Here is a 57,671-nt window from a genome sequence, read left to right as displayed (position 1 = left end):
CATCAGGTTGTACTATATTAAATAACTTGGTGACTATGGTGCTGACACCACGAAAATGCCCAGGACGAGAAGCGCCTTCAAGCATGTGTGATAATCCTGGTACTTCCACAAAGGTATGTTTATCTAATCCCTCTGGGTACATAATTTCAGGGGTTGGCGTGAAAACGAAATCTACCGCTTCACCATTTAATTTACTTAAGTCATCTTCTAAGGTTCTTGGGTAGTTATTTAAGTCATCAGCGCGTTCAAATTGCATTGGGTTGATAAAAATACTCACCACGATGAGATCAGCATGCTCACGTGCTTTTCGCACTAAGGTGAGATGACCTTCATGTAAGTTGCCCATCGTTGGGACAAAAGCGATACGACGACCATCTCGACGAGCACTTTTTAGCTGGTCTCTTAATGAGACAATATCAGCAAAAGTTTGCATATTTGTTCCTTTTTCGACGGTATCTGGGTTGATCTATTATTAACGTCAACGTTCAGATGTTATTCAAAACTGTGTTCTGAGCCTGGGAATACGCCCGATTCAACATCTTGAACATATTGTTGAATGGCTTTTTGCATACTGCCCGTTTCGGCTAAAAAGTTTTTAGAAAACTTAGGCATATAATTGGCTGAGATACCAAACATGTCATGCATGACAAGAATTTGCCCATCCGTTTCTTTGCCTGCACCAATACCGATAACTGGAATAGTCAGCTCATGAGTAATGCGCTTGGCAAGGCTGGTTGGCACGCATTCTAACACTAAAAGTTGCGCGCCGGAATCTTGAAGTGCAATTGCATCTTTTATCATTTGATCTGCTTTTGCTTGTTCGCGCCCTTGAATACGAAAACCACCAAAAATATTGACGGATTGTGGGGTTAAACCAAGGTGGGCACAAACCGGGACGGAGCGTTCAGTCAATTGTTTGACCGTTTCAATTAACCAACTACCACCTTCGATTTTTACCATATTGGCCCCCGCACGCATTAGCGTCGCGGCTTCTTGGCAAGCTTGCTCTGGTGTGGCGTAGCTCATGAATGGCATGTCAGCCACCAATAGGGTGTTAGGGCTTCCTGCACGAACGCAGCGAGTGTGGTAAGCAATATCTTCAATTGTCACAGGAAGCGTACTTTCTTGACCCTGTAAGACCATGCCTAATGAGTCGCCAACCAAAAGTAGCGGCACTTCTTGCTGTTCAAATAGTTGAGAAAAGCTGGCATCGTAAGCGGTAGAGGTGGCAAATTTTCGACTTTCTTGTTTCCACTTCATTAAGGTATTAATTGAAACTTTTTTCATCATTATGTCCTTTATTAGGTAAGCGCGAGCAAGGGGATGATCTTATTGCTGAGCTTGCCAAATAGTGAGCCCATTGCGACTAACTTGTTGAAGTAGCGCTAAGAGCTCTGTTCCATCAGGGAGTTGTAATTGAGGGGCGATTTCAAATAGTGGATAAAGGACGAACTCACGGACTTTCATGCCGTAGTGAGGAATGGTTAAACGCTCACTATCGATGACCTCATTGCCGTATAAGACAATATCAAGATCTAAGCTACGTGGTCCCCAGCGTTCTTCTTTACGCTCTCGTCCTTGATTTTGTTCAATGGCTTGAGTGCAATCAAGTAATGCAAGTGGAGATAATTCAGTGTGGATTTTTGCCACTGCATTAATGTAATCGGGTTGATCTTGTGGCCCCATTGGCGTGCTGCTGTACAACGACGAACAAGCCACTAAATGTATATCTGGATGTTGAACAAGCGCTTCAATGGCGTTATTTGCTTGTTCAACTGGATTGGATAAATTACTGCCTATGGCAATATAGGCGGTAATCATTCTTGAGACCTTGGCTTAGTTGTTTTACGTTTATTGTATGGGCGTTTTCGACGTTTTCCTGTTGGTTTGGGGTTACCGAGTGCTTGCACCATATTTTGACGGTGAACCGAAGGCGCATCTTGAAATTCTTGCCACCAACATGCTAATTCTTCGGTTTGACCTTCTTCGATTTGACCTCGCATTTCGAGCATATCAAAGCCTGCTCTGAACTTGTTCAGCTCAAGCATTTGGAAGGCTCGCTTTCCAGTTCGACGAGTGAGGCGTAGCTGTAATTGCCAAATGTCACGAATGGTTGCGGTATGTCGGCGAGGAATGGCCAGTTGTTTAACTTGTTGATCTAAAATTGTATTACTTGCTGTCATAATTGCGTCGTAATAGCTGAACTTACGTTCATCCATTAAATCTTTCGCAAGCTGTTGCAAGGGGTACCATAAGAAAGCCGCAAACATAAAGGCCGGGTTAATACGCTTACCTTCATTGATGCGCTTATCGGTCGAGTTTAATACAATCTCAATCATTTGCTCGACGTGAGAGTTTTCATCTTCAGTGAAGTGACGAGCAACGCTTGGAAATAATGCTGAGAACAGATCGTATTCACGCAGTAAATTGTACGTTTTTAAACCTTGTCCGGATTGAAGCAACTTTAATGATTCTTCAAATAAACGGGCCGCAGGGACACTGGTCATCAAGTGCGCAAGTTCCCGTATTGGTGTGGCGGTTGATGGCGCTATTTTCATGTCTAATTTGGCGGCAAAACGAATAGCTCGGATCATTCTGACAGGATCTTCACGATAACGAGTCTCTGGATCGCCAATCATTCGAATGATGCCATCTTTTAGATCTTGTACGCCATTGGCGTAGTCGTGAATACTAAAATCAGCGATATTGTAGTACATCGCATTTACGGTGAAATCTCGGCGTTCAGCATCTTCTTCAACCGTGCCATATACGTTATCTCGTAATAACATGCCTTCTTTCGATTGAGATGATTGATTTTTTTCTGGTTCTTGATGGTGACCACGAAATGTTGCGACTTCAATAATGTCTCGCCCAAACATGATGTGTGCTAAGCGGAAGCGGCGTCCAATCAAGCGGCAGTTACGAAAAAGTTGTTTAATTTGTTCTGGGGTGGCATTGGTGGCGATATCAAAATCTTTGGGTTCTTTATCAAGCAGAATGTCACGCACACCACCGCCGACAAGGAAAGCGTCGTAACCGTTATTATGTAGTCGGTACAGTACCTTGAGCGCATTTTCGCTGATATGTGCCCGTGAAATCGTATGCTCTGAGCGAGTGATGATGTTCAGACTAACTTCTCCATTTGAGCTATCTAGATTGGAACTTTTTTGATCTTTGTTTGTGCTTGAAAAAATTTTACGACACAAATTAGCAGCTTGAGTGAAAATAACCCACCTCGGTAGTTTCGTTAACGCCGCCATGATCCAGTTGAATCTGTTCAAAGCGAGAGTGAAATTTTGAAAACTGTACAGAAATTGAATACAGAAAAAGTTGTGCCAATAATAGCCTAGGTTGAACTATTTTAGAATGGGGAAGTCGCTAAGTTCGTACTTCAATGATTGGGAATGATGCTTAATGAGTCTGGTAATTGCTGTAATGACCAATGTTGGCATCCCCATTCAATCATTTGTTCAACACTGGCGAATTTAAAATCGTTTGGTAATTCAAACCCTAAAAAGATCATAACCTGAATTAAGGTTTCTTTTGGTGAATGAATATTGACCGCGGGTGCATGGTTTTGTTTTGATAATTTATTGCCATGTAAATCAACGGCGAGCGGTAAATGAACGTATTTTATTTCTGGGTGGTTTAAATAACGATATAGATTAATTTGCCTACCTGTAGGTTCGATTAAATCGGCCCCTCTGACAACTTCTGTGACACCTTGATCTATATCATCTAAGACCACAGCAAGGTTATAAGCAAATAAGCCATCTCGACGCTTGATAATAAAATCTTCTTGCGCAAGTTGATGGGGAATATTAATGAGTCCGTGTTTTTGATCGATAAAATACTCTATCGGCTCTTGAACATGTAAACGAACGGAGCAGTCATTAGGTACATTCAAATTTTTGTGGCGACAAGTGCCAGGATAAAAACCACCGTTTTGTTTGATTTGCTTACGGGTACATTGGCAATAGTAAGCTAAACCGCTTACCAACCAGTTCTCGATCTGCTCTTGGTAACGTTGGTGACGTTCGCTTTGATAAGTGACGCTTTTATCCCAGTGTAGTCCATACGATTCAAGCGTTTTTAATATGAGACTGGATGCCCCTGGCATTTCACGAGGAGGATCAAGATCTTCAATGCGAACGAGCCATTGGCCATGTTGAGATTTAGCTTGGAAGTAACTGCCGAATGCGGCAACGAGCGAACCAAAATGAAGTGGCCCTGAAGGAGAGGGTGCAAAACGACCAATGTAAGACATGGTAATAAAATAAAACACAACGGAGCATGAAAGCCCGGCAAGCTTAATCAAGTCGGGTTTTCATGCTTGGTTGGGTTCTTAACCTTGCATTTGCTTTTCTTTTAGCTCGGCAAGTGTTTTACAGTCGATACATAGGTCGGCTGTTGGTCTTGCTTCTAAACGGCGAATGCCGATTTCAACACCACAAGATTCACAAAAACCGAAATCATCTTCTTCGATTTTCATCAAAGTTTTTTCGATTTTTTTGATTAAGCGACGCTCACGGTCACGGTTACGTAACTCTAGGCTAAACTCTTCTTCTTGAGATGCACGGTCAACCGGATCTGGGAAGTTTGAGGCTTCATCTTTCATGTGGCTCATAGTGCGGCTAACTTCTTCACGAAGTTGGTCACGCCATGCTTTTAGAATCTTTGTAAAGTGAGCCATTTGCTCTGGTGACATGTATTCTTCACCAGCTGTTTCTTGGTATGGCTCAACACCCGCAATGGCTAGAATGCCTAGCGTTTTTTTCTTAGTTAGTTCTGGCATACAGCGCTCCTACTTGCTCCTTTTAACCAGTCGCTGGTTAATTAAGGGCGGTACATATAGCAGAAAGAATCTTCATTGGCAAACAAATAGATTGTTGAATGTGATTTTACATGCCAAGATTTTTATTTATAGAATCAGTTGTCTATAAATTCAATGGCAGAGGTTAATTTCATTTGTTGTGGTGATATATCAGCTTGGTAGCAAATCACCTCGACCCCAATGTCTTTTGCTTGTTTTAAAAGTTGTGAATAATCCGCATCAATATGGTGTGCGCTAGAGACGTTTTCAATCCCTGTATGTAAAACAGCGAAAAAAAGCACCGCTCTTTGACCTGATTCAACCACTTCCATCAGCTCTCGCAAATGTTTTTGGCCTCTCAATGTGATCGCGTCGGGAAAATAACCGCGGCCTGTGCCATTCTTTTCATCGAGTAGCGTCACGCTTTTTACTTCAATATAGCAAGGTGGTCGTTGGAGAGCATCACTGGTTTCTAACAAGATATCGATGCGACTATTTTCTTGGCCATATTTTACTTCTGTGCGCAAATTATCATAACCGAGTAATTCTGGTATGTGTTGTTGATTAATGGCTTCGGTCACCAATGTGTTCGCCCGAGCCGTATTGACGCAAATGTGATCGCCTTTAGAATTGACTGAAATTTCCCAGCTATTAGGGTATTTTCGTTTAGCATTGTCTGAGGTGGAGTACCAAATGGTATTACCGGTATCAGCGCAACCTGTCATGGCGCCGGTATTTGCGCAATGCATGGTTTTCTCTTCACCATTGGGCAGAGTCACATCCGCTAAAAAGCGTTTATAACGTTTGATTAAAGTGGCCGATTGTAATGGTGGGGTGAATTTCATCATCTATCCTTGCGTGGTGTTGAGTATTAAAGCTGCTTTTGTATTCGAGGGTGTTTGGCGACCAAAGTGGTTTTTTGGTATCCGTTCTGATTATTGGGTAGAATCGCAGCGTTTAAATCATGACATAAGGATCTTCGATTGTCACAATTGCCAATTATTAGCGTCATGTCTGAGCTACTTGATGCAATAGAAAGTCATCATCAGGTGATTTTGAAAGCTGCTCCCGGTGCGGGGAAATCGACCTATTTGCCTTTGCAAATTTTGCGTAAGATGCAAGTTGGTGACTTGGGGCAAGGCAAAATCATCATGATGGAGCCTCGCCGATTGGCGGCAAGAAATATTGCTCGTTACTTGGCAAGGCAATTCGGTGAAAAGGTGGGTGAAACGGTCGGCTTTCGCATTCGCGGTGAAAGTAAAGTGAGTACGAAAACGCGCTTAGAGATTGTTACCGAAGGGGTCATGACACGAATGATTCAATCTGATCCTGAATTGAATGGAGTTGATCTGATCATTTTTGATGAATTTCATGAACGCAGTATTCATGCTGATACGGCTTTGGCTTTTTGTTTGGAGATTCAACAAGCTTTACGAGATGACCTTACCTTGTTAATCATGTCGGCAACACTGGATCAAAATGCTTTATGCCGTTTGTTACCACTGGCGCATTATGTTGAATCTCAAGGCCGTGGTTTCCCGATTGAATACCATTATTTTCCTTTGCAAGCCAATCAATATCTTGTTCCTCGATTGGCGAAAATTATTCCACAATGGATGGATCAAGAAACCGGATCGATGTTGGTTTTTTTGCCAAGTGTTGGTGATATTAAGCAATTGTATCGACGTCTAACTGAAGAGTATGTTTTGTTCAGTGATGATATTGATGTGTGCCCTTTGTATGGGCAACTCGATAGCCAAGCTGAGCAAATGGCGATTACCCCATCGACATTAGGACGCCGTAAAATCGTTTTAGCAACCAATATTGCTGAAACCAGTTTGACTATTGAAGGGATCCGCCTCGTCGTCGACAGTGGCTTAGAGAGAGTTGCTAGGTTTGATCCTAAAACGGGGATTACTCGTTTAGAGGAAAACATCATTGCTCAATCGTCGGCGCAGCAGCGGGCTGGGCGAGCAGGACGTTTAGAGCCGGGCATTTGCTTTCGAATGTACAGTGAAGAAAGTTTAAAGCGCCAACCGATTGTGCCACAAGCTGAAATTTTAAGGAGTGATTTAACATCACTGCAAATGGAATTACTGCAATGGGGAACATCACAGGTTGATGAGTTAAGTTGGCTTGATTTGCCTCCAGCGCCGCATTTGCAACAAGCAAAACAGTTATTAATTCAGCTTGGTTTGCTTAATCCGCAAGGGCAGTTAACTAAGCTTGCTACACAAAGTCAAACACTGGGAATAGAGCCTCGTTACGCCGCGATGTTAAGCCATGCTAACGTTCGAGGTGAAGCTTACCTACAAGCGGCATTAGCGTCTGTTGCATTACTAGAAGAGCCCGAAAGAAACAGTCTTGATATTAGTCATGATTGGCATCGTTGGCAGCAAAATCAACACAGTAAAACGGCCATGCTGACTCGCCGTAGTCAGCAGTTGGCGAGGCGCTGTAGTATAAGCTTTGGGTTAAACCTAGCCTTTGAGTTAAAAAAGGTCGATGCTGACTTATTGGCGGTGTGCATTGCTATGGCCTTTCCCGATCGTGTGGCGATGCGCCGTCGCCATTCCTCAGGACAATATCTATTAGCCAATGGGCATGGGGCATATATTGATGAGTCGAGTTCTTTATCGAATCAAGAAGGGTTGATTGCGGTTGATTTAATGCGAAATGCTCAATCGATGACGAGTCAAATCTTCCGAGCCATTCATATTGATTGGTCAGCCTTAATTGATGCTCTTCCTGATCGTATTGTTGAGAGAGATGTGGTGCAATGGGATGACGCTAAAGGCAAGATGATAGCAGAGCAACAGCAATGTTTTGGGCAGTTAGTTTTGTCTCGTCGCCATGTCACCCATATTGATCCTACTTTGATTCAGGCGGCTATTTTAGACTTTATCCGTCGAAAAGGTTTATCAAGTTTATCGTGGAGTGATAAGAGTGCTAACTTATTGCAACGGATAAGAAATGCAACTGAATGGTTACCTGATAAAGGTTGGCCGGGTGTGAGTGATGACATTCTTTTAGCAAAACTCGAACATTGGCTTGAACCATACATGGTAGGAATAGATACCATAAGCAAGATAAAGCAGATAGATGTGCATCAAGCGCTTTCGGCTTATCTTGGTTGGCCGTTGAATAAAGAGATTGATACTTGGTTACCAACTCATTATCAATTGCCTACGGGGACTCGCAAAGCCATTCGTTATCAAGAAAAATGCGATCCTATTTTATCGGTACGAATGCAAGAAATGTTCGGTGAATCTGATTCCCCCCTGATAGCACAAGGACGGAAAAAACTGGTGTTAGAATTATTATCACCAGCCCAACGCCCATTGCAGGTAACGCAAGATTTGGCTGGTTTTTGGCAAGGTTCATACAAAGAAGTACAAAAGGAAATGAAAGGCCGTTATCCCAAACATATCTGGCCTGATGATCCGGCAAACCATGTGGCAACCACAAAAATGAAACGGCATTTTCAGCCCTAATTAGTGATGAAAAATGAAGATTGATGGCAAGCGCGATCAATAAACAATGGATGTTTGTAGCAAGATATAAGCTACAAAAAATAAGTAAAGGCAATGCATTGAACACACCAAAAAAGATGGCACCACGAAAAACACCGTCAACCACATCTTCTCGCCGTAAGGTTTCTGATTCGTCACCTCGAAAAGCTGGGCCCGCGCGTGCACGAAAAACATCACCACCGAAAAAATCTCCTAGCCAGAGAACGTGGCTGCGTAAGTTATGGAGCCTTACGTGGAAGTTGGGCTTGGTGTTTATGGCATTTATGGTGGCCGCTGGTTTTTATTTAAATGGCGTAGTTACTCAGCGCTTTGAAGGGCAGTTATTTGAATTGCCGACGGTTGTGTATGCTCGAGTGCTGAATTTGGAACCTGGTAGCAATGTTACGGTAACCAAATTACGCCAAGAGTTAGACGTCTTGAACTACCGTAAAGTCTCTAGCCCTATTCGAGCGGGGGAGTATTCGGCCTCATCAACTAAAATTGAATTATTCCGTCGTCCGTTTGAATTTGAAAATGGCCCCGAGCCGTCACGTCACGTTATGCTCTATTTTGATGAAAATGGTTTGAAACGTATACAATCATTAGATTCTAAAGCCGATCTTGGTTTTTTGCGTATTGAGCCGAAAATGCTCGGAATGCTGGAAGCTAAAAAGGAAGAAACCCGTTTATTTTTAAAACGTGAGCAATTTCCAAGCGCCATGGTAGAGGCCTTGTTATCGACCGAGGATCGAAATTTTTATCAACATGGAGGCGTTTCTCCCGTTGCGATTGCTCGTGCATTTGTGGTGAATTTACGTGCAGGGCGGGCAGTACAAGGCGGCAGTACCTTGACGCAACAATTGGCTAAGAATCTCTTTTTAAGCAGTGAAAAGACGTTATGGCGTAAATTTAAAGAAGCGTATATAGCGATGATTTTAGATTATCGTTACAGCAAAGATCGCATTCTTGAAGCGTATTTAAATGAAGTGTATTTAGGCCAAAATGGCGGTGAAGCCATTCATGGTTTTGCTTTGGCATCACGTTATTATTTTGGACAACCACTGCAAGAGTTACGCATTGATCAATTAGCGATGCTGGTGGGTATGGTGAAGGGCCCTTCTTATTACAACCCAATTCGTCATCCTGAGCGAACCAAAGATCGTCGTGATTTGGTATTAGAGCTCATGATGAGCCAAGATATTTTAACCCCTTCGCAATTTAATGAAGCGGCAACTCGTGATTTAGATTTACAGAAAAATCCTCACCTTGGTAAGCGTCAGCCTGCCTATTTTGAGCAATTACAACGAGAGCTTAAAGAGAAGGTCGGTGATAAATTTAAGTCTGATACGGGGTTACGTTTATTTACTACCTTAGATCCTGTATCTCAAACCTATTTAGAAAATGCAGTGAATAAAACATTGCCACAGCTTGAGCAACGCTCTGGTAAAGGGTTAGAAACGGCAGTGGTCGCAGTGGATCGTACGACGGGTGAAATTCGCGCGATGATAGGAGGAAAACATGCCGGCTTTGATGGTTTCAATCGGGCATTAAGTGCGTCTCGTCAAATCGGTTCGTTAGTGAAACCGGCGATTTATTTGACGGCTTTAGAGACGCCTGAAAAATACAACTTAGGTACCACTCTTGACGATAAGCCTATTACGTTAACCAATGAACAAGGAAAAACATGGTCACCAAAGAACTTTGATCGTAAGTTCAGTGGTGAAGTCCCTTTATATAAGGCCATGGCGAAATCGATGAATGTCCCAACCGTGAACTTAGGTATGCAGTTGGGGATTCCGGCTGTGATGGACACATTAAGCAAATTAGGCGTGGATAAACAAGAAATCCGCCCTGTGCCATCTATGTTTTTAGGTTCTTTTTCTTTAACGCCGTATCAAGTATCACAAATGTTTCAGACCATCACCAATTCTGGAAAGCGAGCGCCATTAACGGCTTTACGTACAGTGTTGGATGTTGATGGCAATGTGTTGTATGAAAGTATTCCAAGGGCTTCTCAGCAAGTACCACAACAAGCGGCATGGTTGACGACTTATATTATGAAACGAGTGGTCAGTGAAGGGACAAGTCGTTACTTACAAGCTCAATATGGCTGGGCAACCTTAGCGGCCAAAACTGGTACTAGTAATGACAGTCGTGACAGTTGGTTTGTTGGTGTTGATGGACGTGAAGTGGTGACGATTTGGACGGGGCGTGATGACAACAAGCCGACTAAGCTTACTGGTTCAAGTGGTTCATTACGTACTTATGCCAATTATTTAGCGTTGCGTACACCAGAACGTTTAACGTTGCCATGGCCTAGTAACATTGTGACGACACATTTTGAATCCACTCAAGCTGGCGGTTATGTCGCCGACTGTAGCGGGAATATTGATTTACCCCAATGGGACATTAATGGAAACTTAAAAGACGCTTGTAAAAATAACCCAACGCGTTGGATTAAGTCTTTGTTTGATTTTTAATTAGCACTATTACGCTATTTATTGTTGATCGGGTTATGATGAAGATCATCACCGCATTATTTTAGATAAGGGCATCGATTGTTAACTCTACGCCGCATGTTATTAGGAATATTCACGATTCCTCTTATTAGCTTTATATCTAAACTTGAAGCAAGAGAATTGTTACCAGACGGTTCTACTCGCCCAACGATAGCCGTTGTGTTGGCGGGTGGTGGAGCTAAAGGTGCGGCGCATATTGGTGTTTTACAAGCCTTAGAAGAAATGAAGATTCCCGTTGATATTGTGACAGGTACAAGCATGGGATCGTATGTTGGTGGTTTATATGCATTGGGCATGAGCGCTAAGGAAATTAACGATACAGTTAATGGTATTGATTGGAATATTGGCTATAACGATCGTGTGGATCGTAGTGAACGCCGTGTTCGCGATAAAGAATATGATGATCGCTACCAACTTCATACGGATCTTGGCCTTAGGTGGTTTGAAGTCAAAGTGCCTAAAGGGGTGGTGCAAGGGCAAAATATGCTGCACATTTTGCGCCAAAGTACTGGGAATTTACCTGCTTTTAAATCCTTTGATGAACTACCAGTACATTATCGCGCGGTCGCCACTGACATCGTTAATTTAAAGCCTGTTGTGCTAAAAGATGGTGAATTAGTGGACGCTATGATGGCGAGTATGTCAGTACCTGGTGCACTTCCTCCTTATCCTTATAAAGGGATGTTATTAGTCGATGGTGGCGTTACTAATAATATGCCTGTTGAATTAGCTCGCTCAATGGGAGCGGACGTTATCATTGCGGTTGATATTAGTACTGATTATAAAAGTATTGAACAACTGAATACTTTTTTGAGTGTTGGTGACCAACTGTCGAATTATTTAGTGCGCCGAAGCACTCAAGATCAAGCTCGATTACTCACCACAAACGATGTATTGCTTCGCCCTGAGGTAGGAAAAATGGGCACGACGGACTTTTCTGAAATGCCGAAAGCTTATAAGTTAGGTTATCAGTCGGCGGTTTTACAACAAAGTGAATTAGTCCGCTATTCGGTCAATGAATCGGTTTACTTGGATTATCAGCTAAATAAAAGTGCCAAACGTTCTCAATTTCGAAGTGGCTCTGATTTCATTATCAGGGATGTGAATATTAATAATCACAGTCATTACAATCAAAAACTATTAGAACATCGATTGGGTATTTCGCCAGGTCAACAATATGACAGTGAAGATATTGAAACGAAAATTCGTGATTTGTATGCTTTAGATCGCTTTGAAAAAGTGTCTTATGATTACCAAAATAATGATGATGGAAGTACGGATTTGAATGTCAGCGTACATGAAAAAGAGTGGGGGCCTAACTACATGGACTTCCGATTTTTTATGGAAGACAATTTTAAAAACTCCAGCAAATATTCCATTGGTTTCACCAGTAATTTTACCGATTTAAGTGAAGATGGTGCCGAGTTAAGAACCAATTTTGAAATAGGTACGGACAAACTGTTAGGGCTCGAATTGTATGTACCCATGTCATACAACCAAAATTTCTTTTTTATTGCATCTGCCTCATACAGCGATGAGAAATCGAGCTTATTTATCCCAGCAGATTTTAATGTCTCTAACCCTGAGACTAAAAAAACGCAACTTTCCGATACGGAAAATTCATTACCCGTTGATTATGTTAAGTTGATTGGTGATGTTGCACTTGGTCTTCAACCGACTTTGTGGCAAGAGTTTCGCGTCGGTCTGCGCTACACCGATGGTGATACTAGCCTTACTGGGTTGCCTGTGTTTGGTGGAACAGATTATACTCGCCAAGGGGCTTACATCCGTTATCGTTTTGATACTTTAGATGATTTTAATTTTCCAACTAAAGGTTATTATATCGATCTGGAGTACTTATTATCCCAAGATAATATTGTTGATGATGGGCATTCTTTAGATGATACGGTTTCGGAAATCAGCTCAACTCTTATGATGGCTCGAAGTTTAGGGAAGCATACTTTAGCGGCAAAGTTTGATTATGGTATTGTGGACAGTGAAAATTCCTTTGTTCCGATTGATCCTAGAGAGCTAGGTGGATTTCTCAATTTATCGGGAATTCCACGTGATAGTTTATCTGGACGAAATAAAGCGTTCAGTAGCTTGGTGTATCGTTATAAATGGTTTGATAATGATTTTGGTTTATTTCGCTCCCCTGTTTATCTAGGAGCTTCGCTTGAATATGGTGGTGTGTGGGCAGATACCAATAATAAATTTGATACTAGCTCCATGTACATGGCTGGATCGGTTTTTACCGGGGTAGATTCACCTTTAGGCCCAATTATTCTTGCCTATGGACAAACAGAAGAGCAGTATAAGTCTCTCTATTTGATCGTTGGATCGGCATTTTAATGTCGATTTAAAAACGGGTATTCAAGTCACGTTAAGAGGCGGCCACTGCCACTTTACATGCCTCTTTGTCGTGACATGATTCTTGAAAAGGAAATAGCGTGAAATTTCCTTGTAAAGTGTGAAATTTCACAAATTTAGTTCTAGTTTGCTAGCTTGGTCAAACTCGCAAGATTTTAATTTTTCGTTAAATTTGTTATTCTTGACCCCACATTTTGGCTCCGACCGTATTCGATTATTAAGAATCAGCCAACATACTAATTCATAATAAAAATAGGCAGGAAGCCAAATTTCCAAGGATGTTTTCCCTCTATATATAAAAAAAGGGGAAACCGCAATGAGAGGAAGAAGTCGTGCTTGAAGCCTACCGTAAACACGTCGCAGAGCGTGCCGCTGAAGGAATAGTCCCAAAACCTTTAGACGCAGAGCAGGTTGCTGCTTTGGTAGAACTGCTGAAAAACCCACCTGAAGGTGAAGAAGAATTCATTCTTGATCTATTAATTAACCGTATCCCACCAGGGGTAGATGAAGCCGCTTATGTTAAAGCTGGTTTTTTAACTGCCGTTGCAAAAGGTGAATCTGAATCGCCGCTAGTTAGTCGTGAAAAAGCAGCAGAACTGCTTGGTACTATGCAAGGTGGTTATAACATCGAAGCACTGGTTAGCTTTCTAGATGATGAGTTACTGGCTCCGATTGCTGCTAAAGCGTTAAAACACACATTATTGATGTTTGATGCTTTCCACGATGTAGAAGAAAAAGCCAAAGCGGGTAATGAGTTTGCCAAAGCCGTTATGGAATCTTGGGCTGAAGCAGAATGGTTCTTGAAAAAACCTCAACTTGCCGACAAGGTAACACTGACGGTGTTTAAAGTGACGGGTGAAACGAATACCGATGATTTGTCTCCTGCGCCTGACGCATGGTCTCGTCCAGATATCCCACTTCATGCTTTAGCAATGCTAAAAAATGAGCGTGAAGGCATTACTCCTGATGATGCCGGTAACGTTGGCCCAATTAAGCAAATTGAAGCATTAGAAGAAAAAGGTCATCCGTTAGTTTACGTAGGTGATGTTGTTGGTACTGGTTCTTCTCGTAAGTCAGCAACTAACTCTGTGCTTTGGTTTATGGGTGATGATATTCCATATGTACCAAACAAACGTGCTGGTGGCTTTTGTCTTGGTGGCAAGATTGCTCCTATCTTCTTCAACACCATGGAAGATGCAGGCGCGCTGCCAATTGAACTTGATGTCTCTAAAATGAATATGGGTGACGTGATTGATATTTATCCTCATGAAGGAAAAGTATGCAAACACGACACCGATGAGGTTATCTCGACATTTAAATTGAAGACAGATGTTCTTTATGATGAAGTTCGTGCTGGCGGTCGTATTCCACTGATCATTGGCCGTGGTTTAACCGATCGTGCACGTATCGCTTTAGGGCTTAAACCATCTGAAGTTTTCCGTCGTCCTGTTCCTGTTGCTGAATCGAATAAAGGCTTTACGCTTGGTCAGAAAATGGTAGGTAAAGCATGTGGTGTAGAAGGGATTCGTCCTGGCACTTACTGTGAACCTAAAATGACGACAGTAGGTTCGCAAGATACCACTGGTCCAATGACCCGTGATGAGCTTAAAGACCTTGCATGTCTAGGTTTCTCTGCGGATCTCGTTATGCAGTCTTTCTGTCATACTTCTGCTTATCCAAAACCTGTTGATGTGAATACGCACCATACGCTACCGGATTTCATTATGAACCGTGGTGGTGTGTCGCTTCGCCCTGGTGACGGTATCATTCACTCATGGTTAAACCGTATGCTTCTACCCGATACTGTGGGTACTGGAGGTGACTCGCATACTCGTTTCCCTCTTGGCATTTCATTCCCAGCAGGTTCTGGTTTGGTTGCCTTTGCAGCGGCGACTGGTGTAATGCCTCTTGATATGCCTGAATCTGTTTTAGTGCGCTTTAAAGGCGAAATGAAACCGGGTATTACCCTGAGAGATCTTGTTCATGCGATTCCATACTACGGTATCAAACAAGGTTTATTAACGGTTGAGAAAGCGGGTAAGATCAACGAATTCTCTGGTCGCGTACTAGAAATTGAAGGTCTGGAGCATTTAACGGTCGAGCAAGCGTTTGAATTATCTGATGCTTCTGCTGAACGTTCAGCTGCGGGTTGTACGGTTAAGCTTTCTGAAGAATCTATCGCTGAGTATTTAAGCTCTAACATCGTGATGTTGAAATGGATGATCTCTGAAGGTTACGGCGATCGTCGTACTATTGAGCGTCGTATTAAAGCAATGGAAGAATGGTTAGCAAATCCTGAGTTAATGAGCGCGGACAAAGACGCTGAATATGCCCATGTGGTTGAAATTGACTTAGCTGAAATTGATGAACCAATTTTATGTGCGCCGAATGATCCTGATGATGCTCGTTTATTATCGGATGTTCAAGGCACACAAATCGATGAAGTTTTCATTGGTTCTTGTATGACCAACATTGGCCACTTCCGCGCCGCTGGTAAGCTATTAGAAAAACATAAAGGTGAGTTAGAAACACGTTTATGGGTAGCTCCACCAACTAAGATGGATAAAGACCAACTCACAGAGGAAGGTTATTACGGTATCTTTGGCCGTGCTGGGGTTCGTATTGAAACTCCGGGTTGTTCATTATGTATGGGTAACCAAGCGCGTGTCGCTGAAAAATCGACCGTTATGTCGACCTCTACTCGTAACTTCCCGAACCGTTTAGGGAATGGCGCGAATGTATTCCTCGCGTCGGCTGAATTGTCAGCTGTTGGGGCGATTTTAGGTCGGATTCCAACGAAAGAAGAGTACTTAGGTTACGCTGAACAAATTAATGCAACAGCAGCGGATACTTATCGTTACTTAAACTTCCACCGTATGGAACACTATACGAAAAAAGCGGATACAGTGATATTCCAAGAGCCAGCATAAGCTTCAGGTTAAGTCATCGTTGAACAATAAAGACCGCTGATTTTTCAGCGGTTTTTTGTTTCTAATTGAACGCATTTCCAATGTGATACTAAAATCAAACTTCCCAGATAATTAGCATGATTGGTATCCGTTAAAACATGGCGATTAAAACTAAGCAATGCAGGTGAAAAACAAGTAAACTTTGGGTATTACCTAACAAAAGTAACGATATATTATGGACTTTGAATTTAAGAAAAACACCTTAGATGGCAGCTATCGAGTGGTGTTCTCGTCTGGACATGAGGCGATTGGTCATTGGTTGATTGAAGAGATAGGTAGCGATCTTGGTAAGCTTGAATTGGTCATGCAACAAATTGGTGCACAAAAAAATATCAATCAAGAGTGGCGTTTAGTTGGTCAAGATTGGAGTATGTTTATTGAGCAAAACGAGATACATATCAGTTCTAATCATCTATTAAGCATAGAAGAAGATGATCTTGAAGATGATCTTTTTGCCTATGAAGAAGAGAGTGAAGCTTGGTGTGGCATTGAAGACTTCCAACAAGTTTTGCTTTCTTGGCGTGCATTTGTAAGCTAATTTTCCTTTTCTGCACCTTCTGCGTTTTATTAATGATCTTAATGCACCTTATTGGTGCGATAAGTTCCACTTATTATCCTTCTATTATTCTAATTCCTTTATTTTCAATGTATTGAAAAGTTGGCACGTAACTTGATTACTCTTTTAATGTAGAAATAATTAATCATTACGAGGGAATGCAATGAAACTAATTAATGCCATTATTAAACCATTTAAATTGGATGATGTTCGTGAGGCGCTTGCGGATGTGGGGATTGAAGGTATGACCGTTTCTGAAGTAAAAGGATTCGGACGTCAAAAAGGTCACACAGAATTATACCGCGGTGCGGAATATCAAGTGGATTTCTTACCTAAAGTGAAAATAGAAATTGCGACACAATCTGACAATGTTGATCGCGTGATTGAGGCCATCACAAAAGCGGCACAAACTGGAAAAATTGGTGACGGTAAAATTTTTGTGTTTGATTTACAGCAAGCCATCCGTATTCGTACGGGTGAAATGGATGATGAAGCACTTTAAGTTAGGTATTGGAGAAAAATAATATGGATATTACAGCAATAACAGAAATCAAATATGCTTTAGATACCTTCTTTTTATTGATATCGGGTGCATTAGTGATGTGGATGGCAGCAGGCTTTGCGATGTTGGAGGCCGGTCTTGTACGTTCAAAAAACACCACGGAAATTTTAACCAAAAACTTCGTTTTATTTGCCGTTGCTTGCACCATGTTTTTGTTTGTCGGTTATAACATTATGTATGTTGGTAACGCTGAAGGCGGTGTATTCCCTTCTTTTGGTGCGCTTATCGGCACACAAGCCGATGATGCATCTCACTCTTTAGGCTCAGATTTCTTCTTCCAAGTGGTGTTCGTTGCTACCGCAATGTCAGTCGTTTCTGGGGCGGTGGCTGAACGCATGAAGTTATCAACATTTTTGATTTTTGCCGTGGTTCTAACTGGCTTTATTTACCCTGTTGAGGGGTATTGGACATGGGGTGGTGGGTTCTTATCAGCCGCTGGTTTCAGTGATTTTGCAGGTTCAGGGATTGTTCACTTAGCGGGTGCAGCTGCCGCATTAGCTGGCGTATTGTTACTTGGTGCTCGTAAAGGCAAATACGGTAAAAATGGTGAAGTCCACCCTATCCAAGGCTCAAACATGCCATTAGCGACATTAGGGACGTTTATCTTATGGTTTGGTTGGTTTGGCTTTAACGGAGGTTCACAACTTGCGCTTTCTTCGGCAGACGATGCAACCGCGATTGGCGAAGTTTTCTTGAACACCAATGCTGCCGCTGCTGCTGGTGCGATCGCTTCTTTAATTACCGTAAAGCTTATTTGGGGTAAAGCGGATTTAACCATGATTCTTAACGGTGCTTTAGCGGGTCTTGTCGCGATTACTGCGGATCCTGCGTCTCCATCACCTGTGATGTCTGTGCTTATCGGTGCGATTGCGGGTGTGTTAGTTATCTTCAGTATCTTGTTCTTCGATAAAGTGAAGATTGATGATCCTGTGGGGGCCATTTCAGTACACGGTGTGTGTGGTATTTTGGGTTTACTGATGGTGCCGGTGAGTAATTCAGATGCAACATTTGGTGCTCAAATATATGGTGCTGTGGTTATCTTTGCATGGGTGTTTATTGCAAGCTTGGTGGTTTGGGCCATTTTAAAAGCAACAATGGGAATTCGTGTGACAGAAGAAGAAGAGCTTGAAGGGATGGACATGCACGATTGTGGTGTGGTCGCTTATCCTGAGTTTACTTCAAATAAATAAGCATCAATGAATGATGTATTCATTCTAGATTTATACTTTGTTACAAAGCCCTGTTCAAATGAGCGGGGCTTTTTCGATTTATGAGCTCTTGACGATTGAGTTAAATCCTTAGCTGGATATAATAACCATATTGATAATTGTTATCATTTGTATTTATATAAAGGATTATACCAATGAAAAAGCTATTCCTTGTTTCGGCACTCGCTGCCTCTAGTTTTTCTCCTGCGCTGATGGCAGCACAAGAAGTGAATGTTTATTCTTATCGCCAGCCTTTTCTTGTTGAGCCTATGCTAAAAGAGTTTACCGAAGAAACGGGCATTAAAGTGAATGTGAAGTTTGCTAAAGATGGCTTAGCGGAAAAACTGGTTCAAGAAGGTGAATACAGTCCTGCTGATGTTGTACTTACTGTTGATATTAGTCGTTTGGCAGAGTTAACCGATAAAGTAGTTGTTCAACCTGTAAACAGCGACGTGATTAACGGCAATATTCCTGCTCAATACCGTGACAAAGAAGGCGAATGGTTTGGTGTGACAACACGTGCTCGTGCGGTATATTCTTCGAAAGATCGCGTTGGTAAACTTCCTGCATCTTTTGATTATATGGACTTAGCAAAACCTGAGTATAAAGGTAAAATTTGTACTCGCCCTGGTAAGCATCCATATAACGTCTCTTTAGTTTCAGCTATGATTGCTCATCACGGAGAAGCAGAAACGAAACAATGGCTAGAAGGCTTGAAATCTAACCTTGCTCGCAAGCCTCAAGGCAGTGATCGTGGTCAAGTACAAGCGATCAAAGAAGGTCTATGTGATTATTCTTTAGGTAACAGCTACTACTTTGGAAAAATGATTAACGATAAAGAACAAAAAGTATGGGCTGATGCGGTTTACATAAACTTCCCAGGGCAAGAAGCATTTGGTACACATGTCAATATCAGTGGCATGGCAATGGCAAAGTACGCACCCAATAAAGATAATGCGCTTAAGTTAATGGAGTTCTTATCTGGTGATGTTGCTCAAAAAATGTATGCTGAAGATAACTTTGAATCACCGGTAAAGCCGGGCGTTGAAGCGTCTAAATTAGTGGCTTCTTGGGGGGATTATAAAGCCGATTCTCTATCTTTGGATGACATCGCTGCACATCATGAGGCGGCAGTGAAGTTATTAGATGAAGTTAAATTCGACCTTTAATATACCCGTTATACTTGATGCTATAGCTTGGTTGGCAACGAGCGTTCACCTCAATTACATAGACAAGCTTTTGTTTATAAAAAAGCTCATGGGGTTTCACGTACTTGTTCACTCACTGCAACGTCAATTATGTAGGATATATAAGTAAAATAACGGATTGAATTCAAGGGAGGCTGAGGCTTCCCTTTTGTCGTTTCGTTATAGGCTTAAATTCTATTTTTTGTGTATTATCTTCGGTAATATTTTTATTGATATAAGTGTAAAATGGTCACAATGAAAGAAACGTATTTGTCATGGAAAATCAGCAGTTGGGTTATGGCTGTATTATTGGTTTTACCAATATTGGCTGTTTTTTATACCGCGATAGGGGAAAGCGATGAATTGTTTGCGCACCTATTTGCATCGGTATTACCAACCTATACGCTTAATACGATTCTTTTGGTCTCTGGCACCATGTTGCTTTCTTTGATTCTTGGTTTACCAGGTGCTTGGTTAATGGCCATGTGTCGTTTACCTGGAGAGAAAATATTGCAATGGGCATTGGTCCTTCCACTGGCTATGCCTGCTTATATTGTTGGGTACATTTATACTGATTGGTTTGATTTTGCTGGGCCTATTCAGATTTGGCTGCGCAATAGCTTTGAGTTAACACCGCAAGATTATTGGTTTCCAGATATACGAACGTTACCCGGTGCGATGATTGTGTTGTCATTGGTGCTTTATCCTTACGTTTATTTACTCGCACGCTCTGCTTTTATGGAGCAAAGTACTTCGCTTTTACAGTCTGCTCGTTTGTTAAAATGCACGCCGTGGCAAAGTTTTTACCAGGTCTCCTTACCATTAGCTCGCCCCGCTATTGCGGTTGGATTGTCTCTTGTCGCGATGGAAACCTTGGGCGATTTTGGCACGGTGAGCTATTTTGCGGTAAGCACGTTAACCACCGCAGTTTACGATACTTGGCTTGGGTATTCTAATCTAACGGCCGCTGCAAAAATCTCGGCTATCATGTTACTGGTTGTTATTCTACTGCTTAGTGCAGAGCGTTATAGCCGCCGTAAGCAAAAACATTTTCAGACACAATTTTCGAGCCATGAAGATAACCGATATGCATTATCAGGATGGAGAAAATGGTTGTCTTTATCATGGTGCTGGGGGTTGGTATTAGCGGGCTTCTTGCTGCCATTAATGCAGCTGGTCAATTATGCATCACGATATTTTTCAAATAGTTGGACGAGTGAATTTAAAGTTTATTCACTCAATAGTTTACAAGTGTCGTTAAGCGTTGCTGTAGTGTGTGTAATATTGGCTTTAGTTGTCAATTTTTACCGGCGTTTAGCCACTCAAGGTGGAGAAAATGAAGGTAATATGAGCCACATGCCAATGCGCTTGTCTTCTTTGGGCTATGCGGTTCCCGGCACAGTCTTGGCGATAGGCATTATGGTGGCGGTATTAACGGTTGACCATAGTATTAATGATGTTGCTAAGTGGATGGAGTGGGGGCGTCCAGGGTTACTTTTTTCCGGTACAATGTTTGCCTTGATTTTTGCACTAACGGTACGGTTTTCGGCGGTTGCGATTGGCAGTATTGAAAGCGGGTTAAGTAAGGTGTCTCCAAGCTTGGATATGGCAGCTCGAACGATGGGCTGCACATCGAGCAATATGCTAAAGCGTGTACATTTTCCTTTGGTTATAAGGGGCGCTTTGATTGCTGGTCTATTGGTGTTTATTGAATCAATGAAAGAGCTGAATGCTTCTATCTTATTGCGCCCGTTTAACTTTGAAACTTTAGCAACATATGTATATAACTTTGTGTCTGACCAGCAATTAGAACTGGCCGCTTTGCCTGCGATTTTATTGGTGCTGGTGGGGTTGGTGCCGCTTATTGTGGTTAATCGTTCTTTAGAAAAGGTGCATTAAATGACATTGCCTACTCATTCTATCTCTTCTGATCCTTCTCCTGACAAGACTGCGTTGAAGATTGAACATTTAACTTGTCGCTATGCTACAGGGCATGGTTCGACGAAGGGGCAACTTGTACCGGTTTTAGAGAACTTAAGCTTATCAGTACAACAAGGTGAAATTGTGTGTTTACTCGGGGCGAGCGGCTGCGGGAAAACCACCCTACTAAAAGCTATTGCGGGTTTGTTGCCATTATCTTCTGGTGAGATGGTGCTAAATCAAAAAGTGATTGATGATGGTGAAAATTGGTTGCCACCAGAGCAAAGAAATATAGGTCTTATTTTTCAAGATTATGCTTTATTTCCACATTTGTCCGTTTCTGACAATATCTCGTTTGGTTTACAAGATAAAAATAAAGCTCAGCAGAAAACCATTGTAGAAAGTATGTTGGAACTGGTGCACTTAATTGGCCTAGAAGATCGCTACCCCCATCAATTATCAGGAGGTCAGCAGCAACGTGTCGCGATTGCTCGATCGCTGGCGTGCCAACCTGATTTATTGTTGCTTGATGAACCTTTTTCTAATATTGATACGCAAGTTCGCCATGAATTAATTCGTGATATTCGTAACATCTTTAAACAACAAGGTGTTACGGCCATTTTTGTCACGCATTCTCGAGAGGAAGCGTTCGCATTTTCCGATAAAATGGCGGTAATGAATAAAGGGGTGATTGAGCAGTTTGGTTCAGCTGCACAGCTTTATTACCAGCCATCGAGTAAATTTGTAGCTAATTTTCTCGGAGGTGGTTGTTATCTTCCTGCCGAAAAATTATCTGATGGTCAATTTGATACGGTGTTAGGCACATTGCTTATCACTTCTAAAAATCAGATTGAAATCGGGAAAGCGTGCGAGATTCTATTGCGACCGCAGCAAGTATTGTTACTGCATGATGAAGAAAGCGAGATCCGTGTCATTGAGCAGCAGTTTATGGGGGATCACTGTCGTTACGTTATTGATGTTCACGGCGTGCATTTGTTAGCGCAATCTAATCACCTTTTAGAGGTAGGGCAAAAGGTGAATGTTGAAGTGGATTGTGAAGAGGCATTGGTTTTTTAAATTGTCTTACTTACACTGGCTTAATTATTAAAAAGATTAAAAGGAGAACGTTATGGCGTTGACTGAGTTTTTGCATCAGGTAACCACCGAGCCACTGTCGGTTGAGTTTGAACAGACTATTGCGGTGATTGATAGTAGTTTCACATTTACTCCTACGGCATTTACTAATGGTGATATAAGTAATGACGCTGGGCAAAATAATGGGTCTTGTAAGATCTTCGCGTTTGCACAAATGCATAATTTAACTCAAGCACAAACTTTGGCGTGTTTCGGTAAATTTTATCGCCAAGATGTATTAGAGCATCCAGAAAATGATGATCATCAGAATATACGTAACTTTATTCAATACGGTTGGGATGGGATTAAGTTTCCATCGCCGGCCTTGAATTAATTTGAACGATTAAGTTAACCGAAAGAATAAAGAACGATAAAAATTAAGCCGCGTAAGATTGATTCTTATGCGGCTTTTTATATGTGTATCCGTTGGGTGATTACAGTGTGCTACCCAATACATCAGGTGGCATCGGCGTTTTATTGACTCTGTGTAAGCCAATCACAGCAAGTAAAGACATGGCGAGCATCAAGGCACCTAGTGGTAGTTGGTTCTGAGCTGGCATCATCGCTGCAATCAAGGTTGCCATTCCTGCGCCGAAGTTTTGAATTCCACCGAGTAAGGCACCCGCTGTTCCTGCATGGTGCGGGAAAGGTGAAATTGCTCCGGTAGTTGCCGCGGGAAATAGTACGCCAGAGCCTAAAAAGTAGATGGTTGCACCACCAACTAAAGTTAGAGCATTGGTGTAACCAAATACGCCAGGAATGAAGATCACTAACGAACCAATAGCAATCGCGACCAAGCCGAAGTTTAAAGCGCGCTTTTCAGAATGGCGAGAAGCAATCCAATTTGACATTGCTGCGCCTAATAAATAGCCCGGAATGGGGAGAATAAACAGTAAACTCACCGTTGTTGCTGGAAGCTTTAATTTACCACCAAGTAATACACCTGCCGCCGCTTCAAATAATGCTACTCCGGCAAAGGTGGCGACAAGGCAAAGTAAATAGCCTTGGAATTGACGATGACCTAATACGTAGCGATAGCTGGTGGCAACCGAGTCGTATCGACGTGATGTTTTTGGTAGCGTTTCTTTCATATGCGTAAACATGATGATGGTGACACCAACGCTGAACAAGGTTAAAAATAAGTAGCTGCTTCGCCAATGAAAAACTTCCGTTAAATATCCACCTAGTAGCGGAGCGACTAACGGTGAAAATATTAAACACATGCTGATAAGGCTATTTACTTTATGTAACGCTAAGCCGGAAAAACAATCACGGCTTAGCGTACGAGCCATTGCTCCTCCGCAGCCAATGCCCATACCTTGGATAAAACTGGCAGCAAGGAATAAAGGGAAGCTATGGGCAAATAAAGCGGCGAGCGATCCTAGAATATAGATCATCAAGCCTGTAAGAATGATAGGGCGACGGCCTAAGCGATCCGATAATGGACCATAAATGAATTGTGATAACCCATAAGGGATTAAGTAGCAAGCCATGACGGCCTGCATCGAGGCTGCTGAAACACTAAATTCACGAGCCATGTATCCCATAGAAGGCACATACATGGTTTGCGTCATTTGTCCTACTGCTGCCAAAATGGCAATCAAGAAGGTTAGTTTGATAAAACTAAGAGGCGCAGACATGCATTTTCTCCAATGAAAAATGAGTAAAGATTGATAATGGAAACGGGTCGATTAAGTGACCATAATAATGGCGGGGATATTAGTGCGAAGGCGTCATTTCAGCAATAAAAATATGGTTAGGTTTGCAAGATGAAATTAGAGGTTAAAGATTAGTTTTTCTAATGATTTTTTTGTTCTGGCTGTTTTTTCTGGCGAGGTACATCCTAAGTGAATCGCTCGTGACGAAAATTAAAAAAGATCGTAGCTTTCACCACGATCTTTTATATGAAAGATCAATATCCCTTAGAACTCTGCGCTTTCGTCTTCTATTTCTACAATGCTAAAAAGGCTTTCATCTGTGTGACCATTGATTCTGCAGTTGATTGATCTTCCATTTCAGAGAAAATACGCAGTAAAGGCTCGGTACCAGAGAATCGAGCTATCACCCAACCGCCATTGCGGAAGTAAACTTTTGCGCCATCTTCATAGCTGATGCGCTCAACATCATACTCAAATTTGGGCATTAACTTTTCAACATAGATTTTGTTGTATAGCGCTTCTTTTTGAGCCGGTTTAAAGGTGCAATCACCTTCTGCGGTGTAGGCATAACCATATTTTCCATAAATTTCGTCGAGCATTTCCGATAATTTCTTACCCGTCACACTGATCATTTCGACTAATAAAGTTGAAGCAAACACACCATCTTTGCCTTTAATGTGCCCACGGATGGTTAAACCACCTGAGCTTTCACCGCCAATTAATGAATCATCAGCTTCCATTTGACTACTAATGTGCTTAAAGCCTACAGGAACCTCAAAGCTTTTTTCACCATGATCGGCTGCGACTTTATCCAACAGATGGGTAGTGGCGATATTGCGCACCACTGAGCCTTTCCAACCTTTGTATTCCAACATGTAGTAATACAAAAGAAGCAGTACTTCGTTGGGGTGAATAAAGTGGCCTTCTTCATCAATAATACCTAAGCGATCGGCATCGCCATCAGTACCGATACCAATATCATATCCTTCGGCTGCGACTAAATGTTTTAAGCGGTATAAGGTTGCCGCATTTGGAGAGGGCATTAAGCCTCCAAAGGATGGGTTTTCACCATCGTTAATCACATCCACGTCACAACGGCCATTAATTAAAACAGTCTGGAGGGCATTTTTTGCCACGCCAAACATGGGATCGATTAATACGCGTAGGTTGGCTTTTTTGATCGATTCCATATCAATAAAGTTAATGATTGAATCCACAAACTCGTTCATTGGGTTGATTATCTCAATGAGACCATTATCTCGTGCGTCATCAAAATCGATTAATTGAACATCAGAATCTTGTAGCTCGGCAATTTGAGATTCTATTTTTTGTGTGATTACTTCATCGGCATCCCGCCCACCTTGAATGAATACTTTAATTCCGTTGTAATCGGCAGGATTGTGAGACGCCGTAATACAAGCGGAATAGTGACAGTCCATTTCTTTGGCTTTGAACATCACAATCGGAGTGGGCACAAAACGATTAATGAAGCTGACTTTAATTCCATTCCCGGCTAGAATCTCAGCAAACCATCTCGCCGCTTTGTCGGATAAAAATCGGCGGTCATAGCCAATAACGAAACCATTTTTAGCGGCATTTTCATGTTGAATGATATTTGAGAGTGCTTGAGCAACTAGGCGTACGTTAGCTTGGGTAAACTCTTCCCCAATAAAAGCGCGCCAACCGCCGGTTCCAAATTTGATCATGATGACATCCTTTCTAGAAGTTAAAGTGGGAAGCAAGTGCTTCCCAAGTTTCTTACCCTAAAATCACTATAATATCGTTAATGCTGCCTTCGGCTTGAACCGGAATCGCCCCTTCAATGGCCTCACCATTAACAGTGATGGATTGAACGCCTTTGCTGACATTATTCGGATTTTTTACCGTGATGTTGTATGTTGCTCCACGCCATTGACGCGTTACGTCAAAGCTCGGCCATGCAGTTGGAATACAAGGATCAACGGTTAAACCTTCAAATCCGGTACGAACCCCTAAAATAAAGTTAGTCACGGCAAAGTAAGCCCAGCCAGAGGTTCCGGTTAGCCAAGGGTGATTGGCGCGGCCATGGTCTTGATGATCGCGGCCCATGATAAATTGCACGTATGAGTAAGGTTCGGCAATGCGCGTTTCAATCATGTCATTTTGATTGTATGGGTTTAGTGCATCGTAGAACTTCATCGCTTGATCGCCACGACCCAGCTTGGCTTCTGCTACCCACGCCCAAGGGTTTGGATGTGAGAAGATCGCGCCGTTTTCTTTTACGCCTTGATAAACACGAGTGACAAAACCAATGTCATCGTTTGGCGTTGCAAATGATGGCGAGTTTAAGTGCAAGCCGTATGGCGAGTATAAATGCTCATCTACCGAATCCATTGCTCGCTCACCGCGTTCTTGAGATACCGCTCCAGAAAGGACCGCTAGAGTATTTGACTCTAAGTGGATCTTGCCTTCAGTTTGTTGAGCGGTACCGATCTTATCGCCATTTTTAGTTAAGCCGCGAATGTACCAGCCTCCTTCATCATCCCACAGGTGAGTTTCACAAGCCTGACGAACACCTTCCGCCATGGTGCTGTATTTATCAACATCCTCGGTTTTACCAAGGTGCTTAGCAAGATCGATAAACTCTTGTAGTGCCCAGTAATGAAGAAAAGAAACCATGGATGATTCACCGCCACCGAGGTTGAGGCAATCGTTCCAATCTGCACGTAAGCCTTTACAAATACCAGTGTTACCGACATATTCGGCAGAGAAATCCAGAGCAGCTTTCATGTGATCGTAAACACTAGCATTACCGCCATCGGCATAAGGGATCACTTCATCAAAGAACGATTCTTCACCGGTTTCCATCACGTACTTACAAATCGTCGGAACCAGCCATAAGTGATCGTCTGAGCAGGTATCTTCGATGCCGTGGATCTTATCTTCATCACTTGGTGTTGGAACCACGGTTGGCGATTTGGATGGAACGACATCGGCTTTTTCAGGATCGAACCAGTCAGGATCAAATAAGTGCAAACCGTAGCCTGCTTTGACTTGGCCTCGTAGTAAATCAACTAAGCGCTTACGAGTCATGGATGGGTTAGCATGAGGCACAGAAATCGCATCTTGCGCAGTGTCACGATATCCAAGACCAGTACGCCCACCGACCTCAATGAAAGAGGCGAAACGAGACCATACGACACACGTTTCTGCTTGGTAGAGGGTCCATGCGTTGATCATGGTATCCACACCTTCATTAGGGGATTTCACTTGGAACTTGTTACAACGCTCATCCCAGTGTGCTTTTATTCCAGCAAAGTCAGCATCAAGGTTAGCAAGATCTTGGTATTTAGCGCGCAGCTTTTCACCATTGCCTTTACCCATGCCAAGAATGTAAGCAAATCGGACTTCTTCTCCGGGTTGAATTACGAATTGTTTGTGTAATGAACCACAATGGTTATAACAAGTTTGTGCTGAGTTTGAACATTGACCTTGCTCAACCGCAATCGGGTTGGCTTCATCACGGTATAACCCAAGGAAGCTATCACGTTGACCATCGTAAGAATCGGGATCGAAGGTAGAGGCGAGGTAATAAAAACCTTCAAAGTCATTGGTGTTGTAATACAGATCGTATTCGATCACGCCATTACGATATTCTGTTCCAGCAGAATAAAGGGACATCTGATGGTTTTGATTATCTGATTGAATGTGGCTGAAAGAGAATTCCACAAAAGAAAATGCACTAATGGTACGTGGTTTGTTATCCGTATTTTTAATGACGACATCCCACACTTCGGCATCTTCACCTTTGGGGACAAATAAGGTTTTAGTTGCAGTAATGCCGTTGTATTCACACTTAAATGTAGAGTATGACAAACCATGACGTATTTCATAAGAAGCTTCATCTAGGCTTTTAGCGACAGGTTGCCATGAGATAGACCAATAATCGCCAGTCTCATCATCACGTAAATAGACATAGTGCCCTGGTCTATCAAATGATGCGTTCGGGCGGAATTTAGTCACTCGATTGTATTCTGGAGAGTTATAAAAAGAGTAACCACCTGCATTATGTGAAATGACAGTACAAAATTTCTCTGTGCCTAGGTAGTTGGTCCAAGGTGCTGGTACGTCAGGACGAGTGATGACGTATTCACGATTATCATTGTCGAAAAAACCGTATTTCATTGATGTGTTCCTTACTTAAAATAAATCTGGGTGAAGACTTTATCGATCTTAATTTTTTACCTTTGAAATCGCGCCCTTTTTTATTTGAAGCTACCGTTTTGTTGGCTGCATTTATTCACTCCAATCGCATAGGAAAACTATGTTCATCGGGTTTTGGTTACTTGCCACCTCACTGTAACGTCAACTATTTTGGGTTCAACTTCTATTTCAAAGGGCGGAAGTTGACACCTTGACGAGTCAAAGTTGGCAAATGTCCATAAAGACGAGAGAGAAAATCGTCCCAATCTCGGTGTTGTTTTTCTGTCCAGCACGCTTCTGCAATCGCAAGAAGGCGAGGGAAAATCATGTAATCAATGCGATCTTGGTTATCAATAATTTCGCACCATAGACCACATTGAATGCCAAAAATATGCTGCCTGATTGGATCATCGGGATCCAGTTCTGACAACGGTTCATACCCATAAGATTTTTCTAACGGTACGACTCCCGCCCAGTTGACGCCGAATTCTGTCGATGAATAATCTTGAATAATGTCTAAATAGGTATATTGAGCAGGTTGCAACACCACATCAAACCCATTACGAGCACAGTGCAAACCTGCTTTTTCGCTGTGCCAGGAGTAAACGATGGTGTCTTTACTGACTTTGTCACCATGTTGCACTTCTTCCCAACCAAGCATGCGCTTGCCTAAAGACTTTATTTTGTCCTCTGTGTAACTCAATAGATGCCCTTGTAACTCTTTTTCATTTTGGTAGCCGTGTGTGGCCATTAATGCTTGGCATTTGGGGCTTTTTTTCCAAACTCCATCGGGCACTTCATCGGCACCAATGTGAATGTAAGGCGCTGGGAATAGATGAGAAATTTCTTCTAAAACGGTATCAATAAAGGTATAGGTTCCCTCTAACCCAGGAGATAAAACATTGTCTGTGTAGTATTGAATACTACGGTATTCTGATTGATCTTCAGGATCGACTAATAAGTCAGGAAGTGACTTTATGGCAGCTCGGCAATGCCCTGGAATATCAATTTCTGGGATAACGGTAATATTTCGTTCTGCTGCGTATTGAATAATGTCACGGATATCATCTTGGCTATAAAAGCCACCATGTTTTCCGGATAGATTGGAATATTGCGGCTCTATTGGGGTGTCCAAGCCACGCCATGCACCAATGCGTGTTAATTCAGGGAAGGCTTTGATTTCAATACGCCAGCCTTCGTCATCGGTTAAATGCCAATGAAAAACGTTAAATTTTAATTGAACAAGTTGGTTAATCAGTCGCTTGACGGTGTCGACCGAATGAAAGTGGCGAGCGCAGTCCAGCATCATGCCGCGGTGAGTAAAACGAGGTTTATCTTGTATCAAGACACAAGGCAGTTCGGTACTTTGATTATTAATTTGATGGTTAACAAGTTGCAGTAGGCTTGCGCTGGCATACATAAAACCGCTGGTGGAGCTAGCTTCCAACAAGATTTGTTTTTCTTGTATTTCAAGTTTATAAGCACCGTCGGCTAAATTGGGGGTCATCACAAAGCAAACATTGCCTTGGCTGCTCATTTTTATGGTGTTATCTAAAATGCCGCTAAATTCTTCCGCCAACCATGTTAGAGCACTCTGTGCTTGATTGCTGTAAAATTGAAAGACAATCGTTTGAGTTAAATTAAAGTGACCTTGTCGAGATTGCTGGCTTTGAGGATTAGGAATAATGCCTTCAAAGTTAGCTGCCACCACAGGGATACTTGAACTTTGCTTATAAGCAGAAGCTAAAGCAATAGGCGTAATGGCGACGTTAACATTAACAATCTCACCGTTGTTTTTCATTTGAATGAATGCATCATCAAACCCATCGGACAGTAATTGAAATGGTGCCGTATGGCAGCCAAATTCAACATAATAATGGTGGTTAGCCAATAATATGGTTTCTTGGGGGGGCTGAATCACACAATAAGCGCCCACTTGTTCAATCGTCCCTTGAGTTAAAGATTCCGGTTGGATGAAGCGTCGAAAGCTAAGATGAATATCCCAGTGGTGTAAATCTTGATCGCTTAAATTATGAAGCGTGAAGCCAAAACGAGTATAGTTTTCTTGTTCTTCAAGAACAGAGAGATCAATTCGATAATTCATAATGTCACCTTTTAAGGCGTGTGTTGTTATAAAATTCATGGCTCAACAAGCGAATGAATACAGGTTGTGTTGAGGGTTATTTGCCATCATTAAAGCACCTTCAATCGCATCTTTTTTAGCGGAGACGAGATGTGATTGTGTCATTTGACTGAGATAGGGGACGATGTGTTCACCGATCCCGCCCATCAGCGAAATGGCATTTGCGCCTTTTTTGATAAGTGCCAATAAGTACATATCAATGTCTTGCGCGGTTTCTTTTAATAAAGTGATAGCCACTTGGTCACCTTGACTGGCACAACTAAAAATTTGTGGGGAAAATTGACCATACTCACAAGGCTTAGCGGTTTTTGACCATTCAACAATGGTGTCGACATCGTGATTAAAGTGTTGCATGACGATGTTGGTGATTGGGCTACTTGGTTTAATGTCATCTTGAGTCAGTAAGGTGTATTGAATGAGCCTTAGCCCCATGATCGCACCACCACCAAGATCGGAAATTGGAAATTCACGGCCGCCGACAATATGATGTTTACCTTGGTGGATTAAAAGGCCACATGAACCTGTACCAGCAATCATGATGGCACCATCATTACCGTTATGAGCACCCAAACAAGCTCCATAAGCATCGGTATTCAGTACCATACTGGCAAATGGGTGGGATAAAGACATGAAAGATTGCCATGAGGATTTTTGTTCAGCGGCCGCTAGTGCTAAACCAAGGTGCATATGAGAATAGTCTTGCTGGGTGATCCCATAGCCTTGGCTTGCTTGTTCAATGGCTTCAATGATAGACACCATTGCCACTTCGACACCGAGTAAAATATTAGCACTGCCACTTTTGCCTTCACCTATCAGCTTTCCTTGATGATCGCGAATGCGTGCGCGACAAGAGGTGCCACCCCCATCGATTCCCACAAAAAGATCAGCCATGGGATGGCTCCTTATTTTCAGTATCTAAATGATTCTGTTGGGCAATGATCGCCAATAAATACCATGCACCGTGCGGGATCCATTGTTCTGCCCAACGCCAGTTTTGTAGCATGTCGTCTTTTTGGCCTTCAGGGTTAAAAGCAATGTCTTGCTCATCATCAAAACCAGAAGTAATACCGTTACATACGCCACCTTTGGCGTTAAAAAAACCCAGTTCAGGTAGGTAATTAGGATTGTTGTGTCCATGACCATCAAGCATGCACATGTCGTAAGGATTTAGCCCTAATATCCAATCTAAAGACGATTGTGCAAAACGTTTTAATTGGCATTTTAGACCTAGGTCGGTGAGGTATGGTTGAACTATGCTTGCCATGGTTGACAGTGATGCTAAGCGTGCATTTTCACCTTGCCACCAGTAACCTGATTCATTCTTTTGTGCGACAAAGAAGGCCTCTCGTTTATCGCCATCAACCGCTTTTACATACTGGCGTGGGTAGCTAAATGGGTTATTTACATTATGAGTAATGGTTAATTCAAATCGCAGTGCATTTTCAATCACACTAAGAGTTTGTTTTTTTAATATTGTATCGTTTTCGATGGAGACGTATTCAGTTAATGCGATAACAGGTAACCCTGCTTCAGCTGCATGGAAGTATGGACGAGAGCCATCTTCATTGGCAGACCAATAATGTGAACAGTTTTGGTCACTAAATTGGCGACTCATTAACGCTTTAGCCCAACGTCTTGCTTCGAATAAATAGTCATTTTTTTGTGTAGTTTTAAATAGCTCGGTTGCTGCCAACAATGCGCAATACTCATCAATGATATTTTCCGTACCATCGTTTAAATATTGAGTGTTATATTTGCAAAGGTGTTGATAACCTTTAACGGCAGCTTCAAGGTATTGGTTTTGTGTGTAATCACCGTGTTGATCTAAGCGTGAAGCAGCGGCGAGAGCAGCAATGGTAACCCCACCACCTTGACGAAAACCTGCTTGATAATCACTAAGTTTATGGCCGTTTTGCGTTTCGTAAGCGCAGATTTCTCGTTGCTTAGGATCTTTACTCCATTTATCGAATACCGTCATATAGAAGAAACCTTTAGGGTTCTGCATACGAACCAAAAAGTCAGCGCCAAACAACGCTTCTTCGGTTAATCGTACAGCCGAAAATGGGGCAAAAGCCGTCATGTCATTTGTTAATGACAACCCTTTCAACATATTCCAAACTACCATTGGGGTTTGCTGTGGGTTTAAATAGTTGGCATAAGATAAGTGGCTAAAATATTTACTTACATCTCCCGATGCATCGTACCAACCGCCATGAACATCAAAGGTGGTTTGCGTGTTTACAATTGGAATTTGATGATCTTGTTGCTCAAACATCCCACCACAGCGTTGTGATTTAAAGTAATGTAAAACATCGGAAAACGTCTGTTTCATCAATAGATTATTATTGATTTTAAAAGGATGAGATTGTGATGAACCTATCGATAGATAGTATAGGCCTGATGTTGTAAATTCTGAAAAATCAATGGAATAGAATTGACCTTGATGCCAATTCGCGACTTTACCTATCGGTGTGACAGAAAATTCCTTTTCAATACGATGAGTATGAGCATTGACTAAGTGAGCGGTTATGTTCTCATTGAGAGTGGAGGCCAGTACAACCGCATTTTTACTGCTTAAACACGGATAACCAATATGGTTAGTAAGAATTTTCATTAAAGCTCCGAGCCTTGCTCTGGTCGGTAGCTATAGATAACTAAAGCATACCGACGTTAAATCAGACATTATGTAAACGCACTGCGCTATTGACGTGTTTTAATATCAACTTAAATGATTATTTTTCAAACAAATAGCAACGAACAAAGTGATTGTCAGCGAGTTGAGTGACCCCTGGCATTTTTTCACGGCATTTGTCGGTGACATGTAAGCAACGGCCGGCAAATGGGCATCCAACGGATTCTGGTGTCCAAAGTGGGATTTCCCCTTTATTGCCTTTTAATTTTTCATGAATGGATTTCTTCGGATCGGGTACCGCTGAAACCAAAAGCTGAGTATAGGGGTGTTGTGGATCGTGAATGATCTCATCGGTATCCCCCCATTCGACCATGTGACCTACATACATAACAGAAAGGTCTTCCGCTATATAACGCGCCGTGGCAATGTCATGTGTGATATAAAGTAATGACATTTGTTTATCGAACTTCATTTCTTCCATTAAGTTCAAAACACCTGCACGTATTGAAACATCCAACATCGATGTTGGTTCATCTGCTAGCACGACTTCAGCACCTACTGCAATATTACGCGCTAGATTGACACGTTGACGTTGGCCACCTGAAAGTTGATGGGGAAATTTAGCCGCAGTTTCTTTGGCTGGGTTTAATCCTACTTGTTCTAAAAGTTCATAAATACGCTCTTGAAGTTCCTTTTTATCACTGGCTTTCACTTTATTGTGAATGATTAAAGGACGAGCAATATGGTGAAAAATATTGTGTGTTGGGTTTAATGAGCCAAATGGGTCTTGCCATACCATTTGTACACCTTCACGGTAGTGCATGAGATCTTGTTTCTTCTTGATATCTTGGATATCGCGACCTTTGTACTCAATCATACCCGCTGTTGGGGCATACATTTTGGCGATCATTTTCGCGGTGGTGGATTTACCAGAACCTGATTCACCGACCACGGCTAAGCCACGACTTTTGTACATTTTAAAAGATACGTCGTTGATCGCACGCATCATAGGTTGTTTTAGTGAACTACTGCTGATCGGGAAATCTTTAATTAAGTTTTTCCCTTCAACCAGCAATTTTCCATATTTGTCTGATGAGCTCATAATTGTCTCCAGCTTTACGCTAATTCTTTTTAACCGGCTTATAGTGCTGATTCTGCTGTTCTGGGTTTGATTAAACTTTTGCTTGTACGATTGGTTCGCCATATAAATGGCAGTTTGATAATCGTCCTGGCTCAATCTGACGCAGTTGTGTCGCGACTTGACGGCATGTGTCATGCACGCGATCGCAACGCGCTTGGAATCGACAGCCTTGTGGAATTTCTAACAAGTTTAAAGGATTACCAGGAATGCCTGTTAATTTGGTTTTTGGGCCCGTTAACGGAGGAAATGAAGATCCTAATCCTCGTGTATAAGGGTGGTATGGCGATTCTAAAATTTCTTTAGAAGGCGCGACTTCAATTAATTCACCTGAGTACATGATTCCGATACGGTCCGAGAATTCGACCATTAACGATAAGTCATGAGTAATGAATAAAATTGAGAATCCAAATTCTTCTTTTAAGGCATAAATTTTTTGTAAAATTTCACGTTGTACAACGACGTCCAGAGCAGTTGTAGGTTCATCCATAATGATCATTTTGGGATTAAGCGCTAATGCAATCGCGATCACGAGGCGCTGACGCATACCTCCAGAAAACTGGTGAGGGTAGTCGCCCAAACGATCTGGGTGAATATCAACAATTTCTAACAAACCTTCAGCGCGTTTTTTTGCTTGGTCTCGTGTCATATTGGTATGGCGCATGATCACATCGCAAAATTGCTCTTCCATTGGCAATACGGGGTTCAAAGCATTCATAGCGCTTTGGAATACCATCGACATTTCGCTCCAACGAAAAGATTGGATACGATGTTCACTGTAGTCGAGGATGTTCTCACCATTGAAGATGACTTCACCGCCAGTAATGAATGCGGGTGGCTTGTGTAACTGCATTAGCGAGAAAGCCACCGTGGATTTACCACAGCCCGATTCCCCCGCTAAACCAAATACTTCACCAGGAGCAATATCAAAGCTTACGTTATTGACTGCGCGAACATCGCCCGCGTCAGTGATGTAGTCTACGCATAAATTGCGGATTGAAATTAGTGGTTGAGTCATATTATTTTTCTCCGCTCAAAAGTGCATTTTGTGTTGGCAATTCAGGTTCACGCACTTTCTTTTTTTGTGCTGCAATTTTTTTCCAGCGTTTCATTCCTTTGTGTGAACGCAATTGTGGGTTAGCCACTTCATCGACTGCAAAGTTTAATAGCGCTAAACCAACGGCAAGGGTCGTCAGAGCCAGACAGGGGGTAATTAGCTCCCACCACGCACCAACCAAAATAGCGGAAGAGGTTTGTACGTTGTACAGCATGATACCCCAGCTGATGGTACTTGGGTCGCCAAGACCTAGGAAAGAAATGGTCGCTTCCATCATGATGGCGTACATCACTGAACCGATGAAGCTTGCGCCAACAATCGAGATTAAGTTTGGTAAAATTTCAACAAAAATAATTCTGAATGATGATTCACCTAACACTTCAGCCGCTTTTACAAATTCTTTTTCCCGTAAAGATAATGTTTGGGCTCTTACTACGCGAGCACCCCAAGCCCAGGAGGTACACCCTATGATTAAGGCTATGGTTAATGGCCCTGCCTCGCCAATGAAAGCGGCCAAGACGAATAATAATGGGTACTGTGGAATCACCAGCATAATGTTCATTGCTGCGGTTAAAATATCATCGATCTTACCGCCAAAGTAACCTGCTGATACACCTATTACAGTAGCTAAGAAACATACCACCAGTCCCGCGCCAAAGCCTACCCCCAAGGATACTCGGGCTCCATAGACCAATTGTGACCAGATATCACGGCCCATACGAGAGGTTCCAAGTTCATGGTCTGCTTTTTTAGACATCGCCATGGTGCGTCGATCGTCTGCAAGATTAGTCGCAACCCAACCATCTGGGCTGGTTTTAGCTATTTTGACGATAGTGGCTGGGTATTCATGAGGATTACCCGTACGTTTATCTGGTGCATGTTTGGTAATGAGAGGGGCGAATACCGCCATTAATACGAAAATGCTTAAAATTATAAAACCTGTTAGGGCTTTGGGATTACTGGATAATAATTTAATGAGAGCTTTCATGATTATTTGCCTCCCTTACGTAGGCGAGGGTCAAGCACGACATACAACATATCGGCGAGTAAGTTAAAGAAAAGCATAAATAACGTCATGATAAGAAGTTGCCCTTGAAGAACTTGGTAATCACGAGCGTTAATTGCATTGAAAAGAACCGTTCCTAAACCGGGGTAGTTAAAGATAATTTCAACGATAAGTTGACCACCAATCGCCATACCAAGAGACATAGAGAGAGCGGTGACACTAGGCAGCATGGCATTACGAGCGGCGTAGTTAAAGACCACTCGGTTTTCGCTTAATCCCTTACCTTTTGCCATGGTGATGTAATCTTCACTTAACAGATTAATCATGTTGTTACGCATGTTGATTAAGAAGCCACCAATTTGCACAACCGACGCACAAAATAAAGGAAGAACTGCGTGATAGGCGACATCTTTAATGAATTCCCAGCTTGTCCAATCCGGAAGGTTACCTGCGGTATAGGCATAGCCTGTTGGGAACCAGCGCAAACCTACGGCGAAGACAAACATCGCGAGCATAGCGATAACCACCTGTGGTACCGCTTGGATGACTAACATCCCTGGTGAAATAAATGTGTCGTATTTACTGCCACGTTTCCAAGCAGCAAAAATACCGAGTACTGAACCAATCGAGAAGGAGAAGATAACGGCAGTACCCGCTAGGAATAATGACCACCCGAATGCACCACCTAATAGGTCTGATACAGAAAGAGGGTAGAACTGGATAGAGGTTCCTAAATTCCAACTAAGAATATTTTTCAAATAAGCATAATATTGAACCAGTGGACCGCCTTCGACAAAGCCTAATAGCTCTTTCATCGCGGCAATTCGTTCAGGAGTTACCTGTGAGGTTGCATTAGCAAACATCATGGTCACTGGGTCACCTGGCATTGCTCGTGGAATCGCAAAGTTGATCGTCGCAGCGACGATAAGCGCGATAAAATAAAAACCTAAACGTTTTAAGAAAAATCCCATAACTTACACCTTAACTTTCCCAGATTTTTTGGCCTGACTCTGGTTTCAGGCAGCCTATTTCAGACAAAGAAATCCCCTGACGACAAGCGCCATACATTTTCGTATCAAGAGGGGAAGTTTAAAGGCGGTGTGCTGCTAGCAAATGAGCACACCGCAGGGTTGTATGTTACTTAACTGGTTTTAGATCCAGAACTTGTAGTAGACGCTCAGGAATGCCAGCCCAAATACTTGGACGACCTTTCGGGTTTTTCTCATTCCACCAACCAGTGAAGCGTTTAGTATTGTATTGGAAGAATTGAGCACCAGATAGAACCGGAATCGTTACTTGATTTTCAGCAATGATTTGCTGGATGTTATGAGCAATTTTTAGCTGCTCTTGCTTGTCAGCGGTTTTGTAGAAGCTGTTTAACAATGAATCTAACTTATCATTTTTAAAGAAGTGCATAGCAAAACGAGGCATCCCATCACCACCTTGTAGTGCTGAGTTATACGCTGAGTTCCAGTAAGTATGTGGATCCGCGCCATGGAAGTAGTTGGTATAAGCTACATCGTAATTGCCTTCTAGCATCGCTTGATTATAAACCGCAAAGTCAGGCGTACGTGCTTTTGCTTTAATGCCAACTTCTTCAAGTTGCTCAACCGCAAGTTGTACGGTGTTGTTAAAGTCAGTCCAACCGTTTGGTGATTGAATTAATAGCTCAAAAGGCTTTCCTGACGGGGTATCAACAAATCCATCACCGTTTTTGTCAATAAAGCCCGCTTTTTTCAATAATGCTTTTGAGCCTTCAACGTTATAGGTGTTGTAGCCTTTGTATTTGTTATGAACGGCTTCATCAGACCATGCTTCAAACGCATAACCGAGACCTGAAGCGAAATCATTGACAGTACCACCACCGTAGAAAGCAATATCAATGATCGTTTGGCGATCAAGTGCCATCGAGAAAGCACGGCGGAAATCAACGTTAGTTAACGCTTCTTTTTTCGCTGCATCTTTTTCTTTAAAGTTCACCATGAACGCTTGAGTACCCGATGCTGGGTACCAGTAATGGTGATTAGGGCTCACTGATGCATATGTTTTGTCAATATCAGGGACAAATGAAGACGTCCAATCAAGTTCTGAGTTTACGATCTTACTCAATAATTGGTCGTTGTTTGCGATTTGTGGGACACGTAAACAATCCACGTTTAGGTTTTTCGCATCCCAATAATTCGGGTTTTTACACTGAATATAAAGTTGCGGAGTAAAGGTGTCGATCTCGGTAAATGGCCCTGTACCAACGGGGTTTTCGTTGGTGAAGCTCGTTGGATCTTTAACATCTTTCCATACGTGTTCAGCAACCACGGGTACTTTAGAAATTTCATAAGGTACGTTTGAGTTTGCTTCTGTTAGGTGGAAGATAACTTGATAATCACCTTTTTTCTCTATGCTCTTTATCCACTTATTGATGCCGGATTGGTCAAGTGCTGGTTTTTCTTTTATTAAATTGAAAGAGTAAACCACATCATTAGCCGTAAATGTTTTACCGTCAGACCATTTTACGCCTTCACGAATATCGAAGGTTACGGTCATTAGGTCATCAGACATTTTGAAATCTTTTGCAAGGCGCATTACCGGAGTGTTACCGTGCATTTCATTGAATATAACCAATGGTTCATAAATGAAGTCAGTGGTTGTTTTTAGGTTGGTTGCACCTAGGTACGGGTTAAAGTTACGTACCATTGTAGGGTAAAAATCGGGCACAATCGTTAATTCGCTTCGCTCTGCTGCTGAGGCTACCGAAGTAAAACCTGTTGCTGCGACAGAAAGTACTGCTGCTGCGATAGCTGTTTTTTTTATATTGGTAAGCATAGCTGTTCCTTACTTTTGCTTTTGTTATAGCTTAATTAAAAGGAATGTCATCAATTGATAAACACTCGCTTAAGACCCACCTCATTGATATCGACATGTTGCGAGTGTGATGTTCTTTTACACTATGGTGATATTGCTGAGTGGCCTGTAGGCCTTTTGCAATACAAGAGAACACCTTACCGTCGAAATCGTCAAATTCTATTCCCGTTAAAAACGTCAAAAGGTGATGCTTTCTCGTTGAAAACGTAAAAATCTCATTATTTAGATTGAAAAACATACTTTTTTTAAGTGTGATATCCATCTATATTTTAAAAGTGTTAAATGGTGTATGTAAGTGCTTACTTTTTTATTTGTCTTTTATTTATAGTTGTTTTGATGGTTGTTTATTTTAATTTGACTTTGATCACTTGTGTTTTTTTTCTTTGTTTTTTTTGAAAAAATAGTATTGCCGATTTGTTGTGAGTAGCTTCTCATTAACTGTAATGAAATGATAAATACACATATGATAAATTAATTTTGTCGATTTTTAATCGAATGTAATCGACTTTTAGTTGGTTAATTACTATTGGAAAATAAGTGTTTCGATAGCAAGAGTTAAGATGATGTCATCATAGTAAGCGCTGCTGAAATCGCTATTGAATGGAGCTTTACTCTGTGTTGTTAGATGAGCAATTGGTGTTTTATGAAAAGGTATAAGCTTTATTTGGTCAGTGGGCGGCTTAGGTGAGATATAAAGGAGATCAAATTAATCGATAGGTGGATTGCCAAGGTTTTCCTATGCAATCCCCATGATTTATTGGTGTTAATTTATGAGTAGGTTTTGTAGCTTTTCTCTGCAATTTATTAGGTGCTGTCGTTGCTCTGTTTGATCTTTAGTATGTTCTAAAATGTAGTCTATTGTGTTTAACACAGTTCGCCACCGAGCCGTTTTGGGTAATGTTTCAATACGTAGATACTTATCTAATGTTCTTGTTTGAAGGGTGCTTCTGTCTAAGTATACTCGCCATAAACCACTTTCCTCTGCGAGTGCGAATTTGGTTTTTCCCGTTTCAGACTCCCAATAGTCGAGCGCGGTAATCATGGTATCGACCAATACTTCACGCATAATATGCTGTTTGTCTTCGCTCTTAGGGGAAACTTTATCTGCTAGGCGTGTAAACTCTCCACCTAACTCTTTTAGCTGCTGAAGCTTATTTTTATCTCCGTCAAAGGCATAACTGGACAATGCTTCAATCGCGGTTTCGAGGTTGTCTATCCGTTGTGCATTGATTCCGCCACCGACGTTGAAAATGTACATGGATTTTAGCCCAGAAGCATCCGGTAGGCTAAGTACGTCAGTACTAACATGTTCACGTTTATCATCGATAAAAATATCGACCTCACCGCAATAATGTTCTTGGATAATGTTGAGATATTTAGGGGCAATAATTTCATCTGCATTAGATCGTTTTAATTGTTCGGGGCTGCGTTTAAAAAGTTTTGCAGCAGAGTCATTGGCAAAGCGAATTCGACCATCTTCTCTAACACAAATAATCGCTTCTGGTGCTGATTCAAGTTGCTCGAGAAGACGACCTTGAGTTTCTAATAAACTGGCTTCCACTTGTTCTCTTATTTTTAGTTCTTGTTGCAATTGCGCATTTTCAAGTCGTCTTATCTCAGCTTTGCTCGCGGTTAAGTGCGCTCTAATGCGAGCCGCAAGCTCTTGTTTGTTAAATGGCTTGGTGAGGTAGTCATTGGCACCCGCATCAAAGCCACGAATTCGGTCATTGGTTTGGCTTAGTGCGGTTAGCAAAATAACGGGCAATGTGGCATGATCATAATGTTTGCGAATTTCTTGGCAAGCTTCATAACCGCTCATGGCTGGCATCATTACATCGAGTAAAACGAGTTCGGGCTTCTCTTTTTCGATAAGTTGAATGGCCGTTAAGCCATCGGTTGTAGTACGGACCCGATACCCCTCCAATCGTAAAAAACTATCAAGGATTTGCAAGTTAACGGGTTCATCGTCTGCCACAACTAAGAGTGGCCCGTTAGGGTTATTCGGTAGTATAGAGTCTTGTTCATTTACAAATGAGGCGCTCTCAGGAACTTGGAAGTGAATTTCTGGTATGTCTATTTTATGGGCATTAAGCTCTTCTTGTGTTGCGATTGGCAGAGAAAAACTGAATGTGGTGCCGACAAAAGGTTGGCTGCTAACGTATAAGGTGCCTCCCATTAGCTCAATAAGTTGACGGCTAATTGAAAGCCCTAAACCTGCCCCTTGACGATAACGAGATGAATCTTGACTGGCTTGAATGAGAGGTTCAAAAATATGATCCAGTTGAGCGGCTGGTATGCCTTGGCCCGTATCGACTACTTGTATGCGAATTTTCTTATCAAGTACCGTGGCGGATATAATGACTTTACCTTCCGATGTGTATTTAATGGCATTGCCCACTAAATTATAAAGTACTTGCTCTAAACGCTGGGCATCAGCATAAACAAGTGGCAATTCTAATGGGATCTGATTGATAATTCTTAGTGGCTTACTGCCGATTAGATGGTTAGATAATTCAAGAACTAATCGGGTCGCGGCAGCAATATCAACGGTTGTTTTTTGGATGTCTAAATTGCCATAGCGCATTTTATGATAATCGAGTAAGTCATCAACCAATGTGGCTAAACGTTGTCCGCTATTAATAATAATAGACAGTTGATGCTTTTGATTGTTGGGAACCGTTCCATTTGAACCTGATATTAAAGATTCTGCAATTCCCACCATACCATGTAAAGGGGTGCGTAATTCATGTGAGGTGGTGGCAAGAAATTCATCTTTTAACTTATTAGCAAGTTGAAGTTCATTATTTTGCTGACGAATAGTTTGAATGTTCTCTTCAAGTTTTTTGTTTTGATCGCCAATCAGCTGAATTTTTTCTCGTATTGAACGCTGCATACGAGTAAAGCTTGCGGCTAACCGACCAATTTCATCTTTACGCTCAATACTGACTATATTTTGATCGAGATCACCGGCGGATACTCGTTCAGCAGCCCAAGCGAGTTTAAGTAGAGGTGCCGTTATAAAATTGGATAAGTAGTGGGCACAAATGAAAACCCCGACAATGCCAATTAACATCACAATAAAAAAGATGTGCTTCAGTTGGTCGATGCGAGAGTAGGCATCTTTTTCTGGGAGTTCAACAATTAATGCCCAGCTTTTATTTTTTATCTTGATTGGAGTGTATGCAGCAATGACTTTCTCACCATGGATGTTACTAAATGAACCGACAGCCGTCTCACCAGATAAGGCTTTGTTTATCACTGACGTACTCGATTCAATTTGTTCTTTAGTGATGCCTTGTATTCTCGGTATATGATCGGAGCCCACTAATATTTTAGTGATGTTACTTTTATCATGATGGTCGTTAATAGTGTGAGTTAATGCTGTATTGGGTAATTTGAACATGGCGTAACTGTGTAAGTAACCTTGTTGAATGATTGGCGCGCCAACCCAAAGCACTTGTTGACCATTTTCTATATCAAAATCGGAAAAAATAACGGGGGTGTAATCTTCATTCTTTTTACGAGATTCTTTGACTGCTTTTTGTAATCTAGCAAACGTTTTTCCCAAGGTGAAATTTTTATATTTACCATTTATCAGGTTGGTTCCGAAGTGATCATCCTTTTTGACTGAGTAGGCCACATTGCCTTCTAGATCAACGAGGAGAACATCCGTAAAGTCGGAACGTTTCAATAAATCGACATAAGCCCAATGGTATCGTTTGTGAAGCAATCGATAACGCTCTGTTCCGATATAATCTTCAGATTCGGGTAAGACCGATGTCTTAATTTGATCACCCGATCCTAATATGTATCGTTGTTGGGCATTTTTTCTTGCATCTTCAATGGTGTTGCCTAACCTTGAAAAAGCACTGATTAAACCATAGAAACGTCCACCGCTAGAGTAGGCGAGTTCAGACCTAACCATTCCCATGACTTCAGATTCTTTCGATTTCAAATAATCGCTAATTTGTTGTTTTTTTGTGTCGCGAACAGAGGTTAGATAAGAGGTGCTTTGCTCTTGTAAATCTTGGCTATGCGAATGCAAAAAAAAGGCAGCAATAATGATTAAGGGAGTCAGGCTTACCACCAAAAATGCAGCCATCAACGTATGTTGAAGTCTTTGTAATTTCTTTATTTTACGAGCCTTTAGCATAAGATTGATTACTTGTATTCAATGAATGTGGTCATGATGTTGAGCGTGTCCTTTTATCGTTAGAAAATATAATGAAAAAGCGGTATTTTTCAACGATAGTCTTAATCTTCCTTTTTACTATGTTATCGACGAATAGTTAAGGAAACTTGATTTTCGACAGTAAAAAAGGTGATCAATCCCTCTGAATCATAGATAAAGCAAGTGTGGATATATTTTATCAATAGGGTGCTGGCGATTTTTCAGGTATAGCAAAATAGGGACGAGAGTGAGCGTGTTTTATTTGCAGACTCTCGCTTGTTGGTACCCGTTGTGGGGGTTAACGGCTTTTGATTGCGTGGTAGATGGTGAATTTATTGTTTTTGATTGTGGTTTCACAATGCCCAAACGCTTGATTGATAATGGGAGGGTATTTCAAGAAATTATTAGCAACAATGAACATATTACCTTGTTTCGCCAAGTGGTTAGGCGCTTGAGATAAGAAGGTTTCTGCTGCTGAGTATTGTGTATCTAGACCTGAATGAAAAGGGGGGTTGCTGATCAAATAGTGGTAGTTATTCGCGGTATCGGAATAGATGTCAGAGGCAAAGACATGGCCTTGTAAACCATTGGCTTCAAGAGTTGCCTTGCTTGATTCTAGCGCTAATGCACTAATATCACACATATCCACTTGTGCATCTGGATTTCGAGTGGCAATCACTGAGCCTATCACTCCTGCGCCGCAACCAAAATCTAATACCCGCCCTTTTAATCGAGGTAAGCTTTCAAGCAGTAATTCTGAACCTTTATCAAATTCACCATGGCTGAATACGCCAGGTAAACTTTTAATGGTCAGTGTGTCATTACCAATAGTGAGTGAGTAAGTTTTATACCAATCGTTCAAATGAAAAGGAATAACGTCATTGAGGCACTGACCCCAATAGAAAGAGCAACGACGAGCTGAGTCGTACTTTTTAACGATGCCATATTGGCTAAACATTTTTTCAATACTTTTCACACCAGAGCGATTCTCTCCAACGACACAAATCTCAGTGTTGGTGCCGAGTTTTGCCATGAGCATGGACAGTAAAAATTCGGCTTCTGCTTTGGCTTTTGGCCAGTAAAGTAGCAACATATCAGCCTTAATGTCGGCCTCGATCTGAGCGCCAAAATAAGAAGATATTTGGTTATGTTGGCGAAACTGTTTGTAGTAACCGTAATGCGTGGTGAAGATGGCGACGGATTCACAGTGTTTGGCTAATTCTATTGCAAAGAGGTCCTCTGCTTCACCAGCGATCAAGACATGCTTACCATGAAAATAGTCAAGTTGACGTTGTGCGATTTGGCTTGGCGGGGTATAAGTCGACATCTTTCATTACTCAATAAAAAAACAGGCCTGATTTTCTCATAATCAGGCCTTGATACCAATGTTTTCGATAAAAGCAATGAAAGAACCGTTAGTTATTATCTTGTGATGTTAAGAATGCTTTGAATTCTTCTTCGTACATTTTAAATAATACGATGGTAATAGCAAAAATGAGTGGTCCATAGATCAGTCCTATCAAACCAAATAATTGAATACCACCAAGCAGGGCAAAGAAAATCATTAATGTATCCATTCCAGCACTGCTTTGCATTAACAATGGGCGGATAATGTTATCAATTGACCCGATGACCGCGACGCCCCAAACAATCAAAAATATCGCCCAACCAATGTCACCGGTGAGAATTAAGTAAATGGCAGCAGGGACCCATACTAAAGCCGTTCCTACTACTGGGATGAATGAAGCGGCTCCCATCATAGTGCCCCAAAAAAGCCCGGGAAGACCCACCAACCATAACGCAAAACCGCCAGCAAGAGCTTGAGCGATTGCTGTTAAAAAGGAACCTAAGATAGCGGATTTAGATACTTCTTTAATTTCACTTAACAGTCGGTCTTCTTGGCTACGAGATAGCGGTAAGATGTGACGCATACTGTTAACCAGTTTTTCATTGTCGCGTAAGAGAAAAAACAAAACGAATAACATTAAAAAGAAATTCATTAAAAAGTGAGTCGCATCACCAAGAATACTGGCGCTAATCGAGACTAAAATCGAACCAAATTGCGAAATAAACTTAGCCGCGCGCTGAGCAATTTCTTGCGGGTTAATATTGTCAAATGGTAAGTAGTGGTTAATTATATTTAGACCTTTTGCCACGTAAGGATGATTTAATAAGGTTTGAATACCTCCATCGGTAGCCCATGCATAAACGGTTTGAGAAAAATGTGCTCCCTGTTGAATAATAGCGGCAAAAATGGCCAGCAATGGGATAACAATGACAAAGGTCAGTAATAAACAAGAGAGTAACGAGGTTAGGTTTCGGCATTTTGGCCAACGTTGCTCGATTTTCTCATGTAAAGGGTATATCAACAATGAGATGATGAATGCCATAATGATTGAATTGAGATAAGGGGTAATCAGTAAGTAACATGCATAAGCAGCACAAAGCAACGCAATGATTAACACCCAGTGTGTAGAAGATACTTTAAATTTATTGGGCATGCTTTTTCCTTGATGAGCCGCTAACGATAGAGTTATATAATGGCGACAAAGTGTAGTCTTATCAATTAATGATTAAGAAGATAATTGAAAATTCATCAGTGAAATAATATAACTAAAATAAGGGCAATAAAATGGGATGTTGTGATGATCAAAATGGCTGTAAAGGTAAGGTCAAAAAAAGAATACCTTGGTTTACGATTATTGTTGTCGGGTTAGCCATTATGGTGGCGATTAATTGGCAATAAAAAAGAGCACCACTAATTGAGTGCTCTTTCAATAAAATAGGTAACCCTTAAGTTGGTTTGCTATTTATCTTCTGCCATGATCGCAAAGCTACGTTCTGCTGCTTCAATGGTGGCTTCAATTTCACGAGAAGAATGGGCGAGTGACATAAAGCTTGCCTCAAAAGCGGAAGGGGCAAGGTAGACGCCATGCTTTAGCATTAAATGGAAGAACCGTTTAAATCTCTCAATATCGCACTTAGTAACATCTTCATAGCAAGTAATATTGCTTTGCTCCGTAAAGAAAAAACCGAACATTCCCCCGACACGGTTTACGGTAAACGGAATACCGTATTTTTCAGCCGCTTTTTTTAACCCTTTAGTCAGTTGTTTCGTTCGTTTCGCTAGACGTGCTTCATTTTCTTCACCACGTAATTCTTTTAAGCAGGCCAAACCTGCCGCCATCGCGATTGGGTTACCTGAAAGAGTGCCCGCTTGATAAACCGGCCCAGTTGGCGCGATATATTGCATGATGTCTTTACGACCGCCAAATGCACCAACAGGCATACCTCCACCGATAACTTTACCTAAAGTAGTGAGGTCCGGTTTGATATCGTAATAATCTTGTGCACCACCTTGTGCAACACGAAATCCGGTCATTACTTCATCAAAAATTAATAGGGCTTCATGTTGGTCACAAATTTCACGTAGACCTTCAAGGAAACCTTCTACTGGTGGAATGCAGTTCATGTTTCCTGCGACAGGTTCGACAATAATACAAGCGATTTGCTCTTTATTTGCCTCAAATAATGCTTTGACTGAATTAAGATCATTGAAGGTTGCTGTTAGAGTGTGTTTGGCAAAATCTGCAGGAACACCTGGTGAGCTAGGTTGCCCTAAAGTCAACGCGCCAGAACCAGCCTTGACCAGTAAGCTATCAGCATGGCCGTGGTAACAACCTTCAAATTTTAGAATTTTATCACGTCCAGTAAAGCCTCTAGCAAGACGAATAGCACTCATGGTTGCTTCTGTACCCGAACTGACCATGCGCAATTGTTCCATTGATGGAACCATTTCAGAGACTAATTCAGCCATCTTTATTTCAGATTTTGTCGGTGCTCCAAAGCTTAATCCGCGTTCAGCTGCTTTAATCACAGCATTACGAACGGCTGAATTATTGTGACCTAGAATCATCGGTCCCCAAGAACCCACGTAGTCAATGTAGGCTTTACCATCGGCATCAAAGATTAAAGGGCCATCGGCGCGCTCAATAAATAACGGCTCACCACCCACACCGCTAAAGGCTCTAACAGGAGAATTAACGCCACCAGGAATGGTTTTTTGTGCTTTTTGGTATAGCTCAGCAGATTTGCTCATGGTCTATCCTTAAATAGTGTATTACTACTTGATCACCGCACCTTCTCTTTTTATTTTGTTAAAAGTAAAGCTGGCGGTTGAGATATATTTTAGATGACGCATTGTAACTAAGCTGACGTATTTTGCACTTATTTCGGTACCAATTTTCGTAATGCAAGATTGATCTTGCTCACTTCGCGGCGATAAAAATGTTAAATGATGTGAGCGAGCTTAATTGCCTTAATTGCCTTAAGTGCCATTCAATCAATTCAATACTTAATTTTCGCTTAACGTAGATGAATACTTGAACGATAAGGTCAGGTATTAGATAATCACCTCATCAAAACCATTTCTTAATCAACTGAGTGTGGTTTCTTACCTAATTTCAGTCTATTCAGTCCCCTTGGGGTTGATTGAATATTAACCCCAATGAGAGAGGTCATCATGAGCGATGAACAATTACCTTTATCCTTTTCTGATACTGCCGCATCTCGAGTTAAGATGTTGATTTCAGAAGAGGAAAATCCAGATTTAAAATTGCGTGTATACATCACCGGCGGAGGTTGTAGTGGCTTTCAATATGGTTTCACGTTTGATGAGAAGGTGAATGATGGTGATATGACCATTGTGAAGCAAGGGGTGACCTTAGTGGTTGATCCAATGAGTCTTCAGTATTTGATTGGTGGTGTTGTTGACTACACGGAAGGGCTGGAAGGGTCTCGTTTTTTTGTTAACAACCCAAATGCTACCACTACTTGCGGTTGCGGTGCCTCATTTAGTGTATAGATGATTTTCACCATCTAAAGCTACGTTGGCTGGTGATATGGAAGCCATACTACATAAGATAAAGCCCAAAAAGCCCAGATTATTCTGGGCTTTTTTATGCTTTCAGTTTGAATTAGTGTTGGTTAACTATTCTTTAGCAATTAACAAATTGTTGTAGCGCTTTAATTTATCCAGCTCTTTTGATGCTAAACGAATGAAATCTTCTTTCTTCTTTCCTGTTAACGACTTTGATTGTGGTAAATCAACGGTGCGAGGGTTTTTATGTACTCCATTAACTAAGAATTCATAATGTAAGTGAGGCCCGGTTACCCGACCAGTGCCGCCTAATGTTCCCACTGTGTCGCCCTGCTTTACGCGTTGTCCCGTATTCACTAAGCGTTTTTTCATATGTAAGTATTTCGTTATATAAGTATTACTATGGCGAATAAAAACATAATTACCATTAAATTGGTTATAACCTGACTTTTCCACTACGCCATCACCCGCAGCCCAAATAGGCGTCCCTACAGGCGCTGCATAATCAGTTCCTCTATGTGCGACGACTTTTCCTGTGACTGGATGACGACGAGTGGGATTAAAGTTGGACGTCACTCTTCTAAAATCAATCGGTGAACGTAGGAAAGCTTTTTTCATTGCTCTGCCATTTTCATCGTAATAGTTACCATCTTCGGGATTGTAGATGGCTTTAAAAGTGGATCCTTGGTTGGTAAATACGGCGGCAATAATATTACCGCGGCCAATATTTTTTCCTTCAACAAATTGTTCTTCATACAATACTTCGAAATGATCTCCTCCACGGATATCCAAAGCAAAATCGATATCCCAGCCAAAAATCCCCGCAAGTGACATGATTTGATTGGCGCTTAAACCCGATGTAACAGCAGCATTCCAAAAATTTGAAGTGATAGTGGCTTCTGAATAGTTGTAATGGGTATTGATTTCTTTTTTCTCTATATGAGAACGAAACTCTCCTTTTATCTTGTTGATTCGAAAAGACTCATAAGCGGAGATAGGACGGATGATTTGAGTGAGTTGGTGCTGGCTATCAAATCCAAAATTTAATTTGTCACCGGGTCGTAATCGAGAAAGCTGAGACTCTATATCTTTGTTTGTGGTAATTAATTGGTGCAGGAGTTGGGCGGATAACCCAATTCGGTTAAACAATAAAGCCGCGCTTTCTCCCGATTTAACACTGTAAGTCTCCCAAGTGGTAAACACTTTAGGAGGAGCCTGTGGGGTTACGATATCCTCAGGTAATGTTAACGGGTAATGTTGGCCAACTTTTAAGCGAGGTTCATTTTGAGATAGTTCTTCCATATCAGGAAGAGCAAAAATCACAATAACTGTGAAGGCACTTATGCTGGCGATTAGTATTTTATGAAAATTAGGTAATTGTCTAATGAATGCGCGCATGATCGATAAATTTCAGTTAATAAGGTAATTAATTACCCGAAAAAGAAGATGAGTAAGTCTAACTGGTTTCCAAAAACAGTGCTATTCAGTATTATGTCTTGATAACGTATTTTTACAGAATTTTTTGGAGTAAACCTAAATGGCGAGTATTGAAGCGGCACTGGCTGAGATTAAGCGTGGTGTGGAAGAATTAATTCCTGAAGAAGAACTGATAGCTAAATTAAAAGAAGGGCGTCCTTTAAGAATTAAATTGGGCGCCGATCCAACGGCACCTGATATCCATTTAGGTCATACTGTAATTTTAAATAAACTTCGTGCTTTTCAAGAGTTAGGTCATGAAGTGACATTTTTAATCGGTGATTTTACTGGGATGGTTGGAGATCCGAGTGGAAAAAATACGACTCGACCACCACTGACACGTGAAGATGTTCTCGCCAATGCTGAAACCTATAAACAGCAAGTTTTTAAAATTTTAGATCCAGCTAAAACAAAAATTCAATTTAACTCCGAGTGGTTGAATGAATTAGGCGCTGCTGGCATGATTCGTTTAGCGGCAAATCAAACGGTTGCTCGTATGCTTGAACGTGATGACTTTAAAAAGCGTTATGCGAATAATCAACCTATTGCTATTCATGAGTTTATGTACCCTTTACTTCAAGGTTATGATTCCGTCGCTATGGAGACGGATGTTGAGCTTGGTGGTACAGATCAAAAGTTTAACTTGCTGATGGGGCGTGAGCTACAAAAAGCGAATGGGCAAAAACCACAAGTGGTATTGATGATGCCTTTACTTGTCGGCCTTGATGGCGATAAGAAAATGTCAAAATCTGCGCATAACTACATCGGTGTGAGTGAATCTCCGACTGAAATGTTTGGTAAAATCATGTCTATTTCTGATGTGCTTATGTGGAGTTACTATGAGTTACTTTCTTTCCGTCCATTAGAAGAAATTGAGAAGTTTAAAGCCGATGTTGATGCTGGAAAAAATCCGCGTGATGTGAAAATTCTTTTAGCCAAAGAAATTATTGCTCGTTTTCATAGCGAAGCTGATGCGGATGGTGCAGAGCAAGAGTTTATTAATCGTTTTCAGAAAGGGGCAATGCCGGATGAGATGCCGGAGTTTGAATTTTCTGCTGGCACCGCGATTGGTAATCTTTTAAAAGATGCAGATTTGGTTGGTTCAACTTCTGATGCGATGAGAATGATCCGTCAAGGTGCAGCGAAGATAGATGGGGATAAAATTGAAGATACTAAATTGGTGCCAGAAGTAGGCACGGCGGTGTATCAAGTTGGCAAGCGCAAGTTTGCTCGTATTACGATTAAATAAAGCATTTATTATTTGTGAGCATCACTTTTAACAAAGTCCCATTACTCTGCAGTGATGGGATTTTTTGTTTTTGCTAAATGTGATTTAGCTTTTTAATTGTAATGTCGGTAGAGATAAGTGCCAGCGAATAGCCGCGAGTCGAATGCTTAACGTTGTCATCACGCCAAATAAGAACGAGCTTTGGGTGTTGATTCCAAAGTAAAGTGAAGATGTATGAACAACTCCTCCAGCAATACAGGCAATCGCATAAATTTCACTTCGTAGTACCATTGGAATTTCTCGGGCTAATATGTCTCGGATTATGCCCCCACCACAGCCGGTTAATACTCCCATGATCACCGCGATCATCATTGAGTCTTGAAGATGTAAGGTCTTTTCTACGCCGATGCCAACAAATACGGCTAAACCTATAGCATCACATACTGGTAAAACATACCAAGGTAACTGCTTTGGCTGTCGAACTAATAATAAAGTGGCAAGACAAGTTAGAAAAATGACCCATAAATAATTGGTATCAATGATCCAAAATACAGGTGTTGATCCGAGCATCATGTCACGGATTGAACCGCCACCAATGGCCGTCACACTGGCTAACACGATGACGCCAAATGGATCCATTTTTAATCTGCCAGCAAGCAGTACGCCGGAAATAGCAAAAATAGCGGTGCCAAATAAATCAAAGAAATAAAGTAAGCTAATATTCATTCAGTTTTTGGTCTTATTTGAGGTGGTGTCAATATTATAAGCGCAGATTCTACGGATAAACTTTTTGAAAGCAATACAGCAATGGCGTAATAATAGCCATTACTTATGTTATGGCATTCTTTCACGGACGATATTCAAATGCTGACATACTTGCTTTATAGCTTTTAAGCTTCTCATGGTTGGGCGATTAATCCAGTTTGAATTCAATGACCATATAAATTGATGTTTCACCGCTGGCATTTGCGGCCAATTTTTCCACTGGGCATTGATCTCTTTTTCATCATTTGTGGTGAAGATGACTTGTGGGTTAGCAGTGATTATTTGCTCTAGGCTAACTTGTGGATAGGGTATTGAGGTATTGCTCAGTATGTTTTTCCCGCCACAAATATTGAAAATATCACTGGGCCAATTGAATTCACTGACAGAGATTACGGGCTTTTGGCTTAATTGAAAAAAATATCGGATGGGTTGTAAGTGCTGATATTTTTCACGTAATTGGGAGAGTGTTTTTGTAAAAAGAACCGCATTTTTTTGACCAATAGATGGATTGTCAGACCATTGGCTTAACTGCAAAATAGTGCTTGGAATGTCATCTAATTTTTGAATGGAAGTGTAAACAATAGGAATGCCAAACTGTTTCAGTTGTCGCATTTCGCGAGGATAAAAATTAGGACTCCAAGCAATAACTAAATCGGGTTTTAACGCTAAAATTCGCTCCAGTTTTATCCCTTGATAATTGGCGACAGTTTCGATTTTTTGTGCTTCTTCAGGGTAATCACTGGCTTCGCTTACCGCGATAAGCTTAGAGCCTAAACCCGAAGAGTAAGCTAATTCAGTCGCATGAGGAGAAAGAGTGATAACACGTTGTGCTAAAGGGTGAGCGCTGACATAAAATGGTACTAGATATAAAAGCAAGAGACGAAAGAAATGCATTCCAGCTTTATCCTTTGAAAAATAAACGTTCAATAGTGAGTGCTATGACTCACTATTGATCATGAAGCCGTAAGGTACTAGAGGATAAGTTTTATTTATTTCATGTGCTCTAGCATTTTTACGACCATTTCAGATGAACGCTTTGCTGCTAGAGGTAAAAATTCATCAAAACTCATTGGGGACTCTTTATCCGCGACATCGGATATTGCACGAACCACGACGAATGGTTTACGGAATTGATGACACGTTTGTGCAATTGCAGATGCTTCCATTTCGACAGCAATAACGCTTGGGAAATGCAGACGAATGAAAGCTTGTCTTTCTGGAGTACAAACAAAAGCATCCCCTGTACAAATTAGACCACGTACAGAGTGCGTATCTTTGATGCTTGCCGCAGCTTTTTCAACAATATCCATTAAGGTTGTATCAGCACTAAACGCTGCTGGTTGTCCAGCCATTTGCCCTATTTCGTAGCCAAATGCGGTAACGTCAGCATCGTGATGGCGTACTTCCGTTGAAATAACTATATCGCCTAGATTTAAGCTTGAATCGAAACCACCCGCTGAGCCTGTATTGATAATGACATCGGGATCGAAGCATTCAATTAGTAGGGTTGTTCCAATACTGGCAGAAACCTTGCCAATACCAGATTGAAGTAGGATGATTTTTATACCATTGATAGTGCCAGTATAGAAGGTACAGCCGCCCTTTATTGTGCTTTCGCATCCAACTAAAGTTTCTTTTAAAATGGCAACTTCTTGCTCCATTGCTCCAATAATGCCTACTTTCATAACTCTATTACTCTATTTTGTGTATTAAAATATGGCGCGATTGTAGCACAGGGGCAGTTTAGCTTTATTAAAATATCTTTTATTTATATTCACTTGATTGAAAACTGTAATTTTTTGATGACGTTCGTTCCCCTTAATTATGTAATCAATTTAATTCATGGTTTTAGTAAGTGCGCTTCAGTGAGTTTTTGGCGTAATTCTTCGGTTCGATTTTTATTGACGCCAAAATCAGAGTAGCCAGTACGAGACTTTGAACGTACTTGTAATTCATCACCTTGCTTGGCTAGATGGACGTCATCTACAAATCGAAAAATCAAGCTTGTTGACTCAAGGTGAAGTGTCGTTTCTGTTTTCTTGACTGTTTTTGTGCGCGTTAGAGTTAGTGCTATTTTTTCAATATCATCAATCGATATATCTTCCGATATGAGGTGGAATGGTGGTATTTGATAATCGGTTCTCAGTTCTTGAGTTGAGACACAATTTGGCTTTGAACTGCAAAGTAAAGCAGGATCATTTTTGTTTAACTCTGGCTTATTCATAGATTGGCTCTGACTACAACTAGTAAGTAGTATAAACATAGCTAAAGTACTCAGTATTCGCATCTTTACCTGCCTTTTTATTGGTATTTATTTTGAATAATATGAAATAAATCTATATTAAGTGTAATAAAAAGCCCCGTATCTACGGGGCTTTTGAGTATGATATTAGCTGAATATCTAGAGTATAGACAATTAAGCCGATTTCATTAATGAGTCAGCACGAGCTTCCAAATGAGAATTACCCATTAAGTAAGCATCGACTTCACGAGCACATTCTCGTCCTTCATTAATACAACGTACAACCAATGATTGACCTGTACGCATATCACCGGCAGCAAATACACCTTTTTGACTCGTTGCAAAACCTGTGGTTGCGACATTGCCACGATCATCGAGTTTAATGTCAAGTTGTGCTAACACACCGGTTGGTTCTGGATGTAAAAACCCCATAGCCAAAAATGCTTTAGTACAAGGAATAACGCGTTCAGAGCCCGCGACTTCATCAAATCCTGGGCGCTCACCTGGTTTTGCGTCTTGCCAGACTATATCGGCAATACGTAAGCCAGTCACTTTCCCCTCATTGTCACCAATAAATTCTTTAGTCAAAATGTTCCAATGACGTTCACAACCTTCTTCATGTGAAGTTGTCGTTTTCATGATCATTGGATATTGAGGCCAAGGTTGATTGGCTGGACGCTGACCTGGTGGAACAGGCATGATCTCAACTTGCGTGATACTAGCGGCGCCATGACGGTTAGACGTACCGACACAGTCTGAACCAGTATCACCACCACCAATGACTACAACATGATCATCTTTAGCATGAATTTCTTCAGTTTTAAGATCCATATTGTTAGCCCGGCGGTTATTTTGTCCTAGGAATTCCATCGCAAAATGGACACCTTTAAACTCACGGCCCGGGATTGGTAAATCACGAGGTACCGTTGAACCACCAGTGAGCAATACAACATCGAACTCTTGGCGTAATTGCAGAGCATTGACGTTAACACCAATATGAGCATTTACTTCAAATTTAACGCCTGCTTCACGCATTAAATCAATCTTACGATCAATTACATCCATGCTTAACTTAAAGTCAGGGATACCAAAGCGTAGTAACCCCCCGACTTTTTCATCACGCTCATAAACCGTGACTGAATGACCAGCGGCATTTAATTGCTCCGCTGCGGCCAAACCTGCAGGTCCAGAACCTACTATCGCAATGGTTTTACCAGTACGACTACGTGGTTTACGTGGTTTGGCATAACCTTCTTTGTAAGCTCGCTCAACGATATTTTTCTCGATGTTACAGATGGTAATTGGATCTTGGTTTATCCCAAGAACACAAGATGTCTCACACGGCGCTGGACATACTCGCCCTGTAAATTCAGGGAAATTATTGGTGCTGCTTAGAATATTCCAAGCTTCTTCCCAACTGTCACGATACACCGCATCATTAAACTCAGGAATGATGTTACCAATAGGGCAGCCGCTGTGACAAAACGGCACGCCACAATCCATACAACGAGAGGCTTGAGTATTAATTTTCTTACCAAATTCCTCATCTAGTACAAATTCTTTGTTGTCTTGTATGCGAACACTAGGATCAACTTTCTTTGGAAGTTCACGACCATGCTCTAAAAATCCAGTAGGCTTACCCATTTACGGCCTCCAACTCTTCCTTGTTTACGGCATTTTTGCGTTTTTGCAATACAGCCTTGTAATCACGTGGCATCACTTTTGCCATGCTGGCTAGATTGTCATCAAAATCGGCTAAGAATGCTTTTGCTACTACACTTCCTGTGTAGTTAATATGTTTAGTCAGCATTTCTTTTAGCAAAGATTTATCTTCTGCTTCAATTGGGTCTAAGTCGACAAGTTCAGCATTAATTTTTGTACTGAAGTCTCCAGCTTTATCCCACACATAGGCAACACCGCCACTCATGCCTGCAGCAAAGTTACGGCCTGTTGATCCTAGGATAATTGCTGTACCACCAGTCATGTATTCACAACCGTGGTCACCGACACCTTCAACCACAACGTGTGCGCCTGAGTTACGAACACAGAAGCGCTCACCAGCCATACCACGGATGAATGATTCACCAGATGTAGCACCATAGAAACAAACGTTACCCACTACAATATTGTCTTCTGCGATAATGGATGATTTCACATCAGGGTAAAGCACGAGTGTGCCGCCTGATAAGCCTTTACCCCAGTAATCATTCGCATCACCTTCGACTTCAAACTTAACGCCTTTCGCCAAGAATGCACCAAATGATTGACCCGCAGACCCTGTAAACTTAACGTTCATAGGTTGTGGTAAACCATTGTCTTTATAGACTTTCGAAATTTCATTCGACAGCATGGTTCCTGTACTACGATCGGTATTGATGATAGGGAATAATGCATCTACAGCTTCACCCTTGGTAAGCGCAGGTTGTGCGACTTCAATCAGCTTACGGTCAAGTACGGCTTCTAAGCCATGGTTTTGCTGTTTCTGATTGTAGACGCCATCTTCAGCACGAGGTGGTTGGATATGAAGAACAGGAGAAAGATCTAAGTTCTTATATTTCCAATGCTGGATATCATCACGGACTTTTAGTTTTTGTGATTGACCAACCATTTCTTGGATGGTGCGGAAACCAAGTTCAGCCATGATTTCACGCAAACCTTCAGCCATATACTGGAAGAAAGTGACGACGTCTTCTACACGACCGTCGAAGCGCTCACGTAATGATTTATTTTGCGTTGCGATACCAACTGGGCAAGTGTTTTTGTGACACTTACGCATCATGATACAACCTTCAACAACAAGTGCAGCAGTCGCTACTCCCCATTCTTCTGCGCCAAGTAACGTTGCCATTGCAAGGTCACGAGGGGTTTTCATTTGGCCATCAGACTGAACGACGATACGGTTACGTAGGCCGTTTTTTAGTAGTGTTTGGTGTGTTTCGGCTAGTCCTAATTCCCACGGTAGACCGGTATGACGAATTGAAGACATTGGCGATGCACCTGTACCACCATCAAAGCCTGCGATCAGTACAACGTCTGCTTTTGCTTTTGCGACGCCTGATGCGATCGTTCCTACACCTGCTTCAGAAACCAATTTTACGTTGACGCGGCTATCACGGTTGGCATTTTTCAAATCGTAAATTAGCTGAGCCAAATCTTCGATTGAGTAAATATCGTGATGTGGAGGCGGTGAAATTAAGCCCACTCCTGGAGTTGAGTGGCGAGTTGCCCCGATCCAATCATCTACTTTATCGCCAGGTAGTTGACCACCTTCGCCAGGTTTTGCACCTTGAGCCATTTTAATTTGTAGTTCATCAGCGTTAGTTAGGTAGTAAGAGGTCACACCGAAACGACCTGATGCAACTTGTTTAATCGCAGAACGTTCCCAATCACCATTGGCTTTTTTCTCAAAACGAACGGGATCTTCACCGCCTTCACCTGAGTTGGATTTTGCGCCAATCCGGTTCATCGCTATCGCCAGCGTAGAG

General features: G+C 41.6%; 42 protein-coding genes (2 of these 42 only partly in view). 13 read left to right on the top strand and 29 right to left on the bottom strand.

Features of this window, described 5'->3' with window-relative positions:
- The 7 genes from panC to sfsA form a co-directional block, all read right to left on the bottom strand.
- On the bottom strand, positions 1-433 hold the start of the coding sequence (gene panC, locus VCASEI_RS11030; RefSeq protein WP_089110777.1) for a pantoate--beta-alanine ligase. It extends 446 nt beyond the left edge of the window; the window shows 433 of its 879 coding nt (coding positions 1-433); the start codon lies at positions 431-433; its stop codon lies beyond the left edge, outside the window.
- A gap of 59 nt (positions 434-492) precedes the next feature.
- On the bottom strand, positions 493-1,287 hold the full coding sequence (gene panB / locus VCASEI_RS11025) for a 3-methyl-2-oxobutanoate hydroxymethyltransferase (protein WP_089110778.1): 795 nt from the start codon (positions 1,285-1,287) through the stop codon (positions 493-495).
- 42 nt (positions 1,288-1,329) lie between these two features.
- A complete protein-coding gene (gene folK, locus VCASEI_RS11020; RefSeq protein WP_086961899.1) occupies positions 1,330-1,821 on the bottom strand; it encodes a 2-amino-4-hydroxy-6-hydroxymethyldihydropteridine diphosphokinase in 492 nt (163 codons plus the stop codon).
- Positions 1,818-3,260: a polynucleotide adenylyltransferase PcnB gene (gene pcnB / locus VCASEI_RS11015; RefSeq protein WP_226983281.1), complete on the bottom strand. Its 1,443-nt coding sequence runs from the start codon at positions 3,258-3,260 to the stop codon at positions 1,818-1,820. The genes folK and pcnB overlap by 4 nt, the downstream gene beginning before the upstream one ends.
- A 131-nt stretch (positions 3,261-3,391) precedes the next feature.
- A complete protein-coding gene (gene gluQRS / locus VCASEI_RS11010; protein WP_089110794.1) occupies positions 3,392-4,267 on the bottom strand; it encodes a tRNA glutamyl-Q(34) synthetase GluQRS in 876 nt (291 codons plus the stop codon).
- Between the two features lie 78 nt (positions 4,268-4,345).
- Positions 4,346-4,795, bottom strand: coding sequence for an RNA polymerase-binding protein DksA (gene dksA / locus VCASEI_RS11005; RefSeq protein WP_086961897.1), 450 nt, complete (start codon positions 4,793-4,795; stop codon positions 4,346-4,348).
- Between the two features lie 134 nt (positions 4,796-4,929).
- On the bottom strand, positions 4,930-5,658 hold the full coding sequence (sfsA, locus tag VCASEI_RS11000; protein ID WP_086961895.1) for a DNA/RNA nuclease SfsA: 729 nt from the start codon (positions 5,656-5,658) through the stop codon (positions 4,930-4,932).
- Positions 5,659-5,796: 138 nt separating this feature from the next.
- Here sfsA and hrpB point away from each other — a divergent pair, with 138 nt between their 5' ends.
- The 11 genes from hrpB to VCASEI_RS10945 all read left to right on the top strand — a co-directional run bounded on the left by hrpB (position 5,797) and on the right by VCASEI_RS10945 (position 23,084).
- A complete protein-coding gene (gene hrpB, locus VCASEI_RS10995; protein WP_089110779.1) occupies positions 5,797-8,307 on the top strand; it encodes an ATP-dependent helicase HrpB in 2,511 nt (836 codons plus the stop codon).
- A gap of 116 nt (positions 8,308-8,423) precedes the next feature.
- Entirely contained in the window at positions 8,424-10,805 is a 2,382-nt protein-coding gene (gene mrcB / locus VCASEI_RS10990) for a penicillin-binding protein 1B (RefSeq protein WP_086962125.1), read from the top strand.
- Between the two features lie 96 nt (positions 10,806-10,901).
- On the top strand, positions 10,902-13,196 hold the full coding sequence (locus VCASEI_RS10985) for a patatin-like phospholipase family protein (RefSeq protein WP_089110780.1): 2,295 nt from the start codon (positions 10,902-10,904) through the stop codon (positions 13,194-13,196).
- A 350-nt stretch (positions 13,197-13,546) separates the two neighbouring features.
- Positions 13,547-16,144, top strand: coding sequence for a bifunctional aconitate hydratase 2/2-methylisocitrate dehydratase (gene acnB, locus VCASEI_RS10980; RefSeq protein WP_086961889.1), 2,598 nt, complete (start codon positions 13,547-13,549; stop codon positions 16,142-16,144).
- Positions 16,145-16,358: 214 nt separating this feature from the next.
- Positions 16,359-16,721 (top strand): YacL family protein, encoded by a 363-nt coding sequence (locus VCASEI_RS10975; RefSeq protein WP_086961886.1) that lies wholly within the window; start codon positions 16,359-16,361, stop codon positions 16,719-16,721.
- A 181-nt stretch (positions 16,722-16,902) separates the two neighbouring features.
- A complete protein-coding gene (gene glnK, locus VCASEI_RS10970) occupies positions 16,903-17,241 on the top strand; it encodes a P-II family nitrogen regulator (RefSeq protein ID WP_086961884.1) in 339 nt (112 codons plus the stop codon).
- Positions 17,242-17,264: 23 nt separating this feature from the next.
- Entirely contained in the window at positions 17,265-18,491 is a 1,227-nt protein-coding gene (locus VCASEI_RS10965; RefSeq protein WP_086961883.1) for an ammonium transporter, read from the top strand.
- A gap of 173 nt (positions 18,492-18,664) precedes the next feature.
- The gene (locus tag VCASEI_RS10960; RefSeq protein ID WP_086961881.1) at positions 18,665-19,678 is read left to right on the top strand and encodes a Fe(3+) ABC transporter substrate-binding protein; all 1,014 of its coding nucleotides are present in this window, start codon (positions 18,665-18,667) and stop codon (positions 19,676-19,678) included.
- Between the two features lie 273 nt (positions 19,679-19,951).
- Positions 19,952-21,595, top strand: coding sequence for an ABC transporter permease (locus tag VCASEI_RS10955; protein WP_086962123.1), 1,644 nt, complete (start codon positions 19,952-19,954; stop codon positions 21,593-21,595).
- Positions 21,596-22,693 (top strand): ABC transporter ATP-binding protein, encoded by a 1,098-nt coding sequence (locus tag VCASEI_RS10950; protein WP_086961879.1) that lies wholly within the window; start codon positions 21,596-21,598, stop codon positions 22,691-22,693. It abuts the gene before it with no gap.
- A gap of 52 nt (positions 22,694-22,745) precedes the next feature.
- A complete protein-coding gene (locus tag VCASEI_RS10945) occupies positions 22,746-23,084 on the top strand; it encodes a HopJ type III effector protein (protein ID WP_086961877.1) in 339 nt (112 codons plus the stop codon).
- A 100-nt stretch (positions 23,085-23,184) separates the two neighbouring features.
- Here VCASEI_RS10945 and emrD read toward each other — a convergent pair whose 3' ends face one another.
- From emrD to hemL, 15 genes are all read right to left on the bottom strand, one after another.
- Entirely contained in the window at positions 23,185-24,390 is a 1,206-nt protein-coding gene (gene emrD / locus VCASEI_RS10940) for a multidrug efflux MFS transporter EmrD (RefSeq protein ID WP_089110781.1), read from the bottom strand.
- Positions 24,391-24,701: 311 nt separating this feature from the next.
- Positions 24,702-26,114 carry a phosphoglucomutase/phosphomannomutase family protein gene (locus VCASEI_RS10935; RefSeq protein ID WP_086961873.1) on the bottom strand — a complete coding sequence of 471 codons (1,413 nt, stop codon included), beginning with the start codon at positions 26,112-26,114 and terminating at the stop codon, positions 24,702-24,704.
- A 52-nt stretch (positions 26,115-26,166) separates the two neighbouring features.
- Positions 26,167-28,572, bottom strand: coding sequence for a GH36-type glycosyl hydrolase domain-containing protein (locus VCASEI_RS10930; RefSeq protein ID WP_089110782.1), 2,406 nt, complete (start codon positions 28,570-28,572; stop codon positions 26,167-26,169).
- A 202-nt stretch (positions 28,573-28,774) separates the two neighbouring features.
- Positions 28,775-30,694 (bottom strand): beta-N-acetylhexosaminidase, encoded by a 1,920-nt coding sequence (locus VCASEI_RS10920; protein ID WP_086961867.1) that lies wholly within the window; start codon positions 30,692-30,694, stop codon positions 28,775-28,777.
- 42 nt (positions 30,695-30,736) lie between these two features.
- Positions 30,737-31,624: an N-acetylglucosamine kinase gene (locus tag VCASEI_RS10915; RefSeq protein ID WP_089110783.1), complete on the bottom strand. Its 888-nt coding sequence runs from the start codon at positions 31,622-31,624 to the stop codon at positions 30,737-30,739.
- Positions 31,617-33,347 (bottom strand): glycoside hydrolase family 9 protein, encoded by a 1,731-nt coding sequence (locus VCASEI_RS10910; protein WP_086961862.1) that lies wholly within the window; start codon positions 33,345-33,347, stop codon positions 31,617-31,619. Before VCASEI_RS10910 ends, VCASEI_RS10915 begins: the two co-directional genes overlap by 8 nt.
- Positions 33,348-33,465: 118 nt before the next feature.
- On the bottom strand, positions 33,466-34,467 hold the full coding sequence (locus VCASEI_RS10905) for an ABC transporter ATP-binding protein (protein ID WP_086961860.1): 1,002 nt from the start codon (positions 34,465-34,467) through the stop codon (positions 33,466-33,468).
- A gap of 70 nt (positions 34,468-34,537) precedes the next feature.
- On the bottom strand, positions 34,538-35,521 hold the full coding sequence (locus tag VCASEI_RS10900; RefSeq protein WP_086961858.1) for an ABC transporter ATP-binding protein: 984 nt from the start codon (positions 35,519-35,521) through the stop codon (positions 34,538-34,540).
- Position 35,522: 1 nt separating this feature from the next.
- A complete protein-coding gene (locus tag VCASEI_RS10895; RefSeq protein ID WP_086961856.1) occupies positions 35,523-36,548 on the bottom strand; it encodes an ABC transporter permease in 1,026 nt (341 codons plus the stop codon).
- A gap of 2 nt (positions 36,549-36,550) precedes the next feature.
- Positions 36,551-37,537 carry an ABC transporter permease gene (locus VCASEI_RS10890; protein WP_086961854.1) on the bottom strand — a complete coding sequence of 329 codons (987 nt, stop codon included), beginning with the start codon at positions 37,535-37,537 and terminating at the stop codon, positions 36,551-36,553.
- Between the two features lie 166 nt (positions 37,538-37,703).
- Complete coding sequence (locus tag VCASEI_RS10885; RefSeq protein ID WP_086961852.1) at positions 37,704-39,386, bottom strand: ABC transporter substrate-binding protein; 1,683 nt, start codon at positions 39,384-39,386, stop codon at positions 37,704-37,706.
- 802 nt (positions 39,387-40,188) lie between these two features.
- The gene (locus VCASEI_RS10880) at positions 40,189-43,578 is read right to left on the bottom strand and encodes a response regulator (protein WP_086961850.1); all 3,390 of its coding nucleotides are present in this window, start codon (positions 43,576-43,578) and stop codon (positions 40,189-40,191) included.
- Between the two features lie 316 nt (positions 43,579-43,894).
- Complete coding sequence (rsmC, locus tag VCASEI_RS10875; protein WP_086961848.1) at positions 43,895-44,923, bottom strand: 16S rRNA (guanine(1207)-N(2))-methyltransferase RsmC; 1,029 nt, start codon at positions 44,921-44,923, stop codon at positions 43,895-43,897.
- A gap of 88 nt (positions 44,924-45,011) precedes the next feature.
- On the bottom strand, positions 45,012-46,097 hold the full coding sequence (locus VCASEI_RS10870) for an AI-2E family transporter (RefSeq protein ID WP_086961846.1): 1,086 nt from the start codon (positions 46,095-46,097) through the stop codon (positions 45,012-45,014).
- 305 nt (positions 46,098-46,402) lie between these two features.
- The gene (gene hemL / locus VCASEI_RS10865) at positions 46,403-47,695 is read right to left on the bottom strand and encodes a glutamate-1-semialdehyde 2,1-aminomutase (protein WP_086961844.1); all 1,293 of its coding nucleotides are present in this window, start codon (positions 47,693-47,695) and stop codon (positions 46,403-46,405) included.
- Positions 47,696-48,118: 423 nt separating this feature from the next.
- Here hemL and erpA point away from each other — a divergent pair, with 423 nt between their 5' ends.
- Positions 48,119-48,460, top strand: coding sequence for an iron-sulfur cluster insertion protein ErpA (gene erpA / locus VCASEI_RS10860; RefSeq protein WP_086961842.1), 342 nt, complete (start codon positions 48,119-48,121; stop codon positions 48,458-48,460).
- Positions 48,461-48,586: 126 nt separating this feature from the next.
- On the opposite strand, the gene VCASEI_RS10855 is transcribed toward erpA, so the two are convergent.
- Complete coding sequence (locus VCASEI_RS10855) at positions 48,587-49,873, bottom strand: peptidoglycan DD-metalloendopeptidase family protein (protein WP_086961840.1); 1,287 nt, start codon at positions 49,871-49,873, stop codon at positions 48,587-48,589.
- A gap of 139 nt (positions 49,874-50,012) precedes the next feature.
- Here VCASEI_RS10855 and tyrS point away from each other — a divergent pair, with 139 nt between their 5' ends.
- The gene (tyrS, locus tag VCASEI_RS10850; protein WP_086961838.1) at positions 50,013-51,200 is read left to right on the top strand and encodes a tyrosine--tRNA ligase; all 1,188 of its coding nucleotides are present in this window, start codon (positions 50,013-50,015) and stop codon (positions 51,198-51,200) included.
- Between the two features lie 84 nt (positions 51,201-51,284).
- On the opposite strand, the gene VCASEI_RS10845 is transcribed toward tyrS, so the two are convergent.
- The 6 genes from VCASEI_RS10845 to gltB form a co-directional block, all read right to left on the bottom strand.
- The gene (locus VCASEI_RS10845) at positions 51,285-51,905 is read right to left on the bottom strand and encodes a TRIC cation channel family protein (protein ID WP_086961836.1); all 621 of its coding nucleotides are present in this window, start codon (positions 51,903-51,905) and stop codon (positions 51,285-51,287) included.
- Positions 51,906-52,013: 108 nt separating this feature from the next.
- Positions 52,014-52,838: a vitamin B12 ABC transporter substrate-binding protein BtuF gene (gene btuF, locus VCASEI_RS10840; protein ID WP_086961834.1), complete on the bottom strand. Its 825-nt coding sequence runs from the start codon at positions 52,836-52,838 to the stop codon at positions 52,014-52,016.
- Between the two features lie 95 nt (positions 52,839-52,933).
- On the bottom strand, positions 52,934-53,629 hold the full coding sequence (gene mtnN, locus VCASEI_RS10835; protein WP_086961832.1) for a 5'-methylthioadenosine/S-adenosylhomocysteine nucleosidase: 696 nt from the start codon (positions 53,627-53,629) through the stop codon (positions 52,934-52,936).
- A 155-nt stretch (positions 53,630-53,784) separates the two neighbouring features.
- Entirely contained in the window at positions 53,785-54,168 is a 384-nt protein-coding gene (locus VCASEI_RS10830) for a DUF1499 domain-containing protein (RefSeq protein ID WP_226983283.1), read from the bottom strand.
- 192 nt (positions 54,169-54,360) lie between these two features.
- Positions 54,361-55,830 carry a glutamate synthase subunit beta gene (locus VCASEI_RS10825; protein WP_086961828.1) on the bottom strand — a complete coding sequence of 490 codons (1,470 nt, stop codon included), beginning with the start codon at positions 55,828-55,830 and terminating at the stop codon, positions 54,361-54,363.
- A protein-coding gene (gene gltB, locus VCASEI_RS10820; RefSeq protein ID WP_086961826.1) for a glutamate synthase large subunit crosses the window boundary here: on the bottom strand, positions 55,823-57,671 show its final stretch. Its footprint extends 2,696 nt past the window's final position; 1,849 of the gene's 4,545 nt are visible here — the last part of the coding sequence; its start codon lies off the right edge, out of view; its stop codon occupies positions 55,823-55,825. The genes VCASEI_RS10825 and gltB overlap by 8 nt, the downstream gene beginning before the upstream one ends.

The organism is Vibrio casei, assembly GCF_002218025.2.
GTDB classification, from domain to species: domain Bacteria; phylum Pseudomonadota; class Gammaproteobacteria; order Enterobacterales; family Vibrionaceae; genus Vibrio; species Vibrio casei.
Note: the sequence above shows the minus strand (reverse complement) of the source record. Positions and strands in the feature narration are given on the sequence as shown.

Bases quoted from the DNA above. Each gene is read 5' to 3' on its own strand.
- VCASEI_RS10900 (WP_086961858.1), bottom strand. From the start codon at position 35,521: ATGACTCAACCACTAATTTCAATCCGCAATTTATGCGTAGACTACATC.
- VCASEI_RS10985 (WP_089110780.1), top strand. From the start codon at position 10,902: ATGTTATTAGGAATATTCACGATTCCTCTTATTAGCTTTATATCTAAA.
- VCASEI_RS10890 (WP_086961854.1), bottom strand. From the start codon at position 37,537: ATGGGATTTTTCTTAAAACGTTTAGGTTTTTATTTTATCGCGCTTATC.
- hemL (WP_086961844.1), bottom strand. From the start codon at position 47,695: ATGAGCAAATCTGCTGAGCTATACCAAAAAGCACAAAAAACCATTCCT.
- pcnB (WP_226983281.1), bottom strand. From the start codon at position 3,260: ATGGCGGCGTTAACGAAACTACCGAGGTGGGTTATTTTCACTCAAGCT.
- mrcB (WP_086962125.1), top strand. From the start codon at position 8,424: ATGGCACCACGAAAAACACCGTCAACCACATCTTCTCGCCGTAAGGTT.
- VCASEI_RS10910 (WP_086961862.1), bottom strand. From the start codon at position 33,347: ATGAAAATTCTTACTAACCATATTGGTTATCCGTGTTTAAGCAGTAAA.
- glnK (WP_086961884.1), top strand. From the start codon at position 16,903: ATGAAACTAATTAATGCCATTATTAAACCATTTAAATTGGATGATGTT.
- VCASEI_RS10845 (WP_086961836.1), bottom strand. From the start codon at position 51,905: ATGAATATTAGCTTACTTTATTTCTTTGATTTATTTGGCACCGCTATT.
- VCASEI_RS10965 (WP_086961883.1), top strand. From the start codon at position 17,265: ATGGATATTACAGCAATAACAGAAATCAAATATGCTTTAGATACCTTC.
- dksA (WP_086961897.1), bottom strand. From the start codon at position 4,795: ATGCCAGAACTAACTAAGAAAAAAACGCTAGGCATTCTAGCCATTGCG.
- VCASEI_RS10905 (WP_086961860.1), bottom strand. From the start codon at position 34,467: ATGAGCTCATCAGACAAATATGGAAAATTGCTGGTTGAAGGGAAAAAC.
- sfsA (WP_086961895.1), bottom strand. From the start codon at position 5,658: ATGAAATTCACCCCACCATTACAATCGGCCACTTTAATCAAACGTTAT.
- VCASEI_RS10955 (WP_086962123.1), top strand. From the start codon at position 19,952: ATGAAAGAAACGTATTTGTCATGGAAAATCAGCAGTTGGGTTATGGCT.
- tyrS (WP_086961838.1), top strand. From the start codon at position 50,013: ATGGCGAGTATTGAAGCGGCACTGGCTGAGATTAAGCGTGGTGTGGAA.
- VCASEI_RS10870 (WP_086961846.1), bottom strand. From the start codon at position 46,097: ATGCCCAATAAATTTAAAGTATCTTCTACACACTGGGTGTTAATCATT.
- VCASEI_RS10950 (WP_086961879.1), top strand. From the start codon at position 21,596: ATGACATTGCCTACTCATTCTATCTCTTCTGATCCTTCTCCTGACAAG.
- VCASEI_RS10895 (WP_086961856.1), bottom strand. From the start codon at position 36,548: ATGAAAGCTCTCATTAAATTATTATCCAGTAATCCCAAAGCCCTAACA.
- VCASEI_RS10830 (WP_226983283.1), bottom strand. From the start codon at position 54,168: ATGAATAAGCCAGAGTTAAACAAAAATGATCCTGCTTTACTTTGCAGT.
- VCASEI_RS10975 (WP_086961886.1), top strand. From the start codon at position 16,359: ATGGACTTTGAATTTAAGAAAAACACCTTAGATGGCAGCTATCGAGTG.
- VCASEI_RS10855 (WP_086961840.1), bottom strand. From the start codon at position 49,873: ATGCGCGCATTCATTAGACAATTACCTAATTTTCATAAAATACTAATC.
- VCASEI_RS10915 (WP_089110783.1), bottom strand. From the start codon at position 31,624: ATGGCTGATCTTTTTGTGGGAATCGATGGGGGTGGCACCTCTTGTCGC.
- folK (WP_086961899.1), bottom strand. From the start codon at position 1,821: ATGATTACCGCCTATATTGCCATAGGCAGTAATTTATCCAATCCAGTT.
- VCASEI_RS10880 (WP_086961850.1), bottom strand. From the start codon at position 43,578: ATGCTAAAGGCTCGTAAAATAAAGAAATTACAAAGACTTCAACATACG.
- VCASEI_RS10920 (WP_086961867.1), bottom strand. From the start codon at position 30,694: ATGAATTATCGAATTGATCTCTCTGTTCTTGAAGAACAAGAAAACTAT.
- VCASEI_RS10960 (WP_086961881.1), top strand. From the start codon at position 18,665: ATGAAAAAGCTATTCCTTGTTTCGGCACTCGCTGCCTCTAGTTTTTCT.
- mtnN (WP_086961832.1), bottom strand. From the start codon at position 53,629: ATGAAAGTAGGCATTATTGGAGCAATGGAGCAAGAAGTTGCCATTTTA.
- VCASEI_RS10930 (WP_089110782.1), bottom strand. From the start codon at position 28,572: ATGAAATACGGTTTTTTCGACAATGATAATCGTGAATACGTCATCACT.
- VCASEI_RS10945 (WP_086961877.1), top strand. From the start codon at position 22,746: ATGGCGTTGACTGAGTTTTTGCATCAGGTAACCACCGAGCCACTGTCG.
- VCASEI_RS10825 (WP_086961828.1), bottom strand. From the start codon at position 55,830: ATGGGTAAGCCTACTGGATTTTTAGAGCATGGTCGTGAACTTCCAAAG.
- panB (WP_089110778.1), bottom strand. From the start codon at position 1,287: ATGAAAAAAGTTTCAATTAATACCTTAATGAAGTGGAAACAAGAAAGT.
- erpA (WP_086961842.1), top strand. From the start codon at position 48,119: ATGAGCGATGAACAATTACCTTTATCCTTTTCTGATACTGCCGCATCT.
- gluQRS (WP_089110794.1), bottom strand. From the start codon at position 4,267: ATGTCTTACATTGGTCGTTTTGCACCCTCTCCTTCAGGGCCACTTCAT.
- emrD (WP_089110781.1), bottom strand. From the start codon at position 24,390: ATGTCTGCGCCTCTTAGTTTTATCAAACTAACCTTCTTGATTGCCATT.
- VCASEI_RS10885 (WP_086961852.1), bottom strand. From the start codon at position 39,386: ATGCTTACCAATATAAAAAAAACAGCTATCGCAGCAGCAGTACTTTCT.
- rsmC (WP_086961848.1), bottom strand. From the start codon at position 44,923: ATGTCGACTTATACCCCGCCAAGCCAAATCGCACAACGTCAACTTGAC.
- btuF (WP_086961834.1), bottom strand. From the start codon at position 52,838: ATGCATTTCTTTCGTCTCTTGCTTTTATATCTAGTACCATTTTATGTC.
- VCASEI_RS10935 (WP_086961873.1), bottom strand. From the start codon at position 26,114: ATGATCAAATTTGGAACCGGCGGTTGGCGCGCTTTTATTGGGGAAGAG.